Origin of the sequence: Methylobacterium indicum, from assembly GCF_017347565.1 — a bacterium.
Lineage (GTDB): Bacteria > Pseudomonadota > Alphaproteobacteria > Rhizobiales > Beijerinckiaceae > Methylobacterium > Methylobacterium indicum.
This window is the reverse complement of the sequence record NZ_AP024145.1, coordinates 3,450,073-3,505,462: the sequence shown is the minus strand read 5'-3', so window position 1 is coordinate 3,505,462 and position 55,390 is coordinate 3,450,073. Positions and strand designations below refer to the sequence as shown.

The 55,390-nt window shown below is 71.9% G+C and carries 54 protein-coding genes, 1 tRNA gene and 1 pseudogene (2 of these 56 running past the window's edge); 24 read left to right on the top strand and 32 right to left on the bottom strand.

The window, feature by feature from the left end:
• The 3 genes from miv_RS16450 to miv_RS16440 form a co-directional block, all read left to right on the top strand.
• Nucleotides 1-616: the 3' portion of a lysophospholipid acyltransferase family protein gene (locus miv_RS16450; protein WP_048428913.1), read on the top strand. It extends 134 nt beyond the left edge of the window; the window shows 616 of its 750 coding nt (coding positions 135-750); its start codon lies off the left edge, out of view; it ends in the stop codon at nucleotides 614-616.
• 131 nt (nucleotides 617-747) lie between these two features.
• Complete coding sequence (locus miv_RS16445; protein ID WP_207177841.1) at nucleotides 748-1,104, top strand: GCG_CRPN prefix-to-repeats domain-containing protein; 357 nt, start codon at nucleotides 748-750, stop codon at nucleotides 1,102-1,104.
• A gap of 212 nt (nucleotides 1,105-1,316) precedes the next feature.
• Nucleotides 1,317-1,670, top strand: coding sequence for a hypothetical protein (locus miv_RS16440; protein WP_244748552.1), 354 nt, complete (start codon nucleotides 1,317-1,319; stop codon nucleotides 1,668-1,670).
• Between the two features lie 181 nt (nucleotides 1,671-1,851).
• Here the strand turns inward: miv_RS16440 and miv_RS16435 are convergent, their stop codons facing one another.
• Entirely contained in the window at nucleotides 1,852-2,829 is a 978-nt protein-coding gene (locus tag miv_RS16435; protein WP_048428935.1) for an extensin-like domain-containing protein, read from the bottom strand.
• Between the two features lie 115 nt (nucleotides 2,830-2,944).
• A complete protein-coding gene (locus miv_RS16430) occupies nucleotides 2,945-3,805 on the bottom strand; it encodes a DMT family transporter (protein WP_082171784.1) in 861 nt (286 codons plus the stop codon).
• Between the two features lie 425 nt (nucleotides 3,806-4,230).
• On the opposite strand from miv_RS16430, the gene miv_RS16425 reads away from it, so the two are divergent.
• A complete protein-coding gene (locus miv_RS16425) occupies nucleotides 4,231-5,622 on the top strand; it encodes an aminotransferase-like domain-containing protein (protein ID WP_244748551.1) in 1,392 nt (463 codons plus the stop codon).
• Between the two features lie 34 nt (nucleotides 5,623-5,656).
• On the opposite strand, the gene miv_RS16420 is transcribed toward miv_RS16425, so the two are convergent.
• Nucleotides 5,657-7,165 (bottom strand): MFS transporter, encoded by a 1,509-nt coding sequence (locus miv_RS16420; RefSeq protein WP_207177840.1) that lies wholly within the window; start codon nucleotides 7,163-7,165, stop codon nucleotides 5,657-5,659.
• Nucleotides 7,166-7,341: 176 nt separating this feature from the next.
• Here miv_RS16420 and miv_RS16415 point away from each other — a divergent pair, with 176 nt between their 5' ends.
• Entirely contained in the window at nucleotides 7,342-8,232 is an 891-nt protein-coding gene (locus tag miv_RS16415; protein WP_207177839.1) for a LysR family transcriptional regulator, read from the top strand.
• 22 nt (nucleotides 8,233-8,254) lie between these two features.
• Here miv_RS16415 and miv_RS16410 read toward each other — a convergent pair.
• The 4 genes and pseudogenes from miv_RS16410 to miv_RS16395 all read right to left on the bottom strand — a co-directional run bounded on the left by miv_RS16410 (nucleotide 8,255) and on the right by miv_RS16395 (nucleotide 11,761).
• Nucleotides 8,255-8,341, bottom strand: a tRNA-Leu gene (locus miv_RS16410).
• Between the two features lie 350 nt (nucleotides 8,342-8,691).
• A pseudogene (locus tag miv_RS16405) lies at nucleotides 8,692-9,567 on the bottom strand (efflux RND transporter periplasmic adaptor subunit); the annotation flags it as partial.
• A gap of 7 nt (nucleotides 9,568-9,574) precedes the next feature.
• Nucleotides 9,575-9,769: a DUF1656 domain-containing protein gene (locus miv_RS16400; protein ID WP_048431353.1), complete on the bottom strand. Its 195-nt coding sequence runs from the start codon at nucleotides 9,767-9,769 to the stop codon at nucleotides 9,575-9,577.
• Between the two features lie 3 nt (nucleotides 9,770-9,772).
• The gene (locus miv_RS16395) at nucleotides 9,773-11,761 is read right to left on the bottom strand and encodes an FUSC family protein (RefSeq protein ID WP_207177838.1); all 1,989 of its coding nucleotides are present in this window, start codon (nucleotides 11,759-11,761) and stop codon (nucleotides 9,773-9,775) included.
• 119 nt (nucleotides 11,762-11,880) lie between these two features.
• Here miv_RS16395 and miv_RS16390 point away from each other — a divergent pair, with 119 nt between their 5' ends.
• Together miv_RS16390 and miv_RS16385 are read left to right on the top strand one after the other, a co-directional pair.
• Nucleotides 11,881-13,038: a zinc-binding dehydrogenase gene (locus miv_RS16390; RefSeq protein WP_048431351.1), complete on the top strand. Its 1,158-nt coding sequence runs from the start codon at nucleotides 11,881-11,883 to the stop codon at nucleotides 13,036-13,038.
• 195 nt (nucleotides 13,039-13,233) lie between these two features.
• The gene (locus miv_RS16385) at nucleotides 13,234-13,644 is read left to right on the top strand and encodes a DUF2147 domain-containing protein (protein WP_207177837.1); all 411 of its coding nucleotides are present in this window, start codon (nucleotides 13,234-13,236) and stop codon (nucleotides 13,642-13,644) included.
• A 206-nt stretch (nucleotides 13,645-13,850) separates the two neighbouring features.
• On the opposite strand, the gene miv_RS16380 is transcribed toward miv_RS16385, so the two are convergent.
• The gene (locus tag miv_RS16380) at nucleotides 13,851-15,032 is read right to left on the bottom strand and encodes a GNAT family N-acetyltransferase (protein WP_244748550.1); all 1,182 of its coding nucleotides are present in this window, start codon (nucleotides 15,030-15,032) and stop codon (nucleotides 13,851-13,853) included.
• Between the two features lie 102 nt (nucleotides 15,033-15,134).
• Here miv_RS16380 and miv_RS16375 point away from each other — a divergent pair, with 102 nt between their 5' ends.
• Nucleotides 15,135-16,184: a polysaccharide deacetylase family protein gene (locus miv_RS16375; RefSeq protein WP_207177836.1), complete on the top strand. Its 1,050-nt coding sequence runs from the start codon at nucleotides 15,135-15,137 to the stop codon at nucleotides 16,182-16,184.
• A 9-nt stretch (nucleotides 16,185-16,193) separates the two neighbouring features.
• Here the strand turns inward: miv_RS16375 and miv_RS16370 are convergent, their stop codons facing one another.
• The 3 genes from miv_RS16370 to miv_RS16360 all read right to left on the bottom strand — a co-directional run bounded on the left by miv_RS16370 (nucleotide 16,194) and on the right by miv_RS16360 (nucleotide 20,481).
• Nucleotides 16,194-16,586, bottom strand: a complete 393-nt coding sequence (locus miv_RS16370; protein ID WP_207177835.1) for a hypothetical protein — start codon at nucleotides 16,584-16,586, stop codon at nucleotides 16,194-16,196.
• A 133-nt stretch (nucleotides 16,587-16,719) separates the two neighbouring features.
• Complete coding sequence (locus tag miv_RS16365) at nucleotides 16,720-16,935, bottom strand: DUF2842 domain-containing protein (protein ID WP_058618739.1); 216 nt, start codon at nucleotides 16,933-16,935, stop codon at nucleotides 16,720-16,722.
• A 96-nt stretch (nucleotides 16,936-17,031) separates the two neighbouring features.
• Nucleotides 17,032-20,481, bottom strand: a complete 3,450-nt coding sequence (locus miv_RS16360) for an indolepyruvate ferredoxin oxidoreductase family protein (protein WP_207177834.1) — start codon at nucleotides 20,479-20,481, stop codon at nucleotides 17,032-17,034.
• A gap of 122 nt (nucleotides 20,482-20,603) precedes the next feature.
• Here miv_RS16360 and miv_RS16355 point away from each other — a divergent pair, with 122 nt between their 5' ends.
• Complete coding sequence (locus miv_RS16355) at nucleotides 20,604-21,083, top strand: Lrp/AsnC family transcriptional regulator (RefSeq protein ID WP_207177833.1); 480 nt, start codon at nucleotides 20,604-20,606, stop codon at nucleotides 21,081-21,083.
• Between the two features lie 62 nt (nucleotides 21,084-21,145).
• On the opposite strand, the gene miv_RS16350 is transcribed toward miv_RS16355, so the two are convergent.
• The 7 genes from miv_RS16350 to miv_RS16320 form a co-directional block, all read right to left on the bottom strand.
• Nucleotides 21,146-22,063 (bottom strand): outer membrane protein, encoded by a 918-nt coding sequence (locus tag miv_RS16350; RefSeq protein WP_058618742.1) that lies wholly within the window; start codon nucleotides 22,061-22,063, stop codon nucleotides 21,146-21,148.
• Between the two features lie 345 nt (nucleotides 22,064-22,408).
• Nucleotides 22,409-23,185: a peptidoglycan editing factor PgeF gene (gene pgeF, locus miv_RS16345; protein ID WP_207177832.1), complete on the bottom strand. Its 777-nt coding sequence runs from the start codon at nucleotides 23,183-23,185 to the stop codon at nucleotides 22,409-22,411.
• Between the two features lie 63 nt (nucleotides 23,186-23,248).
• On the bottom strand, nucleotides 23,249-24,328 hold the full coding sequence (locus miv_RS16340; RefSeq protein WP_425312987.1) for a class I SAM-dependent methyltransferase: 1,080 nt from the start codon (nucleotides 24,326-24,328) through the stop codon (nucleotides 23,249-23,251).
• Complete coding sequence (lgt, locus tag miv_RS16335; protein ID WP_207177831.1) at nucleotides 24,319-25,224, bottom strand: prolipoprotein diacylglyceryl transferase; 906 nt, start codon at nucleotides 25,222-25,224, stop codon at nucleotides 24,319-24,321. Before lgt ends, miv_RS16340 begins: the two co-directional genes overlap by 10 nt.
• Nucleotides 25,225-25,308: 84 nt before the next feature.
• Nucleotides 25,309-26,871 carry a threonine ammonia-lyase, biosynthetic gene (gene ilvA / locus miv_RS16330; protein ID WP_048425987.1) on the bottom strand — a complete coding sequence of 521 codons (1,563 nt, stop codon included), beginning with the start codon at nucleotides 26,869-26,871 and terminating at the stop codon, nucleotides 25,309-25,311.
• Between the two features lie 227 nt (nucleotides 26,872-27,098).
• Entirely contained in the window at nucleotides 27,099-28,172 is a 1,074-nt protein-coding gene (locus miv_RS16325) for an AbrB family transcriptional regulator (protein WP_207177830.1), read from the bottom strand.
• A gap of 69 nt (nucleotides 28,173-28,241) precedes the next feature.
• On the bottom strand, nucleotides 28,242-29,210 hold the full coding sequence (locus miv_RS16320; protein WP_207177829.1) for a LysR substrate-binding domain-containing protein: 969 nt from the start codon (nucleotides 29,208-29,210) through the stop codon (nucleotides 28,242-28,244).
• A 190-nt stretch (nucleotides 29,211-29,400) separates the two neighbouring features.
• Between miv_RS16320 and miv_RS16315 the strand changes: the two genes are divergently transcribed.
• From miv_RS16315 to miv_RS16300, 4 genes are all read left to right on the top strand, one after another.
• Entirely contained in the window at nucleotides 29,401-30,990 is a 1,590-nt protein-coding gene (locus tag miv_RS16315) for a catalase (protein WP_207177828.1), read from the top strand.
• 145 nt (nucleotides 30,991-31,135) lie between these two features.
• Nucleotides 31,136-31,636 carry a CCDC90 family protein gene (locus tag miv_RS16310; protein ID WP_207177827.1) on the top strand — a complete coding sequence of 167 codons (501 nt, stop codon included), beginning with the start codon at nucleotides 31,136-31,138 and terminating at the stop codon, nucleotides 31,634-31,636.
• Nucleotides 31,637-31,676: 40 nt separating this feature from the next.
• Entirely contained in the window at nucleotides 31,677-32,141 is a 465-nt protein-coding gene (locus tag miv_RS16305) for a cupin domain-containing protein (protein WP_207177826.1), read from the top strand.
• 38 nt (nucleotides 32,142-32,179) lie between these two features.
• Complete coding sequence (locus miv_RS16300) at nucleotides 32,180-32,578, top strand: RidA family protein (protein WP_058618752.1); 399 nt, start codon at nucleotides 32,180-32,182, stop codon at nucleotides 32,576-32,578.
• 16 nt (nucleotides 32,579-32,594) lie between these two features.
• Here miv_RS16300 and miv_RS16295 read toward each other — a convergent pair whose 3' ends face one another.
• From miv_RS16295 to miv_RS16285, 3 genes are all read right to left on the bottom strand, one after another.
• A complete protein-coding gene (locus miv_RS16295) occupies nucleotides 32,595-33,440 on the bottom strand; it encodes a metallophosphoesterase family protein (protein WP_207177825.1) in 846 nt (281 codons plus the stop codon).
• Nucleotides 33,437-34,366: a diacylglycerol/lipid kinase family protein gene (locus miv_RS16290; RefSeq protein ID WP_207177824.1), complete on the bottom strand. Its 930-nt coding sequence runs from the start codon at nucleotides 34,364-34,366 to the stop codon at nucleotides 33,437-33,439. Before miv_RS16290 ends, miv_RS16295 begins: the two co-directional genes overlap by 4 nt.
• 323 nt (nucleotides 34,367-34,689) lie before the next feature.
• Nucleotides 34,690-35,805, bottom strand: coding sequence for an asparaginase (locus tag miv_RS16285; protein WP_207177823.1), 1,116 nt, complete (start codon nucleotides 35,803-35,805; stop codon nucleotides 34,690-34,692).
• Between the two features lie 213 nt (nucleotides 35,806-36,018).
• Between miv_RS16285 and miv_RS16280 the strand changes: the two genes are divergently transcribed.
• Nucleotides 36,019-36,204, top strand: coding sequence for a DUF3606 domain-containing protein (locus miv_RS16280; protein WP_207177822.1), 186 nt, complete (start codon nucleotides 36,019-36,021; stop codon nucleotides 36,202-36,204).
• A 150-nt stretch (nucleotides 36,205-36,354) separates the two neighbouring features.
• On the opposite strand, the gene miv_RS16275 is transcribed toward miv_RS16280, so the two are convergent.
• The 4 genes from miv_RS16275 to miv_RS16260 form a co-directional block, all read right to left on the bottom strand.
• On the bottom strand, nucleotides 36,355-37,644 hold the full coding sequence (locus miv_RS16275) for an amidase (RefSeq protein WP_207177821.1): 1,290 nt from the start codon (nucleotides 37,642-37,644) through the stop codon (nucleotides 36,355-36,357).
• 15 nt (nucleotides 37,645-37,659) lie between these two features.
• Complete coding sequence (locus miv_RS16270) at nucleotides 37,660-38,478, bottom strand: hypothetical protein (protein WP_207177820.1); 819 nt, start codon at nucleotides 38,476-38,478, stop codon at nucleotides 37,660-37,662.
• A complete protein-coding gene (locus tag miv_RS16265) occupies nucleotides 38,478-39,158 on the bottom strand; it encodes a DUF2848 domain-containing protein (protein WP_207177819.1) in 681 nt (226 codons plus the stop codon). The genes miv_RS16270 and miv_RS16265 overlap by 1 nt, the downstream gene beginning before the upstream one ends.
• A 316-nt stretch (nucleotides 39,159-39,474) precedes the next feature.
• Nucleotides 39,475-40,809, bottom strand: a complete 1,335-nt coding sequence (locus tag miv_RS16260) for an MFS transporter (protein ID WP_207177818.1) — start codon at nucleotides 40,807-40,809, stop codon at nucleotides 39,475-39,477.
• 168 nt (nucleotides 40,810-40,977) lie between these two features.
• Between miv_RS16260 and miv_RS16255 the strand changes: the two genes are divergently transcribed.
• From miv_RS16255 to miv_RS16230, 6 genes are all read left to right on the top strand, one after another.
• Complete coding sequence (locus tag miv_RS16255) at nucleotides 40,978-41,592, top strand: GntR family transcriptional regulator (RefSeq protein ID WP_244748547.1); 615 nt, start codon at nucleotides 40,978-40,980, stop codon at nucleotides 41,590-41,592.
• Nucleotides 41,593-41,618: 26 nt separating this feature from the next.
• A complete protein-coding gene (locus miv_RS16250; RefSeq protein WP_207177816.1) occupies nucleotides 41,619-42,239 on the top strand; it encodes an alpha/beta hydrolase in 621 nt (206 codons plus the stop codon).
• A gap of 122 nt (nucleotides 42,240-42,361) precedes the next feature.
• Complete coding sequence (locus miv_RS16245) at nucleotides 42,362-43,231, top strand: aldolase/citrate lyase family protein (RefSeq protein WP_058620800.1); 870 nt, start codon at nucleotides 42,362-42,364, stop codon at nucleotides 43,229-43,231.
• Nucleotides 43,232-43,251: 20 nt separating this feature from the next.
• Nucleotides 43,252-43,761 carry a dUTP diphosphatase gene (gene dut, locus miv_RS16240; RefSeq protein WP_207177815.1) on the top strand — a complete coding sequence of 170 codons (510 nt, stop codon included), beginning with the start codon at nucleotides 43,252-43,254 and terminating at the stop codon, nucleotides 43,759-43,761.
• A gap of 53 nt (nucleotides 43,762-43,814) precedes the next feature.
• Entirely contained in the window at nucleotides 43,815-44,216 is a 402-nt protein-coding gene (locus miv_RS16235) for an RrF2 family transcriptional regulator (protein WP_048430721.1), read from the top strand.
• Nucleotides 44,217-44,388: 172 nt separating this feature from the next.
• A complete protein-coding gene (locus miv_RS16230) occupies nucleotides 44,389-45,438 on the top strand; it encodes an HD-GYP domain-containing protein (protein WP_048430713.1) in 1,050 nt (349 codons plus the stop codon).
• Between the two features lie 48 nt (nucleotides 45,439-45,486).
• Here the strand turns inward: miv_RS16230 and miv_RS16225 are convergent, their stop codons facing one another.
• On the bottom strand, nucleotides 45,487-45,987 hold the full coding sequence (locus miv_RS16225) for a DUF427 domain-containing protein (protein WP_058617563.1): 501 nt from the start codon (nucleotides 45,985-45,987) through the stop codon (nucleotides 45,487-45,489).
• A gap of 182 nt (nucleotides 45,988-46,169) precedes the next feature.
• Between miv_RS16225 and miv_RS16220 the strand changes: the two genes are divergently transcribed.
• The gene (locus miv_RS16220; protein WP_207177814.1) at nucleotides 46,170-46,865 is read left to right on the top strand and encodes a L,D-transpeptidase; all 696 of its coding nucleotides are present in this window, start codon (nucleotides 46,170-46,172) and stop codon (nucleotides 46,863-46,865) included.
• Between the two features lie 357 nt (nucleotides 46,866-47,222).
• Here the strand turns inward: miv_RS16220 and fabI are convergent, their stop codons facing one another.
• The 3 genes from fabI to fabA all read right to left on the bottom strand — a co-directional run bounded on the left by fabI (nucleotide 47,223) and on the right by fabA (nucleotide 50,224).
• Nucleotides 47,223-48,050, bottom strand: coding sequence for an enoyl-ACP reductase FabI (fabI, locus tag miv_RS16215; protein WP_280529449.1), 828 nt, complete (start codon nucleotides 48,048-48,050; stop codon nucleotides 47,223-47,225).
• A gap of 177 nt (nucleotides 48,051-48,227) precedes the next feature.
• Complete coding sequence (gene fabB / locus miv_RS16210) at nucleotides 48,228-49,454, bottom strand: beta-ketoacyl-ACP synthase I (protein WP_048430710.1); 1,227 nt, start codon at nucleotides 49,452-49,454, stop codon at nucleotides 48,228-48,230.
• Nucleotides 49,455-49,672: 218 nt separating this feature from the next.
• On the bottom strand, nucleotides 49,673-50,224 hold the full coding sequence (fabA, locus tag miv_RS16205; protein WP_048430709.1) for a 3-hydroxyacyl-[acyl-carrier-protein] dehydratase FabA: 552 nt from the start codon (nucleotides 50,222-50,224) through the stop codon (nucleotides 49,673-49,675).
• A gap of 236 nt (nucleotides 50,225-50,460) precedes the next feature.
• Between fabA and irrA the strand changes: the two genes are divergently transcribed.
• The gene (gene irrA / locus miv_RS16200; protein WP_048430708.1) at nucleotides 50,461-50,961 is read left to right on the top strand and encodes an iron response transcriptional regulator IrrA; all 501 of its coding nucleotides are present in this window, start codon (nucleotides 50,461-50,463) and stop codon (nucleotides 50,959-50,961) included.
• Between the two features lie 95 nt (nucleotides 50,962-51,056).
• Here the strand turns inward: irrA and miv_RS16195 are convergent, their stop codons facing one another.
• The gene (locus miv_RS16195; protein ID WP_048430719.1) at nucleotides 51,057-51,671 is read right to left on the bottom strand and encodes an SH3 domain-containing protein; all 615 of its coding nucleotides are present in this window, start codon (nucleotides 51,669-51,671) and stop codon (nucleotides 51,057-51,059) included.
• Nucleotides 51,672-51,924: 253 nt separating this feature from the next.
• On the opposite strand from miv_RS16195, the gene miv_RS16190 reads away from it, so the two are divergent.
• Entirely contained in the window at nucleotides 51,925-52,929 is a 1,005-nt protein-coding gene (locus miv_RS16190) for a 2-hydroxyacid dehydrogenase (protein WP_048430718.1), read from the top strand.
• Nucleotides 52,930-53,024: 95 nt separating this feature from the next.
• Here the strand turns inward: miv_RS16190 and miv_RS16185 are convergent, their stop codons facing one another.
• Together miv_RS16185 and miv_RS16180 are read right to left on the bottom strand one after the other, a co-directional pair.
• Complete coding sequence (locus tag miv_RS16185) at nucleotides 53,025-53,450, bottom strand: OsmC family protein (RefSeq protein ID WP_048430707.1); 426 nt, start codon at nucleotides 53,448-53,450, stop codon at nucleotides 53,025-53,027.
• A 123-nt stretch (nucleotides 53,451-53,573) separates the two neighbouring features.
• Nucleotides 53,574-54,143, bottom strand: coding sequence for a regulatory protein RecX (locus miv_RS16180; protein ID WP_425312986.1), 570 nt, complete (start codon nucleotides 54,141-54,143; stop codon nucleotides 53,574-53,576).
• Between the two features lie 48 nt (nucleotides 54,144-54,191).
• On the opposite strand from miv_RS16180, the gene miv_RS16175 reads away from it, so the two are divergent.
• Nucleotides 54,192-55,390, top strand: the 5' portion of a protein-coding gene (locus miv_RS16175) for a TAXI family TRAP transporter solute-binding subunit (protein WP_048430706.1). The gene runs 223 nt beyond the window's last position; the window shows 1,199 of its 1,422 coding nt (coding positions 1-1,199); it begins with the start codon at nucleotides 54,192-54,194; its stop codon lies beyond the right edge, outside the window.

Sequence of the window (55,390 nt, the reverse complement as noted above, 5' to 3'; positions counted from 1 at the left end):
CTTGCGGCTGCTGGACGCGATCGTCGGCCTCAAGGTCGAGTTCCGCGGTCTCGAGCACCGACCGGCCGGCGGCGTGCTGGTCGCCGCCAAGCACCAATCGGCCCTCGAGACCCTCGCCCTCGTCACCGTGCTCGACGACTTCACCTACATCCTCAAGCGCGAGCTGATGTGGCTGCCGCTGTTCGGCTGGTATCTCGCCCGCAGCGAGATGGTGGCGATCGACCGCTCGAAGGGCTCCCGGGCGCTGGCGCTGATGAACGAGGAAGCCGCTGCCGCGATGGCCGACGGCCGTCGCCTGATCATCTTTCCGGAGGGGACCCGCCGGGCGGTGGGCGCGCCGCCGGCCTACAAGTTCGGTGTCGCCCACATGTACGATCGCCTCGGCGTGCCCTGCCTGCCGGTGGCGCTCAACACCGGCGTGTTCTGGGGCCGCCGCCGCCTGACCTACCGGCCCGGCACCGCCGTCATCGAGTTCCTGCCCGTGATCCCGCCGGGCCTGCCGCGCGACACCTTCTTGACGGTGCTCCAGGAGCGGATCGAGACCGCCTCCGACGCCCTGGTGCGCGAGGCCGATCCTTCGGCCGCCGCGACGACGGGCCGTCCCGCGCAGACCTGAGGCGCCCCGTCGCCCAGCGGCGCAAGCACAGCCGTAACAGCGGCTGGTCTGCCTGCAACATGAACTCTTCGTAATGTCGCAACGGTTTTGCCCGCCCGTGCATTTCATGGTCCTCACAACAGGAGGATATGATGCGTTGGAGCATGGTTGCTGGCGCCGCGATCCTGTCTCTCGGTGCCGTCGTCGGCACGGGAACGACCGCCGAGGCGCGTGACGGCTGCGGCCCCGGGTTCCACCGGAACTGGCGCGGCTGGTGCCGCCCGAATCTCGGGCCGCGGGTCTTCTACGCCCCGGTCGTCGGCTACCGCACGGTCGTCGTCGGCCCGCGCTGGGGCTACGGCTGGCGCCATGCCGGCTGGCACCGGCCCTGGGGTTACGGCGGGTACCGCCGGGTCGGCTGGCACCGTCCGTGGGGTTACGGCGGCGGCTGGCATCGGGTCGGCTGGGGCGGTGGCTGGGGTCATCACGGCTGGCATCACCGCTGGTGAATGAGAAGGCGGCGGCCGGGTTTTCCGGCCGTCGCCTCGCCCTGCGGCTTGAACCCCGCGCTCCGCCTCTCCAGATCTGCGGGACGCCGGTCGGCCGTGCTTGACGGCCCCCTGGAATCAGAACTAGGCTGGAACAAATGGCGAACAAACGAGCCCTGTCCTGGTCGGTGGCGATGCGGGACATCCAGAACGACCGCGCGAGGAGATCGGACGTGCGTGAGGAGCGCCTGAGAACGGCCACGAGCCTCCGGGGAACCCCGGCCCTGCCGCTGAGCGCCTGGCGCGGCCAGTCCGGCCGCCGCTACGTGGTCGGCATCCACGCCCTCGACGACGACCCGTCCGAGGTCGGCGACGCGGTGGTGATCGCGGTGCGCCGCGGCGGCGACGGAACCGCCGAGCTGGTGGCGGTGACGGCCGCGGGCGAGACCCCGCGCGAGCGTCTCGGCCGCGGCTGGCTCACGCGGGCCCGCGCCCGCGGCGCCACCGAGATGCACGTCCACCGCCTGGCCGAGGACGCCGCGGCGCGCCGCGCCGTGGTGGCGGATCTCGGCGGCGTGGTGGCCTGAAGGCGGTTCGGTGCAACCGGCCCGGCATACCAACGGCGAAAGATGCTGACGCATCGATTCGATCCCGGGCAGGCCCGGGATCGACGGGGCCGTTGAACCATCTCGAATTTTCGACACCAAGCCGGAGGCTCGGCGAACATTCGAGAACGGAACCAAAGGTCGTCTTCGACGACCGTTGGTATCAGTAGATCGGTCCGGACGACCAGGTCGGGCTCGAGAGCGGCAGCGGCTCCGGCAGGGCCCGGGGTTCGACGGCGAGCGCCGGACGCGGCGCGTGCGGCGGGGGAGGGGCGTAGGCCTGGACCGGAGCCGGATGCGGGTTCGGGGCGCGGGCGAGCTTCGATCCGGTCTCCCGGGCGCTCGTCGGCGACAGGCCGTAGGGATCGTCCTGCTCGACGTCGATCGGCGCCGGCTCGGGGGCGGGCTGCCAGGTCGGCTTCTTGCGGATCGGCGAGAGCGGGGTCCCGGGCGGCGGCAGCTGCGACTCGTACTTGATCAGCGGCTTGCAGATGCGCCGCAGGCCCCGGGGATCGTGGCGGGCGAGATCCAGGTGCAGGTGGTCGTAGTGGTAGATGTTCGATCCCGGCGCCAGCACCGTGGTGAAGTGGTTGCACGCCCCGAGGAAGACCTCGCGCAAGAAGCCCTGCTCGGCCTCCGTGCCGCGCCAGCCGCCCTTCACCGTCACCACGTAGCCGTCGGCGAAGCGGAAGGACATCACGTCGACGGCATTGCCGAACGAGTGTTCCGAGAGTTTCGCGCCGACCTGGTTGTTGCGGCCGCGGCAGGAATAGGAGCCGGAATTCATCTCGACCACCGGCTGGCCGAAATAGATCTGGGCGGCCGGCTGCACCGTGCCGGCGAGCCAGGCCTCCACCTCCGGGATGATCGGACAGGCCAGCGTCATGCGCTGCTTGAGCGCGACGGTGCCGCCCGCGAGCCGGGTCACCCGGAACGGGTGGACCATGCCGCAGACGCCCGGCCCGTCGATCTCCTTGACCGGCTGGATGTCCTCGCTCGGACGAACGAGTTTCTGGGCGAGGCAGACCTCTTCGGCCTGATTCCGCCAGGGTTCGCGCTGCTCAAACCGGTTGAGCGCGCATCCGGTAAGCCCCAGGCCGAAGAGCGTGAAGGCTGAGAACGCTACGATGCCACGACGCATGATGCGTAACATGCGCCCGATGCCGTAAACGGCCCGTCAACTCTCGCCGTCAGCCCTTGGCCCGGGATGGGGCGGTCCGCTCACGCGAACCGCATTCCCGGGTATGACGGTCCGCTCATGCGAACCGTTTGGCCCCGGCCACGCACAGGACCACCAGTCCCGTCACGGCGACCATCGCCGGGGCGACCGGCTCGGCGAGGAGCAGGCCCGCCAGCGCCAAGCCAAGGAAGGGCTGGAGCAGCTGCAACTGGCCCACCCCGGCGATGCCGCCGCGCGCCAGGCCGCGGTACCAGAACACGAAGCCGACCAGCATGCTGAACACCGAGACGTAGCCGAGCCCGATCCAGGCCGGCGCGCCGATCCCGGCGAGGCCCGTCGGCCGGGTCGCGAGCGCCAGGGGCGCCATCACCGGGAGGGCGAGCACCAGGGCCCAGGAGATGACCTGCCAGCCGCCGAGCCGGCGGGACAGGGCGGCGCCCTCGGCATAGCCGAGCCCGCAGAGCAGGATCGCGGCGAGCATCAGGAGATCCCCGGCGAGCGACGCCGCGCCGCCCTGGAGGAGCGCGAACCCCGCCACCGCACCGCTGCCGAGGAGCGAGAACAGCCAGAAGGCCGGCCGCGGCCGCTCCCCCCCGCGCAGGACCCCGAACAGGGCGGTGGCGAGCGGCAGGAGGCCGATAAAGACGATCGAATGCGCCGAGGTGACGTGCTGGAGCGCCAGCGCCGTGAGGAGCGGGAAGCCCAGCACCACGCCGACCGCCACGATGGCGAGCGAGGGCAGGTCGCCGCGCGCCGGCCGGGCCTGCCGCAGGCCCCATAACAGGGCCGCTCCGAGGACAGCGGCGATCACCGCGCGGGCCGAGGTGAGGAACAGCGGCGAGAACCCACCCACCGCCACCCGCGTCGCCGGCAGCGAGCCGCTGAAGATCGCCACCCCGAGGAGCCCGCTGCCCCACCCGTCCGCGTGTCGTTGCATGATCCGGTATCCGTTCCGCCGATGCGCAGAGCCGAAACAGCGCTCTTCGGAAAATAGGAAGAAGCGCGAGCAATCCCCTCTCCCCGCGGGCGGGGAGAGGGCCGAACCCTCGTTCAGAGGGTTCGGCAAGCCCGCAGGGCGGGGGTGAGGGGGTATTGCCGGTGGAGGCCACTCCGGCGCCGCCCCCTCACCCTCGCTCCGGCTTCGCCTGCGGGCGCTTCATCGACGACAAGGTCGAGTGAGCTCGTCGATCCCCGAGTCCTCTCCCCGCCCGCGGGCAAAGGAGATTGCCCGCAAATCCCTCCGCCCCGATCGGCTCTGCATCCCCGCAGCCTTACCGCCCCCTCCCTTGGCCCCGAAGACACGATCCCGTACGGTTTCTCCGAACTGTATGGGTCTCACGAGCCGCACGGTCGGGGGTCACGATGGCGGAAGGCGGGCGCACGGCCGAGGTGATGCGGGCGATCCGGGGGCGGATCGCCGCGCGGGGGCTGACGCCCGGCGAGCGGCTGCCCTCGATCCGCGGGCTCGCCACTCTCATGGGCGTCTCGCCCTCGACGGTGGTCGAGGCCTACGAGAGGCTGGCGGCGGAGGGGGCGGTGCGCTCGCGTCCGGGCTCGGGCTTCTACGCGGCCTCGCTCGCCCCGCCCCCGACGCTGGCCGAGATCGGCCCGCGCCTCGACCGGGAGGTCGATCCGTTCTGGGTCTCGCGGCAATCCCTCGACGGCGAGCCCGACATCCCGAAGCCCGGCTGCGGCTGGCTGCCCGCCGCCTGGATGCCGCTCGACCCCTTGCGCCGCGCCGCCCGGAGCCTCGCCCGGGCCGAGGACGCGGTGCTGACCGATTACGGCACCACGCGGGGTCCGGCTGCTCTGCGCCGCCATCTGGCGCGGCTCTTCGCCGAGGAGGGGCTGCCGGTCGGCCCGGACCGGATCCTGCTCACCGGCTCGGGCACCCAGGCGGTCGATCTCGTCTGCCGCCTGCTGCTGCGCCCGGGCGATGCGGTCCTGGTGGACGATCCCTGCTACTTCAACTTCCAGGCGCTGCTGCGCGCCCACCGGGCGACCGTGATCGGCGTCCCGTGGACCGAGGCCGGGCCGGACCCGGAGTGGTTCGCGGAGGCCGCCGCGTCGCACCGGCCGCGCCTCTACCTGACCAACTCGGCGCTGCACAACCCGACCGGAGGCACGCTGTCGCCGGCCATCGCCCACCGGATCCTCAACGCGGCGGCCGCCCACGACGTCACCATCGTCGAGGACGACATCTTCGCCCCCCTCGAACCCGAGCCCTCGCCGCGGCTCGCCACCCTGGACGGGCTGGAGCGGGTGATCCGCATCGGCAGCTTCTCCAAGACCCTCTCGGCCTCGGTGCGCTGCGGCTACGTCGCGGCGCGTCCCGACCGGATCGAGGCCCTGATCGACCTCCAGGTGGCGACGCATTTCGGCGGGGTGAGCCCGGTCGCGGCCGAGCTCGTCGCCGGGGTCCTGGGCGACGGGCAGTACCGCAAGCACCTCGAATCCCTGCGCCGCCGCCTCGCACGGGCCCGGCGCGAGACCGCCGAGCGGCTCTCCGCCCTCGGCATCCGGCCCTGGCTGATGCCGAGGGGCGGGTTCTATCTCTGGTGCATGCTGCCGGACGGGTGCGACGCGGCGGGTGTCGCCCGGGCGGCCTTGCGCGAAGGCGTGGTACTGGCGCCGGGCGACGTGTTCAGCGTCTCGCGCACGGCGCCGGACCGCATGCGCTTCAACGTGGCGCAGATGGGGGACGGGCGGGTCATGCCGGTGCTGGGACGGGCCTTGGCTGACCCCGAGGCGTGAGGCGCGCCGGTCGCGCACCTCACGCCTCGTCGCCTCACGCGCACTGGCCCGCCCGGGCGGGGGCCGCACGACAGCCGAGAACGACGAGGCTCGCGGCTGCCATCGCCCAGGCGCACAATGCGCCGTAGAGCGTCACCCAGCCGAAACCGTGCAGCAGTGCCGTGCGAGCCGTCGCCTCGCCGATGCCCTCCGGCAGGCCGCCGGCCGCGATCGTCTCGGCCAGCCAGTCGAGGTCGCCTCTCCCGATCGGGATCACCTGGGCGGCGAGGTCGGCCCGGACGCCCTGCACCAGGAGGACGCCCATCAGCGCGATATTGATCGCGAGCGAGATCATCCGAGCGCTCATATCCATCCCGGAGGCCATGCCGGCGCGGTCGTGCGGGAGCGCGGCCGTCGCCGTGTTGGTGACGGGCGTGTTGGTGAGCCCGAGGCCGGTTCCGGCGAGGAGGCAGCCCGGCATCAGGGCGACCCAGCTTGCCGGATCGACAGCCATGGCGGCGCGCATCGTCACGAAGCCGAGCCCGATGGTGAAGAGGCCGAGCGGAATGACCAAGCGCGGCCCGTGTCGCCGCAGCAGCGTCTCGGCAAGGGGCGGCGCGAACAGCGTCGGCAGCGTGTAGGCGAGGAGTGCGAGGCCCGCGCCAACACTGTCGAGCCCGAGCCCGGCCTGGAAGTGGATCGGCAGGTAGATCACGAACGGCCAGAAGCTGAAATTCATGCCGCTCGCACCGATCAGGGCGCCCGAGAAACGGGGAATGCGAAAGGCGCGGAAATCGAACATCGGGCGAGCCAGCCGGCTCTCCACGGCCACGAATGCCGCGAAGCTCAGCGCGCCGACGACGGCCGTGGCAAGGGCGATCGGCCTGTTGGGCGAGGGGACCTCACCCCGCGTGATGAGCGAGACGAGGCAGAACACGGCGACCGACAGGGTGACCATGCCGGCGAGATCGATGCGCACCGCATGAGGGTCCGAGGATTCCTCTACGCCGATCTGGGCGAGCCCCGCTGTCGCGATCGCCAGGACCGCGTGGACGAGGAAGACCCAGTGCCAGGTCGTGAGGGCGACGATGGCGCCGCCGACGAGCGGGCCGAACCCGAGGCCGATTCCGAAGATGATGCCCCACCAGCCGAACGCGGTCCCGCGCTCCCGGCCGTCGCGGAACTGGTGCGACAGCACGGCGATCTGGCAGGCCAGCATCGCCGCGCCGCTCGTCCCCTGGAGGAAGCGGACTGCGATGAGCACGGGCGCGCTCGCAGCGAGGCCGCAGAGCAGGGATGCCGTGCCGAACACGGCGATGCCGGCGAGGAAGATGCGCTTGCGGCCGAAACGATCGGCCAGGGCGCCCATCGCCATCAGCGACGTCGTCATCGCGATGGTATAGGCGTTCATGATCCATTGCAGCTCCCGGAAGTCGGCCGGGAAGACCCGTTCGAGGGTCGGCAGGATGGCCGGGATGCTGGAGATCTCGAGCCCCAGCATCAGGGCGGACAGGCACACGGCGGCGAGGGCCGCGCGCGGTCTCGGAGTTCGAAGAGTGGACATGCTGGCCCCTGTGCTTTCCAGCTGCGGCGGAAGGGGCGGGTGCAACGAGGATCCACTGGGGACCGGCCCCGGCCGCAGCGCCGATCAAGGCAAGGGTCAAGGTGTCTCCGGCTGGACCATGACACAACGCGATGCCAGACTATATCAGTGACAACGTATCGTGATGGTTCGCCGCCATGCTGACCCTGGATGTCGATGCTGTCCGCGCCTTCGTGCTGGTGGCCGAGCACAGGAGCTTCACCCGGGCTGCGGAGGCGCTGGGCACGACCCAGGGTGCCGTCAGCGTGAAGCTGAGGCGGCTGGAGGAGCGGATCGGCCAGCGTCTGATCGAGCGGACGCCGCGCCAGGTGCGGCTGTCGGCGCAGGGGGAGATCTTCATCGAGCCGGCGCGGGAATTTCTGAGCGCGCATGAGCGGGCGGTCGCCGGACTGACGGCGACGCGCCGCCGCTTCAGGCTCGGCATCGCTTGCCACGTGATGGGGCCGGAGGTCCCGACCCTGCTCGCACGCCTGAAATCCCTCGACCCGGCCCTCACGCTGGAGGTCCTGCTCGACACCTCGTGGGCGCTGATGGAATCCTTCGATCGTGGCGCTCTCGACGCCGTGATCGTCCGCAGCGACGACGACCGACGTGAGGGTGAACGTCTCGGACCCGAGCATTTCGGCTGGTTCGCCGCGCCCGATTTCGCGCATCGTGCGGGGGAGGCGCTGCCGGTGGCGACGATCTCGCCCTTCTGCGCCGTGCGCGATGTCGCGACACGCCTGCTCGACCGTGCCGGTATCGCCTGGACCGAGGTCTTCGTGGGCGGCACCGCCGCCAATGCCGCAGCCATTTCGGCCGGGCTCGCAGTCGCCGCCTTCCCGTGCCGGCTCGCCCCGGCGGATTCGGTGGAGGTCGGCGAGCGACTCGGCCTGCCGCCGCTCCCGTCCTACGCCATCGTCCTGCACTCGTCCCTGTCGGATCCGCGGACGAAGGCGACGCTCCACACCATCACTGCCGCATTCCGCGAGCATCGCAGGCCGGCCGGTCGGCACTGCCCGATGCCGCAACCGTCCACGCTGCCGTGAGACCGTTCCTCGTCGGGGCCAGTGGTGCGGGCGGTCGGACTCGAACCGACATATCCGTGAGGACGGCGGATTTTGAGTCCGCTGCGTCTACCAATTCCGCCACGCCCGCGCGCGGTGAAGCCCCTCTCCTCTGCCGTGCGAAGCGGGAGCGTGTCAATCCCGGGCGGTGCGGCCGCCGCCCTGACGGTGCGGGCCGCGCGACTCCTTGCCGGAGTTCTCCTTCGGTGCCGCCGTCTCCGGCGCCGCATTGATGCCGGGCGCGATGCCCGGCGCGATCTGGTCGGCGCTCGGGGCGGTCTTCAGGTCGGGGGTGGGGAGGGTCGAGACGTCGTGGGGGCCCTTCACGGTCGTGGTCACGCCGGCGGGCGACACGGCGGAATCGTCCTTGCGACGAGGCCCGATCCGCGCGAGCAGGCCGTTGAACGCGGTGCGCAGACGGTCGTCGTGCTCGGCATAGGCGCCGACCGAGACGGTCGCCGTCATGCCGGCGACGAGGGCGAGGTTCGCCGGCACCTCGTCGATGCGGATGCGCACCGGCACCCGCTGGGCGAGGCGGACCCAGGTATAGACCGGATCGACGCTCGGCAGGCCTTGCGTGCTCGCCGCCGCGTTCGACGTGCTGATGCCCCGGGTGATGCTCTCGACCCGGCCGCGGATCGGCGCGGCATAGCCCATCAGCGCCGCCGTCGCCGGATCGCCGACCCGGATGTGGTCCATCTTGGTCTCCTCGAAGTAGCCGTCGATCCAGTATGAATCGGCGTCGATGACCGAGATGTTGCGGGTGCCTGCACTCGCATAGTCGCCGACCCGCAGGAGCAGGTTGGTGACGTAGCCGTTGACGGGGCTTCTCACCTCCGTGCGCTTCAGGTTGATCTCGGCCTGCGCGGCCTGCGCCTGGGCCGAGGCGAAGGCGGCTTCCGCCTGCTTGGCGGTGCCGGCGAATTGCTGCTTCTCCTCGATCGAGGTCGAGACGGTGGTCAGCGCCTCGCGCCGTGCGGCCTGGGCGCGCTTGACTTGGAGGTCGGCGGCGCGGTTCTCGACCTCGGCCTTGGCGGAATCGAGGGCGATCTTGAAGTCGAGCGGGTCGATCACGTAGAGCACGTCGCCCTTGCGGACGAGCTGGTTGTCGACCACCCGCAACTCGGTGATCTGACCCGAGACCTGGGGGGCGACGCTCGCCACCTGGACGCGCACCCGGCCGTCCCGGGTCCAGGGCGCGGTGACGTAGTATTCCCAGACGACCAGGGCGGCACCGGCGGCGAGTGCCAGCACCACGAGCGTCGCCAGGATCCGCAAGGCGCGTCGTCCCCGGCTCGTCCGCTTGACCGCCACGATTCTCTCCTCAGACCAGCACGATCAAGAGCGCCAGGATGCAGACGTAGATCCCCGCTTCCGCCAGCGGCGGGTTCGCGACGACGCGCTCGAAGCGCAGAACGCGCAGGAGCGGCCGCAGGGCGAGCAGGATCGCCAGGGCGAGCGCCGCGTAGGCGACGAAGGGGGAGACCAGCACCCCGCCGACCGTCAGCTCGTGGAACATGACCTATCCGCGACCCCACAGGCCGAGGCGCCGCAGCACGCGGCCCTGCCCCTCGACGACATAGGACGCGGTCGCGAGATCGGCCACGACGCGGGTCGCGGTGCGGCGCGATTCCGCCGGACCGGCGCGACACGCCGCGAGGAGCGCCGCGCCCGCGTCGCGCAAGGGACCGGCCTCGGACCGGCGGAGCGCCGCCCGGGCCTCGCGCACGGCTCCGTCATAGGCCGGGACCTCGGCGAGCCGGTTCAGGCCGGCCTGGGCGCCCGCGGCGGCGGTGTCGAGCGCCGCGAGCGCGAAGGCGTGCCGCAGGGCGGCGCGGCGCACCGCCCCGGCGGTGCCGCCCCAGCCGGCGAACTGCACCAGCCGGTCGGCGTCGAGGTTGACCCGCTCGTCGGCCTCCTGCGGCTCGCCCGACAGGGCCTCGACCACGTCGGCCCGGGCGGCCTGGAGCGACCAGCGCCGGTGCTGCGCGTTCGTGGTCGGCAGCACGATGCGGATGACGAGGAACAGGATCAGCCCGGCGACGCAGAACAGCACGCTCGACGTGAGGTAGGATTCCGCGCTGTAGGGCTGCGGGTTGGTCGGTGCCAGCACGACGGGGAAGAACACCAGCAGGATGAAGCCGAGGCTCGCGGTCTTGGGGCGCAGGCTCAGGAGGCAGGCGGTGACGATCACCGGCGCCATGGCGATGGCGAGCAGCGGGAAGCCCTGGCCGCCGTCGAGGACGACGAACTCGACGAGGCCCGCGCAGGCCGCGGCGAGCGGCATGCCCCAGAGCGCACCGGTGGCGAAGGCGACGGGATTGGGGTTGATCGAGGCGAGCGCGGCGAAGGCCGAGACCTGGAGCAGGGCCGCCGAGGTGGCGGGCCAGCCGCTGAGCACGAACAACGCCGCGCTGATCGCGATGGTGATGACGACGCGGGCGGCGTTGCGCAGCGCGTCGGGGAAGTCGCGATGGATGGGCAGCCGCATGTCGCGCAGCGGCGCCCGTCCGGTCTCCAGCGCGTCGACCCCGTCCTCGGCGAGCCGGTCCTGGCGCAGGAGGTCGATGGCGCGCCGCAGCCGCAGCACCGCGTCGGGGTCCGCGTCCTCGCGCTCGGCCAATGCGTCGAGGCGGGCGACGAGGGTCGGCAGCGCGTCCCGGTCGCCGTCGAGGCCGGCGAGCACGCTCGCGCGCAGGTCGTCCGGGTCGCCGGAACGTGCCACCGCGAGCGCGAACGAGCGGGCAGCCGCCACCGAGGCGAAGAGCGCCGCCACCGCGCTGCGGGCGCCCGCCGCCCGGTTCGCGCCGTCGTGGAACTCGGTCGCCACCACGCCGATCGCGTCGCGGGGGGCGGCCGCGAGGCGCATCGCCTCGGCCGCCGCCTCCGGTCCCGGATCGCCGTCCCGCACCGCCCGGCGGACGAAGTCGCGCGCGGCCTCACGGGCCTTGGCCATTCCGGCGCTGAGATCGGGGAAGATGGAGGGCGCGCCGAGCGCGTCGTTGATGAAGGTGATCGCCACGATGCCGAGCGTGATCGCGGCGACCCGCTCGATTCCGGTGGCGAAGACCGATTGCGGCGCGTCGATGTTGTTGATGGCGATGATCGCCACCGTGTAGCCCGACAGCATGGCGCCGTAGGCCTTGGTGCCCTGGAGATAGTTGGCGGTGAAGACGCACAGCCCCATCCAGAGCGCGAAGGCGACCAGCATCTCGACCCGGTCCTGCCCGAACAGGGCGGCGAACAGGATCGCCACCGCGAAGCCGACGAGCGTGCCGAGGAAGCGGTAGGCCGCCTTCGACAGGGCCTGCCCGCGCCGGGGCTGGGCCAGGATCGCCACCGTGACGGCGGCCGAGGACGCGCTCTCGAGCTGGAGCCAGAACCCGGCATAGAGCGCCAGCATCATGGCGAGCCAGATCCGCACGGCATAGGCCCAGGACGACAGCGGCGGCGGCTCGACCCGGTCGAGCACCGCATCGATCCAGCCGCGGCGCAGGGATTCCTCAGCCATCGGTCGCACCCGTTTCGGATGCGCAAATCGAATACGGTGCTAGGGTGGGGGAGGCCGGACGCCAACGATCCGGCGCGCGGCCCCGCGCCGCGCCAGAACCGCCAGTCGAGGAAGCGCCGATGAGCAAGCCTGAGATCCGCGTGGCCACGTTCGCGGGCCCGGGGGCGGAACCCGTCATCCAATCGGTGCCGTGGCCGAAGGTTCCCCGCAAGGCCGCCCTGATCAAGGTCGGCGCCTGCGGGGTCTGCGGCACCGACCAGCACATCCTCAAGGGCCATTGGCCCAAGCCCCTGCCGTGGCCGTTCACGCTCGGCCACGAGATCGGCGGCGTCATCGTCGAGAAGGGCGAGGAGTTCACCGCCGACTTCATGGAGAAGCCGCTCCAGGTCGGCTCCAAGGTGATGATCCCGCCGCTGATGCCGTGCGGGCACTGCTATTACTGCGTCCATTATCCGGAACAGGCCAACAAGTGCCTGACGCCGGTCTATTACGGGCGCTATCTCGGCTTCGACAAGGCGCCGCACCTGTGGGGCGGCTGGGCCGAGTACGTCTATGTCGACCTGGAGATGCTGCCGGGCACCAAGGTCTACAAGCTGCCCGACGACATGTCGCTGCGCCTCGGCGCGCTGTCCGAGCCGCTGACCTCCTGCATCCGCGCCTTCAACCGGGCGACGAAGGCCGGCGGCTTCAAGTGGGGCGACACCGTCGTCATCCAGGGCTCCGGCCCGATCGGCATCCTGGCGGTGGCGGCCGCCCAGGAGATGGGGGCCGGCCGGGTGATCTGCGTCGGCGCCCCGGAGGAGCCGCGCCTCGCGCTCGCCCGCAAGTTCGGCGCCGAGGCCACCGTCGACATCACCAAGGTCACGACGCCCGAGGCCCGCATCGCGGCGGTGCGCGAGATCGTCGGCGGCTTCGGCGCCGATCTGGTGATGGATTGCTCGGGCCACCCGAGCGCGGGGCCGGAGGGCATCGAGTTCCTGCGCGACGGCGGCACCTACGTGGAGATGGGCCAGTTCACGGATGCCGGGAAGATCGAGACCTCCTGGCACCGGATCTGTTCCAAGGACCTCAACGTGCTCGGCTCCTGGGCCTTCACCGGCAACGACCTGCCGCTCGGCGTCGACATGCTCTACCGCGCCCGGGACAAGTATCCGTGGCTCGAGATGCAGACGGTCTATCCGTTCACGCAGGAGGGCGTGTCGCAGGCGGTGCAGGACGCGATGGCGATGAAGACGGTGAAATCCACCATCGTGCCGTTCCCGGAGCTCGTGGCATGACGCGGCGTCCGGGCGCCTGACCGCATGGCGGGACGGGGGCGGAGGCGCCGAGCAGGTTTCGCCGAAGCGGACACCGGTTCGGCGGCAAGAATCTGCGCCACGACAAGAACCTAAGCGGGCGAAGCGTTGGCCTGCCAACGCAAGTCTGCTTAGGTCGGGGACTTCGCGATTCGCCTCAACCCGGAGCCCGCGCCGTTGCGTCCCGTCCTGCTCGCCGCCCTTCTCGCCTGCGCGCCCGTGCTCGCCCACGCGCAGGCGGGTCCCCAGCCCGTCGGCCTCTGGCTCACGCCCGGGGGCGACTCGCAGATCCGCATCGCCCGCTGCGGCGCGGGCTATTGCGGCACCATCGCCAAGGTGATGGCCGGCGAGACCAAGGACGTCCACAACCCGGACGCGGGGCAGCGCGGCCGCACTCTGGTCGGCGTCGCGCTGACCCGGGACATGCGCCCGTCCGGCGAGGGCTGGGAGGGCTCGCTCTACAACTTTCGCGACGGCAAGACCTATTCGGGCAAGCTCGCCATGAAGGGGCCGAACGTGCTCGAACTGTCGGGCTGCGTGCTCGGCGGGCTGATCTGCAAGAAGCAGCTCTGGACGCGGGTGGATTAGAGCATTTTCCGACCAAGTGGATGCCGGCATGCAGGCGTTCCGAGAGGCTCGCCCCTGTCCCGGACGACTGGAGCGTCAGCGGAAGGAGATCCGGGAAAGGGGTTGGCCGACGATGGGCCAGGGAGCTTGGCGGCCCCCCCGCCCCGTGTCGTGTATTGTGTTGCAACCCGATCGTGACGTTCTCCAGCGAGCCACCCGCTTCCCGGTCAGGCCGTGCGCGCCAGCGCCTTGCGCACCCGGCCGACCAGCGCCCAGAGCCGCGGATCGCGCTTGATCCGGCGCTTGAGGCGGGCACCGGCCTCCGCCGCCGCCCCGTAGGCGCGGCCGCGCAGGCTCACCGGGAGCACCGCGTCGACGAGGCCGATCGTCTCGTCGCAGACGCTCGCCTTGTAGCGCGCCTCGCCGACGCCGAGATCGAGGGCGGTGCGCCCGCGGGCGCACTGGTCGCGGATCAGGGCCTGGAGCAGCAGGTCGCCGGGGCTGAACCGGGCGAGCGCCGGGTCGGGATCGAACGAGGTCAGCATGCCGCTGAAGCGCCGCGCGTCGACGGCGCCGACGAAGGTCGCGAGGATGCGTCCCTCCTCGGTGCGCAGGGCGTGCAGCTCCAGGGCACCGGCCCGGTGCGCCGCCGCGAGGAAGTCGCGCGCCGCCGGATCGGCGAAGGGATCGCTGATGCCGGCCTGCGCGAAGCGCACCGCCTTCTGGGCGAGATAGGCCGACAGGATCGCCGCGCCGTCCTCGTCGTCCGCCGCGACCTGATGCGCCACCGGGCCGAGGGCGCCCGTGAGCCACTTCTCCTTCTGGCGCAGCTTGCGCCGCGCGTCGCCGCTCATCACCCGCTTGAGCACCGCCTCGGGATCGGCCTCCAGCGCCAGGCCGTAGGCGTCGCTCGGGGAGGCGGTGCCGTGGGCGAGCGGGTTCGGCAGGCCGTTCCACAGACGCGGCTGGTCCGGCAGGTGGATCACGTCGATCCCCGCCTGGGCACCGGCGCGGAGCAGAGCCTTGGCGTAGGCGTCGTGCGGCAGGGCCATCGCCTCGGGATGGGCGAAGAGCGGCATGTGGTAGTTGGCGTGCCGGCCGCCGATCACCCGGCCGACCCGGATGCCGGCCTCGCGGTGGACGAACAGCGGCAGCAGCGCCAGCGGCCGCCCGGCGGGATCGCGCAGCAGGACGGGGCAGGGGCGGGCGCCCGGCGGCAGGATGTGGGCGCAGGCCGCCACCCAGTCGAAGCGCTGGTAGGGCGTCATCACGGCGCCGGGCGCCGTCTCGAGGGCGCGCCAGGTCGCTTCGGCGGCCGTGAGGCTCGAGAAGACCTCGGGCACCAGCACGAGGGCCGGCGCCGGACCGGCCGCCACGCCCTCCGCCGCGAGTTGCATCGTGCCGCCCATCGCCTCGCCCTCAATCGCCTGCCCGATGGCCTAGCTGGCAAGCGTGCAGAATCCGCAAACGCCGTAACGAAGCTTTGGCCGATCGCCGGCATTCTCCCCGGCATGCTCTCCGCCGACGCCCGCCGCCGCCTGTTCCAGACCGGCTTCGCCACCATCGCGGCCACCGGGGCCGACCGCTGGCTCGGCCCGGCGACCCGCGGCCGCGGCGTGATCCTGACCTTCCACCACGTCCGCCCGGACGAGGGCGGGGCCTATGCACCGAACCGGCTGCTCACGATCACCCCGGCCTTCCTCGACCGGACGCTCACGGTGCTGCGGGAGCGGGGTTTCTCGATCGTTCCGCTGGCGGAGGTGCCGCGGCGCCTCGCCGGGGGCGGTCCGCCCTTCGCGGTGCTGACCTTCGACGACGGCTACCGCGACAACCGGGAGCACGCCGCCCCGATCCTGCGCCGGCACGGCGCACCCTGGACGCTCTACGTCACCCACGACTTCGCCACCGGGACCGGCCGGCTGTGGTGGATCGAGCTGGAGCGGGCGATCCGGGCGCTGGGCCGCGTGCGGTTGCCCGAAGTCGGGCTGGACCTCCCGGCGGCGGACGACGCGGAGAAGACCGCCGCCTTCGCGCTCGCCTACCGGGCGCTCCGGGCCGGGCCGGAGGAGGGGTTGCGGGCCGCGACGCTCCGTCTCTGCGGCGAGGCCGGAATCGAGGCCGGCGCCATCGCCGGGGAGCTGTGCCTGTCGGGGGGCGAGCTACGGGCGCTCGCCCGGGAGGAGCCGGCGACGCTCGCCGCCCACACGCTGACGCATCCGATGCTCGCCAAGCACGACGACGCGACGGCGCGGCGCGAGATCGTCGAGGGGCGGGCACGCCTTGCCGACCTCCTCGGCGCGGTGCCGGAGCATTTTTCCTACCCGGTCGGCGATCCGGGCTCGGCGGGCGCGCGGGAATTCGCCCTCGCCCGCGAGGCGGGCTACGTCACCGCGGTCACGACCCGGCCCGGCCATCTGTTCGCCGGCCACGCCGGCCACCTGCACGCCCTGCCGCGGGTCTCGGTCAACGGCCTCTTCCAGACCGATGCCGCGTTGCGCGCCCTGCTCTCGGGGGTGCCGTTCCTGGCCTGGAATCGCGGCCGGCGGCTCAACGTGGCGTGAGGGGTCCCGTCAGCGGTGGCGCCGGCGGCGGTAGTGACGGCTCCCCCCGCCGCTGATGACCGCGAAGGTCGCGCTCTGGCGGCCGCCGCGCAGGCGCCGGTTCCAGCCGCGCCGCCCCCGCGGAGCCGGCTCGGCACCGGTCGCGGCCTCGGCCAGCGCCGGGGGCAGGGGCAGACGCGGGATCGCCGCGGAGACCGCGGCGGCGGCGGCCGCCACGTTCTTGGCCGCCGGGCCGAACAGCGACAGGCACTGGTTGTAGGCGAGGTCGCCCTTGATGCGCTCGCACTCGCCGACGGAGCGCGGCGTGCCCTGCGCAAGGGCGGTGCCGGTCGACGGGCCGACGAAGAGGGGGCCGAGGAAGAGGGGGCCGGCGAGGAGGATGAGCGCGGGCGCGTGGCGCATGGGCCTGGGGCTGCCTTGCGGGTTCGAGCGGGAAGGCACGGGGCGGGCGCGCGCCGTGAGGGAATCGGCATCGTCCCTGGCAGCCATTTTGGGCGAAAAGCCGGCCTGAACCATCCGGTTCGTGACGACGTCCTCAGGCGGGATCGCTGTCGGGCCGCTCCATCCAGCGGATCAGCGGCATCAGCGGGATGATCCAGGCGATGCCGAGGATCGCATAGAGCACGGACTGCACCACCGCGGGGGTCTCGGCGATCCGGCTGTCGGCGAGCGCCATGGCGAGAGGGGCGTAGATGATCACGAAGGCGATCATCGCGATCGTCCCGAGGAGGGAGCGGGTGCGGCGGCGCATGGGGCGAACAACCTGTGGCGCGTGACGGATCTGACCTCCCGCCTACGCGACGGCCCGGCCCGCCGCAATCCGGCCGGCCGACGCAGGGCCGCCGCCTCACCCCGCCCGCGACAGCGGCGGCGCCGCGTCGTTGCCGGCCCGGACCGCGGCGAGCAGCGCCGCGCTGCGGGTCCGCCAGGCCGCGATCGCCCGCGCCTTGACCGGGCCGAAGCCGCGGATCGCCTGCGGGGCGGCGAGGAGGTCGCGCAGGATGTCGTCATCGGCCCGGCCGACGAGGGCGAGCGCCGCGTCGATCTGCACCTCGTACTCGGCCAGGATCGCCCGTTCCTCGCGCCGCTCGGCGATCAGCCGCAGGGGATCGAGGCGCGTCCCGCGCAGGCGCTTGAGGGCGGACAGCCCGCGCAACACCGGCAGCAGCCACGGGCCGAACGCGATCTTCCTCGGCTCGGTCTCGCCCGGCCGGGGGCGGGCGAGGACGGGCGGCGCGAGATGGAAGGTCGGCCGCACCGGGCCCTCGAATTCCCGGGCCAGCCGGGCGTGGAAGGCCGGATCGGACTGGAGCCGGGCGACCTCGTACTCGTCCTTGATCGCCATCAGCTTGAACAGCGAGCGGGCGACGGCGTCCGCCGCCGCGTCGCCGGCCCGCGCCCGCACCGCGGCGACCCTGTCGCGGTAGCGCGCCCCGTAGGCCGCGTCCTGGTAATCGGCGAGGTAGGCGGCGCGGCGCGCCACGAGGGCGTCGAGGCCTGGCTCCGTCTCGGGCGCCGGCTCGCCTTGCGCCGCCACGAAAGCCGGGTCGGCGGCGACGAGTCGGCCCCAGGCGAGGGCGAGGCGGTTGCCCGCCACCGCGACGCCGTTCAGCGCCACCGCCTGGTCGAGGGCGGCGAGCGAGACCGGCACCAGCCCGCATTGCCAGGCAAAGCCCAGGAGCAGGACGTTGGCGGCCTGGGCGTCGCCGACGAGCCGTTCGGCCAGCGCCTGGGCGTCGAGGGTCTTCAGCGCCCCGGCGCTCACTCGGCGGGCGAGCAGGGCTTCGAGCATCCGCGTGTCGATGCGGGCATCGGGATCGCGCAGGGTGGCGCCGGTGGGGATCTCGTGGGTGTTGGCGACGATGCGGGTGCGGGCGGGATCGATCACCGCCGCGGCGTCGGCGCTCGCCGCCACCACGAGGTCGCAGGCCAGCACCGCATCGGCGCGGCCGCGGTCGATCCGCACCTGATGCAGCCCGGCCGGGTCCGCGGCGAGGCGCACGAAGGACAGCACCTGCCCGCCCTTCTGGGCAAAGCCCATGAAGTCGAGGACGCTGGCGCCCCGCCCCTCGAGATGGGCCGCCATGGTGACGAGGGCGCCGACCGTCACCACGCCGGTGCCGCCGACGCCGGCGACCAGGATCTCGTAGGGTTCGGGGCCAAGGGCCACGTCGGGCTCGGGCAACGCGGCGGCGCGGGCCGCCACCGCCTCGGGGGCGATCGCGACGCCCGGGCGGCGGCGGGGCGTGGCGCCCTCCAGCGTGACGAAGGACGGGCAGAAGCCCTCGAGGCAGGAGAGGTCGCTGTTGCAGCCGGTCTGGTCGATCGCGCGCTTCACGCCGAACTCGGTCTCGATCGGCACGACCGAGAGGCAGTTCGACTTCTTCTGGCAGTCGCCGCAGCCCTCGCAGACGAGGGGGTTGATGACGGCGCGCCGCGCCGGCTGGGGGGCGAGGCCGCGCTTGCGCCGCCGCCGCGCCTCGGTGGCGCAGGTCTGGTCGTAGACGAGGACCGTGACGCCGGGGGTCTCGCGCAGGTCCCGCTGCACGGCGTCGAGGTCGTCGCGGTGATGGAGCGTGACACCGGGTCCGAGGGGGTCGCGGGCGGCGGCCTGCGCCACCCTGTCGGGATCGTCCGAGACCACCACGACGCGGGCCGCGCCCTCGGCGCTGACCAGGCGGGTGATCTGCGGGACGGTGAGCACCCCGTCGACCGGCTGGCCGCCGGTCATCGCCACCGCGTCGTTGTAGAGGATCTTGTAGGTGATGTTCGCCCCGCTCGCGATCGCCTGCCGGATCGCGACGTGGCCGGAATGGAAGTAGGTCCCGTCGCCGAGGTTCTGGAAGACGTGGGCTTGGCGGGTGAACGGCGCCTGTCCGGTCCAATCCACCCCCTCGGCGCCCATCGGCACGATGCCGGTGGTGTCGCGCTCCATCCAGTTCGCCATGAAGTGGCAGCCGATGCCGGCCCGGCCCTGCGAGCCCTCCGGCACGCGGGTCGAGGTGTTGTGCGGGCAGCCGGAGCAGAAATACGGCGTGCGGACCGGGAGCGGTCCGGGGGCGGCGGGCAGGGACGGCGCTTGCGGCACCCGCGCCGCCACACCGATGGCGTCGAGGCGGGCCGCCAGGATCGCGGTCAGGCGCGAGGGCCGCAGCTCCTCGACCTCCGGCACCAGGGGCGCCCCGGCGCCGTCGCGCTTGCCGAGGATGCGCGGCCGGTGCTCGGGAGCGAGGTCGTAGAGCCCGTCGCGCAGCTGGCGCTCGACCAGCGGCGCCTTTTCCTCGACCACCAGCACGGTCTCGACCCCGGCGGCGAGCGCGGCGATGCCCGCGACGTCGAGGGGATGGACGAGGCCGACCTTCAGGACCGCGATGCCGTGGGCGACGAGGGACTCAGGATCGTGGCCGAGGAGACGAAAGGCTTCCATGGCGTCGCCATGGGCCTTGCCGACGGTGACGACGAGGAGGCGGGGACGCTCCGGCGCTACCACGAGCCGGTCGAGGGGGTTGGCGCGGGCAAACGCCCGGATCGCGTCGAGCTTCTCGAGCGCCCGCGCCTCGATGGCGAGGCTCGGCAGGTCGGGCCAGCGGATGTGCAGGCCGCCGGGCGGCGGCGTGAAGGCCGGAATCGCGAAGGTCGGAAGCGGTGCGAGGTCGATCGAGGCGGCGCCCTCCACCACCTCGGAGATCGCCTTGAACCCGACCCAGGCGCCGGAAAAGCGCGAGGCGGCAAAGCCCCAGAGGCCGAAGGCCTCGTATTCGGCGAGGCTCGCGGGGTGGATCACCGGCATGTGCCAGGCGGCGAGCGCGAGGTCGCTCTGGTGCGACATCGACGAGGAGACGCAGCCGTGATCGTCGCCGGCCACGACCAGCACGCCGCCCTTCGCCGAGCTGCCATAGGCGTTGCCGTGCTTGAGCGCGTCGCCGGAGCGGTCGACCCCCGGGCCCTTGCCGTACCAGAGGCCGAACACCCCCTCGACGGTGGCGGCCGGATCGAGGGCGACCCGCTGGCTGCCGAGCAGGGCCGCCGCCGCGAGATCCTCGTTGATGCCGGGCTGGAAGCGGATGCCGGCGGCCGCGAGGCGCTCCTTCGCCTTCCACAATTCCTGGTCGACGGCGCCGAGCGGCGAGCCGCGATAGCCGGAGACGAGGCCGGCGGTGGAGAGCCCGTCGCGCCGGTCGATCGCGGCCTGGGCCAGGAGCAGCCGCACCAGCGCTTGCGTCCCCGTCATGTAGGCCCGGCCGACGCTGCGGTCGAAGCGGTCGTCGAGGCGGTAGGCGCGGTCGAGCTCGGGCATCGGCGGGATCTCCTCGGGCACCAGCCTATGCCGCAACTTAGGGGAGAACCTGCCTGTCTGCTTCCGTTCAAGCACTGACAGAGGTACGAAAGGACGTGAAATCACCGTTACGGGACACGCCCATGCCTGAACGCGGAGTGCCGCCGGACCGCTTCGAGCGCGCGATCCTCGACGCCCTGCAGGACGATGCCCGCCTGTCGGTGCAGGACCTGTCGCAACGGATCGGGCTATCGACCTCGCCGACCTGGCGCCGCCTCAAGGCGCTGGAGGAGCGCGGCATCATCCGCGGCTACGTCGCCCTGGTCGATGCGGCGGCCCTCGGCCACGGCCAATGCGTCTTCGCCCACGTCACCCTCGCCAAGCACGACCGCGAGGGGGTGGCGGAGTTCGAGCGCGTGGTCGGCGCCCGGGACGAGGTGCTGGAATGCTTCTCGACCACCGGCCAGGCCGATTACCTGCTGCGGGTCGTGGTGCGGGACGCGCAGCACTACGAGCGCTTCCTGCAGGAAGCGGTCTTCTCCTGCCCGGCGGTGCAGCAGATCCACTCGAACTTCGCCCTGCGCGAGGTGAAGTTCAGCGTGAAGGTCCCGACGGGAGCCTGATCACAAAAAAGAGCCCGGCCGTGAGGCCGGGCTCCGCTCCGTCCGGGGACGGAAAGTTCAGACTAGAAGCCGTTGAACTTGTAGTTCAGGCCGGCGCGGACGACCGCGAACTCGGTCTCGCGACGGTACAGGTTGGCCGGGCCGACCGACACGACGCCCGGCGAGAACACCGAGTACTGCGTGCCGTTGGCGGTCTGGGCGAACACGCCGTTGTTGCGGTTGCCCTGATCCAGGTTCACGTACAGGCCTTCGACCTTGAGGGTCACGGCCGACGAGCGGAAGAAGTTGAAGAACGAGTCGGTGGGCAGAGCGTACTCGACGCCGCCGCCGACGACCCAGCCGGTCTGGAAGTTGTCGCGCGAGCTGTTCGGCAGGCCGAAGTCCTGGCCGCCGCCCGAGCCGTAGGCGAAACCGCCGGTGGCGTACACGAGGGTGCGGTCCCAGGCGTAGCCGAGGCGGCCACGGACGGTGCCGAAGAAGTCGAGGCCCGAGATGCCGTTCGGGTTGAACACCTGGGTGCCCGGGGCGATCCCGCCGCCGGCGACGGTGGCGAAGGCGAAGCGGTTGCGGCTGCGGCCGAAGTCGACGTACTGGGCGTCGGCCTCGATACCCACGACCACGCCCGAGCCCGGGGTGAACTGGTAGTTGTAGCCGATCTGGCCGCCGCCGACGAAGCCGTCGTTGCTGTTGCGGTTGCCGAAGGCGACGACGCCAGTGGCCGGCTGGCCGAACTGGTTGATGAACACGCTGTTGGCGGCGGTGGTGCCGGCCGGCACGCCGATCACGGTCGGGGCGCGGGTGTCAGCGGTGTTGAAGCCGTAACCGGCGTTGAAACCGGCGTAGAAGCCCGTCCAGGTGAAGACCGGCACCGGGGTGAAGACCGGCGGCGGGGCCACGCGACGCGGCAGGTCGGCGGCGAGGGCCGAACCGGCGACGAGGATGCCGGCGAGGGCGGTAGCGCTCTTGAGAAGCGACTTCATGGGAAACTGGTCCTTCCTACTATGCGGCGGCGGCCACGCCCGTTTTCGGGTCGGTGGTCATCCGAAGCAGTGTCTTCGACATACCCCGGCAGCCCGGTGAAAGCTGTGTCCTCGCGACAACGCTGGTGAGTTTCACCGCGGCCTTAACGGCTGTTCATCGCGAGCATTCCCTTGGCTCCTTATCCCCCTTAACGCGCGCGAACGGCCAAGGTTCATCCGCGCACATATTTTTTTTCTACGCTTGCCCCAGCAATCCTAACGAATGCCGAACGACGCCCTAATGCGGGCGATTCGCGTGCGGAATCGCACCCGCGGCAGGGCAGGGCGCCACGTCAGGAGGCGACGTTAGCGGGCGGCGTCGGGGGCAAGCGTGATCGCCGAGACGAGGCGGCCGTAATCGCCCTCCCGGCGATGGGTGGTGCGGCGGTAGCTGAAGAACCGCTCCGGGTCGGCGTAGGTGCACAGGCCGAGATCGGCCACGGTGCCGATCCCGGCGCGCTGCAGCCGCGCGACGATGTAGGCGGGCAGGTCGAACAGGCTGTGGGAGGGCCGCTCCGGGCTCGCGGCGAAGTAGCGGGTATTCTCCGCGTCCGCCGCCTCGAACCGCTCGCGGAATTCCGGCCCGACCTCGTAGGCGGAAGCCCCGATCGTCGGGCCGAGCACGGCGACGGTTCGGGCGCGATCGGCGCCGAGGCCCTCCATGGCCGCGAGCGTCGCCTCGATCACGCCGGTGAGGGCGCCCTTCCAGCCGGCATGGGCCGCGCCGACGACGCGATTCTGCGGATCGGCGAACAGGATCGGCCCGCAATCGGCGGTGAGGATGCCGAGCCCCAGACCCGGCACCCGGGTCGCCATCGCGTCGGCGCGGGGACGCTCGGGGAAGGGCGCCTCGACCGTCACGGCCTCGGCCGAGTGGATCTGGTAGAGGCTGACCAGATTCTCGGGGGGCAGCCCGAGGCGCTCGGTCATGCGGCGGCGGTTCTCGCGCACCCGCTCGGGATCGTCGCCCGAGCCGAGGCCGCCGTTGAGAGAGGCGTAGAGTCCCTCCGACACCCCGCCTTGCCGGGTGAAGAAGGCGTGGCGGATGCCGGGAAGCTGCAGGGCGGGCGCGTCGATGACCATGGCGGAGTCGTCCTCACGGGGCATTCCGCACCATCGCCCGGCAATCGTGTCGAAAGCGGGAATCTAGAGACCGGGAAGCGCGGGCTGGTTCGGGCCGGCGAGCCCCATCACCTTGAACAGGTGGCCCATGCCGCGGGTCGCCCGGTCGGTCAGGCGCTCGGCCCCGGCCCTGACGGCGGCGGCCTGGGCCGAATCGGCCCGGGCAGCGAGGCGCTCCGCCCGCTGGGCAAGGCCGAGCGAGAGGAGAAAGTCGGCCTGCGTCACCGGCCCGTGCACCACGGCGCCTTCCCCCGCGGCGGCGCGGGCGAGCGCGGCGAAATCGACCTGCGCGGTGAGGTCGGTCTCGCCGGGGGCGGCCAGGGGATCGGCGAAACGGTGCCGGGCCACCGCCTGGAGCGTGTCGGCGGTGCCGCCGTAGAGGTCGCCGTAATCGATGGCGAGGAGCGCCCCGCCCTCGCGGGCGAGCCGGCCGGCGAGCTGCCGGGTGAGGTCGAGGGCGACGGCCGGCAGGGTCAGGATCGCGCCGTCCGCCCTGTCCGCGGCGATCTCGGGCGTCGGATCCGGGCTCAAGCCGAAGGCAAGGGCGTCGTCGGGCCCGAGGCCGATCCGGCGCTCGCACCAGCCGCGCGCGGTGCGCTGGTACTGGCGCACCGGCAGGGCGTCGAAGAACTCGTTGGCGAGCGCGATCATCGGGCCGCCCGGCAGGGTATCGATCCCGTCGTGCCAGGTCGGGGCGGCGCCCGTGAGCGCCCGGGCCTGGGCCGCGCGCAGCACCGGGCTCGTCTCGACGAGGTGCAGTTCGGCCGCCGCCAGGCAATCGGGGGCGGCGGCGCGCAGGGCGCGCAGGGCATCGGCCATCAGCGTGCCGCGGCCGGGGCCGAGCTCGACGAGTCGAAACGCCTCCGGCCGGCCGAGGCCGTGCCAGACCTCCGCGGTCCAGAGGCCGAGAAGCTCGCCGAAGATCTGGCTGATCTCCGGCGCGGTGGTGAAGTCGCCGGCCGCGCCGAGGGGATCGCGGGTGCGGTAATAGCCGTGGACCGGATGGCCGAGGCAGAGCGCCATGTAGCGCTCGACGGAGATCGGCCCCTCGTGGGCGATCAGGCGGCGCAACTCGCCGAGGAGCGGCGTCCCGCTCACGCGGATGTCGCCTCGGACGACCCGGGCTCGGCGGCATCCGGTGCGAGCCGGGCCCGCGGCCGGGTGTCGCCGCGCAGGGCGCGAACGATGAAGATCGCCCCCACGATCAGCATCGGCACGCAGAGCAGCATCCCCATGGTGATGCCGCCGCCGAACGCCTCGACATGGGTGCCGAACAGGAAGCCGAGCTGCGGATCGGGCTCGCGGAAGAACTCGCAGGTGGTGCGGGCGATGGCGTAGCCGGCGACGAACAGGCCCCCGAGCAGCCCGGGCCGGCGAAAGCCGACGCGGCGGACCGCGATCGCCATCAGGACGAACAGCACCAGCCCCTCGGCGACGGCCTCGTAGAGCTGGCTCGGATGGCGCGGCAGCGGGCCGCCGTTCGGAAAGACGATGGCGTAGGGAAAGTCCGGCGCCGGCCGGCCCCACAACTCGCCGTTCACGAAGTTCGCGATGCGGCCGAAGAACAGCCCGATCGGCACCACCACCGAGGCGAGGTCGAGCATCGCGTAGGTGTTGAGGCCGCGGCGGCGGGAGAACAGGACCAGCGCCAGGACCGCCCCGAGGAAGCCGCCGTGGAACGACATGCCGCCGCGCCAGATCGCCAGGATCTCGGCTGGGTGGGAGAGGTAGGCGGCGAGGTTGTAGAACAGCACATAGCCGATCCGCCCGCCGAGCACGACGCCGAGCGCGACCCAGACGATCAGGTCGTCGATGTCGAGCGGCGTCGGCCGGCGCACCGCGCCCCACAGCGAGGGCGCCGAGACGAGGCGCTTGGCGTAGAACCAGCCGCCCACCAGGCCCACGATGTAGGCGAGGGCGTACCACTTGATCTGCAAGGGCCCGATCGCGACCGCGACGGGGTCGATGGCGGGGAAGGGCAGGGCGAGGAGCGGAGGCATCGGGCGGAGGTGAACCGGCGGCGCGGCGGCGTCAAGGCGGCCGTCATGCCCGCGCGGGATGACGGCTTTGCGGCGGTTCCCGGATCAGGCGGCTGGCGCCGCGATCGCCTCTCGGGGCGGCACCGCTCGCGGCTGCCCGTCGAGGAAGAGCCGGTAGGCGGCGTTGTCAGTCTCGTCGACATGCTCGTAGCCGAGTTCCGCGAGCGCCGCGGCGAAGCGGCCGCGCTCGGCCTCCGGCACCTGGATGCCGGCGAGCACCCGGCCGTAATCGGCACCGTGGTTGCGGTAGTGGAACAGCGAGATGTTCCAGGTCACGCCGAGGCTGTCGAGGAACTTCAGCAGCGCGCCCGGCCGCTCCGGGAACTCGAAGCGCAGGAGCCGCTCGTCGGCGAGGCCGGTCACCCGGCCGCCGACCATGTAGCGGACGTGGAGCTTGGCCACCTCGTTGTCGGTGAGGTCGACGATCGGGTAGCCGAGGCGGCGCAGTTCCTCGACCAGGGCCTCCTTCTCGGCCCGCCCGCCGGAGAGCTGCACGCCGACGAAGATCTGCGCCTCGGCGCCCGGCGCGTAGCGGTAGTTGAACTCGGTGATGGCGCGCCGGCCGAGCGCCCGGATGAAGGCGCGGTAGCTGCCGGCCCGCTCCGGGATGGTGACGGCGAACAGGGCTTCCCGCCGCTCGCCGATCTCGGCCCGCTCGGCGATGTGGCGCAGCCGGTCGAAGTTGAGGTTGGCGCCGCTGTTGATCGCCACCAGGGCGCCGGAGCCGAGGCCGCCGCGGGCGGCGTATTCCTTGAGGCCGGCCAGCGCCAGCGCCCCCGACGGCTCGGACATGGCGCGGGTGTCGTCGAACACGTCCTTGACCGCGGCGCAGATCGCGTCGGTGTCGACGGTGATCACCTCGTCGAGATACTGGCGGCAGAGCCGGAAGGTCTCTTCCCCGGCTTGGCGCACGGCGACGCCGTCGGCGAACAGACCGACCGAATCGAGCACCACCCGCTCGTCGGCCTCGATCGCCGCCTTCATGCTGGCGGCGTCCGCCGGCTCGACGCCGATGACCCTGGTCTCGGGCCGCATGAACTTGATGAAGGTGGCCACACCCGCCGCGAGGCCGCCGCCGCCGATCGGCACGAAGACCGCCTCGATCGGCTCGCCGTGCTGGCGCAGGATCTCGAGCCCGATCGTGCCCTGGCCGGCGATCACGTCGGGGTCGTCGTAGGGATGGATGAAGGTCAGGCCCTGCTCGGCCTCCAGCGTCTTGGCGTGGGCGTAGGCCTCGTCGAAGGCGTCGCCGTGCAGCACGACCTGGCCGCCGCGGGACTTCACGCCCTCGACCTTGATCGCCGGGGTGGTGCGCGGCATCACGATCACCGCCGTGACGCCGAGGCGCTTGGCGGCGAGCGCCACCCCTTGCGCGTGGTTGCCGGCCGAGGCGCAGATCACGCCGCGGGCGAGCGCCTCCGGCGCCAGGCTCGCCATCTTGTTGTAGGCGCCGCGAAGCTTGAACGAGAAGACCGGCTGCAGGTCCTCGCGCTTGAGCAGCACCTGCGCGCCGAGGCGCTGCGACAGGCGCGGCATCGGGTCGAGCGGGCTCTCGATGGCGACGTCGTAGACGCGGGCGCCGAGGATCTTCTTGATGTAGTCGTGCACGGCTTTACGTCATGTCTGGAACGGACGGCGAGAGCCGCCTCGGAGGCCGCTGAATAGCGGGTTTCGTTGCGGGATGCGAGCTTGACAGGTGCCGATCGGCCTCTGAGCCTGTCCGAGTGGGCCGACCGGACTGGCACTCGCCGCGTCATCCTGGGGCCGCGCGGCCCCAGGATGACGAAGCGGGACGGCAGCGTCTGTGCCGGGCAGGCCTGACGACGCAGACGGGCTTAGCGGACCTCTCCGGCGCTCCGGGAGATCCATCTCGCCACCAGCGGCCCGGTGACGATGACGACGAGGAGCCGCAGGGTCTGGACCGCCAGGACGAAGGACACGTCCGAATGGGTGCCGACGGCGATGATCGCCACCGAATCGAGGCCGCCCGGGCTCGTCGCCAGATAGGCGGTCAGGAGGTCGATCGGCAGCAGGAAGGTGAGGCCCCAGGCCCACATGCCGCAGAGACCGATCAGCCCGAAGGTCGCGACCAGGACCGCCGGGAGGGCGTGGATCGTCGCCCGCACGGTGGCGGGGGTGAAGCGCAGGCCCACCGTCCAGCCGATGCCCGCATAGGCCAGCGCGAGAAGCCAGGACGGCAGGACCATGCCGACGAGCCCGGTGGCGTGGAGCGCGGCGCCGAGCACCAGCGGGCCGATCATGGCGCCGGCCGGGACGCGCAGGCGCAGGCCCGCCCAGGCGCCGAGCCCGGCTACCGCGAGGGTCGCGAGGACCGCGAGCGGCGCCGGCTCCATGCCGGCCCCCGGCAGCGCGCCGTTGCCCCCGGCCAGCAGCCGCGCCACCACCGAGGCGGTGAGCGCCACGCAGGCGACCCGGACATACTGCATGAAGGCGACGAGGCGCGGATCGGCGCCGAACTCCTCCGCCATCGCCACCATGGCGGAGGCACCGCCGGGCGACGAGCCCCAGGCCGCGGTGGTGCCGGGCAGAAGGCGGATGCGGGTGAGGATCCAGCCCGTCATCGCCGAGGCCACCACGGTGACGCCGACCACCGCCAGGATCAGGAGCCCGTCCTCCAGGAGGGTCGCGACGATCGAGGCGTTGACCGCGTGGGCGACGAGGCATCCGATCGTCGCCTGCGCCGCCTGGAAGCCGACCTTCGGCACCCGGATGGAAGCGCCGCGCACCCCGAACGCGATGGCTGCGAGCATCGGTCCCAGCAGGAGGGCGGCCGGGAAGCCGGCGAGCTGGAACAGGGCCGCCAGGGCGCCGGATGCCAGGACGAGACCCGCCCACAGGGCCGCCCTCTGCACGAGCGGGCGGGACGAGGCCGGCGAGGCGGAGGTCATGGGATCCAGACGCAGTGTGGCGGGGAATCGCCGCGAGGGCCCTGGCCGACGCGGCGTTGCGCCGTGGCGCTATACGGAAATCGCGTCCCTGTCGCCGCGAGCACCGGCCGCAACCGGCTGACGGAGGGGCAGCGTTGCGTGCGGCGCATGCCGACGGAAGAAGGCGGCGAGCTCGGCCAGCCCCTCGCCGCGGGGATCGCTCGCCCGCCAGGCGAGCGCGATGGTGCGCCGGGGGCCTTCCGGCCCGAAGCCCCGGCAGATCGTGAGGCCGGTCGGGTCCGGCCCGGGCGGGGCGGCGAGCGCCGGCAGCAGGGTGTAGCCGGCGCCCGCCGCCACCATCGAGCGCAGGGTCTCGAGGCTGGTGGCGTGGCGCCCGCTCGCCGGGCCGGCGCCGCACGCCGCCGCCGCCTGGTCGCGCAGGCAATTGCCCTCGTCGAGGAGCAGCAGGTCCGTGCCGGCGAGGTCGCCGGCCCGCGGCGCCGGGCCGGTGGCCAGGGCATGCTCGGCCGGACAGGCGAGCAGGAACGGCTCGTCGAACAACGGCACGACCGCGAGCCCGGCCTCCGGGACCGGCAGGGACACGAGCGCGGCGTCGACCCGGCCCTCGCGCAGGGCATCCAGAATCTCGGCGGTTCGCCCCTCGCTGAGGGCGAGGGCGAGATCCGGGAAGGCCTCGCGCAGGTCCCGCAGCACCTTCGGAAACAGGTAGGGCCCGAGCGTCTGGATCGCCGCGAGGACGAGACGGCCCCGCAGGTTCTCCCCGCTGCCGCCCTCGCGGGCGACGAGCAGCAGCGCCCGCGCCTCAGCCAGCACGGCCCGGGCCTGGCGCACCACCGCCTGCCCGCCCGGCGTCAGCAGCACCCGGCGGTTCGCGCGCTCGAACAGGGCGATCCCCAGGAACTCCTCGAGCTTGCGCACCTGCACGCTCAAGGTCGGCTGGCTGACGGCGCAGCGCTCGGCGGCGCGGCCGAAATGGCCCTCCTCGGCCACCGCCACGACGTATTCGAGATCCCGCAGGGACAGGCCCGAGACATTCATAGGCTGCGTCTATCGCAAACTTCGTAACGATGCATTTGTTTTCGGGTCATGCGGGGGTCATACGTTGGAGCGAGACCAGTTCCAGGGTGTTGGGCTGCGAGCCCACCCACCCCATGTGAGCGGTCCTCGCGCGGTGTCCCCGGAGGGGTTTCGTTCGGGCACCCCGCGCCTGCACGTCAGAGGAGTTTCCATGAGCGACCAACGCCCGATCCTGACGACCCGCCAGGGCCATCCGGTCCGCGACAATCAGAGCCTGCGCACGGTCGGCGAGCGTGGCCCGGCGACCCTCGAGAACTACCAGTTCATCGAGAAGATCACCCATTTCGACCGTGAGCGGATCCCCGAGCGCGTGGTCCATGCCCGCGGCGCCGGCGCCCACGGCTATTTCGAGGCCTACGGCACGATCGGCGGCGAGCCGGCTTCCAAGTACACCCGCGCCCGCGTCCTCAACGAGACCGGCGTGAAGACGCCGATGTTCGTGCGCTTCTCCACCGTCGCCGGCGCCAAGGAGAGCCCCGAGACCGCCCGCGATCCGCGCGGCTTCGCGGTGAAGTTCAAGACCGTCGACGGCAACTGGGACCTCGTCGGCAACAACCTGAAGGTCTTCTTCATCCGGGACGCGATCAAGTTCCCGGACATGATCCACGCCTTCAAGCCGGATCCGGTGACCAATCGCCAGGAGGCCTGGCGCTTCTTCGACTTCGTGGCGGCGCATCCCGAGTCGATCCACATGGTGACGCACTTGAAGTCGCCCTGGGGCATCCCGGCCAACTACCGTGAGATGGAAGGCTCGGGCGTCAACACCTACAAGCTGGTCAACGACCAGGGCGTGGCGCATCTCTGCAAGTTCCACTGGACGCCCAAGCAGGGCGTGCGCAACCTGACCTCGGCCCAGGCCGCCGAGATCCAGGGCCGCGACGTCGGCCATGCGACCAAGGACCTGTACGACAACATCGCCGCCGGCAACTTCCCCGAATGGGAGTTCGCGGTGCAGATCATGCCGGACGGCCCGAACGACCACCTGTCGTTCGATCCGCTCGACGACACCAAGCTGTGGCCGGTGGACCAGTTCCCGCTTCTGCCCTGCGGCCGCATGGTGCTCGACCGGGTGCCGGACAACTTCTTCGCCGATGTCGAGCAATCGGCCTTCGGCACCGGCGTGCTGGTCGACGGGATCGACTTCTCGGACGACAAGATGCTCCAGGGGCGCACCCTGTCCTACTCGGACACCCAGCGCTACCGCGTCGGCCCGAACTACCTGCAACTGCCGATCAACGCGCCGGCCCCGGGCGTGAAGACCGCCACCAACCAGCGCGACGGCCAGATGACGTTCTATGTCGACGGCGTCGGCGAGAACAAGCACATCAACTACGAGCCGAGCACGATCGGTCAGGGTCTGCGCGAGGCGCCCAAGCCCGCGAAGGAGTACCACCAGCCGGTCGAGGGCCAGCTCGGCCGCTACCAGACCAGCCGCACCGAGGACGACTACACCCAGGCCGGCGTGCGCTACCGCTCCTTCGAGGAGTGGGAGCGCGAGGACCTGATCGCCAACCTCATCGCCGACATGAAGGAATGCCCCGAGGCGATCCAGCTCCGGATGGTCTGGCATTTCTGGCACGCCGACGAGGATTACGGCCGCCGCGTCGCAGAAGGCGCCGGCATCGATCTTGAGAAGGCCAAGGCCCTGCCGCCGCTGCCGGGCCGCGCCGCCCCGGGCCAGCGCCTGAAGGCCGAGACCTATACCGACGGGTCGCAGGCCCATAAGGTTGCGGCCGAGTAAGGCTTGAGACCTCAACGGCCTGAGTGAATGACGAGCCCCGCCCGGAGCGATCCGGGCGGGGCTTTTTACGTTGGGGAAGGATGGCGGTGAAACGGTCGAGGTGCTATCTTCGATTGCGGTACGATCGCGTGCCCGGGTACGCCGCATGACTGCCGTCGCCTTCGATACGCTGAAGCTCGCCCGCACCCTGCGGGACAAGGCGAAGCTGCCGCCAGATCAGGCGGAAGGGTTCGCCGAGGCGATTTCCGATGCGGTACAGGGCGATCTCGCGACGAAATCGGACGTGAAAGCGTCGGAGGCAGCTCTTCGCGCTGACATCAAGGCCGTTGAGACGGGCCAGCGCGCCGAGATCAAAGAGGTCGAGACGAGCCTGCGTACCGAGATCAAAGAGGTCGAGACGAGCCTGCGTGCCGAGATCAAAGGGGTCGAGACGAGCCTGCGTACCGAATTCGCTGCTCTCCGTGCCGACCACAAGGCCTTCGCCGGCGATCTACAGGGGATGGAGAAGAATCTGCGCTCTGAGTTCAAGGCGCAGCTCTCTGAAACTCGGGCCGAGCTTGCCAAGTGGATGATCGGTGCGGTCGGCTTGCAGACCGTCGCCATCATCGGCGCGATGGTCACCTTGATCCGCATCCTCAAACCCTGAAGCGGCGTTGTCTCCGGCGCTCACAGTCAGGAGCTCCACCATGGACAAACCCGAACCCGGCACCGGCGCCACGATCGGCGGGATGCAGGTGCGCTACCTCGCCCGCAGCGACGCCACCGGCGACGCGATCGGCATCTACGCCGTCACCCTGGCCGCCCGCTCGCCGGGGGCCGGGCTGCACCGTCACGCCCGGCTCACCGAGGCGTTCGAGGTGCATGAGGGCGCGCTGACCCTGCGGCTGAACGACCGCGACGTGACGGCCGGACCGGGCGACTTCGTGCTGGTGCGCCCCGGCGAGCCGCACGCCTTCGCCAATCGCGGCGACGAGCCCGTGCGCTTCACCCTGACCTTCACCCCGGCGCTCCACCGCGAGGGCTTCTTCGAGGGGCTGGCGGCTCTGGCCAGGGAGGACCGCCTGCGCGACGAGGGCGCGATGCGGGCGCTGATGGCGGCCTACGACCAGGAACCGCTCGCCGGATTCTCGGGCTGGAGCGAGGTCGGCTGACGCGCCATGCTCTCTCTCACGAATCGGGAGGGCAGGGCATGCGGCGGCGGATCGACGGCGGGTCGAGCTTCGAGCGGGACTACGGCTATTCCCGCGCGGTGGTGCAGAACGGCTTCGTGTTCGTGGCCGGCACCACCGGCTACGATTACGCCACGATGACGATGCCGGAGGGGGCCGGCGCCCAGGCCGAGGCGTGCTGGCGCACCATCGCGGGCGTGCTCGAACAGGCGGGCACGTCGCTGGAGCACGTCGTGCGCGCCACCTACTACCTCACCGATCGCGCCGACGCCGAGGCGGTGCTCACCGTCTGCGGCCGGGTGCTGCGGGAGATCCGCCCGGCGGCGACGCTGGTGGTGGTCGCCGGGCTGTTGCGGCCGGAGATGAAGGTCGAGATCGAGGTGACGGCGGTGATGGCCGGGACGATCTCGACGATCTAGACGCAGGATCCTGGCCTCACTCCTTCGCGGCGCAGCGCGCCGCGCCGGATTCGGCGGCGTCGCACCAATCGGTGCCGGTCCACAGCCGCACCTGCACGGTGGCGACCCCGTTCTCCACGATGATGCGGTTATAGGCGTTGGGCTCGTTGCCGCGCAGCCGCGTCGAGGTGGCGGAGCCGGCCTGGACCGCGAGTAGGCGCCGGGCGCTCGCCTCGGCCACCGGCCGGTCGAGTTCCGCCTTCGGGCCGTCCGGGGTCGGCTCGGCGAAGCGGGCATAGCCGCGATGGAGATGGCCGGCCAGCGTCAGCCCGACATCGTGGCGCTGGAAGGCGTCGAGGGCCTCGTCGGCCCGGCCGACCAGGCGCGCCTCCTCGTCCCAGGGCGGCGGCATGAAGGGGTGGTGGCCGACCACGATGCGAAACAGCCCGGGCGGCAGGGCGTCGAGCTTCGCTTCCGTGCGACGGATCTGCGCCCGGGTGATCTTGCCCTGCGACCAGTCGGTCTCCGGCGCCCAGGTCCGCACCGTGTTGAGGCAGATCACCGCGATCTCGTCGTCCTGGAAGACCGGCTCGGTCTCGGGCGCGACGTAGCGCTTGTAGCGCCGGAACGGATGGAAGAAGCGCTGCCAGAGACGGAACGGCGAAATGTCGTGGTTGCCCGGCACGGCGATCCAGGGATGCGGCAGCCGGTCGAGGAAGGCTTTCGCCTCCAGGTATTCCCGGGTGCGGGCCCGCATCGTGAAGTCGCCCGAGATGATGATCAGGTCCGGCTGGTCGCGGGTCAGTTCCGCCACCAGGCCTTCCACCACCGCGGGGTCGGTACGGCCGAAATGCAGGTCCGAGATATGGGCGATCCGCCTCACCGGGGCTCCTCCGCCGGCACGAGGACGCGGAGGGCGGAGGCGCGGAGGCGGTAGCGCAGGGGTGGGGCGATCAGCACGACCTCTCCGTCGTTCATGACCCGCAGGGCCTTGCGGGCATCGAGCGTCAGGGCGTCGGTCTCGTGCCGTTCGAGGTCGGGCAGCCGGCGCCACTCGCCGATCGCGAAACCGAGCCCGAGCCGCACGAGCCGCGCCGCCGACAGGGTCTCGACGAGGTAGAGCGTGAGGTGGCCGCCGTCGACGCCCGCGCGCGAGAGAACCTGGCCCAACCCTTCCCGATAGTCGCCGCAGACGACCGCGAGCGTCCGGAAGCGCACCCGGCGGGTCTCACCCGCGATAGTCAGGACGGCGCGCTCCCGCGGGTAGCGCCCGAGATGGCGCAGGAGGCCGGCTCCCATGCGCACCATGTCGAGAAATCCCATCCGCCCGCGCTTGGCCTCGCGGTGGCGGGCCATCCGGGCCGGGAGGCCGAGCACCGAGTTGATCAGGAAGACGTGGCCGTTGACCTCGCCGGCATCGATCGCCCGCATCGTGCCGGTCGCCAGGACGGCGATCGCCGCATCGAGGTCGAGGGGGAGGCCGAGATCCTTGGCCAGAAGGTTCATCGTGCCGAGCGGCAGGATGCCGAGCGGGACTTCTCGGCCGGTCAGCGCCTGCGCCGCACAGGCCAGCGTCCCGTCGCCCCCGGCCACCGCCACGGCGTCGATGCCCGGGAGTTCGGCCGCGGCCGCCAGCCGCTCCGGCAGCGGCGCGTCCGGGCGCGCCTCCGGCACGACCGTGAGGCTTGCCGCTTCGAGGCGGCTGCGAAGGGCGTCGGGCGTCAGGCCGCCATCGACCAGGGAGCCCGCCGCGACATTCGCCACCAGCACGATCCGGCGGACGGGAGCTTCACGACTTGGATTCGTCACGCGGATGTCCCAGGCGGCGACGGTGCCGCCCGGGGAGGATGCCAGCCCCTCATCTCAAGGAGATGGCAGGCTGAAACAGGTCGGGTCGACTCCGACCTGTCCGGTACCGGCACGGTCAGGCTCGCAACTCGCAACGAATCCCGAGGCAGGTCCTACCGGCAGCGACCGTCCTTCGCTCGAAGGTCGCGATCACCGTCAACGGGTCGATCTCGAGTGCCATGTCTCGATCGACCCGTAAGATTTTCGATCGTTCTTCGACGCCTTTCGATTTTCTGGTCGGTTCCATCGAAGAGCGAAGATATTTATCGAAAGAAAAATTTTTGTCAGTACTCCCAAAAGATCCGCTGCAGCTCCTTGGTGTCGCTGGTCTTGGTCATTGCGACGGCAGCGAGAATCTTGGCCTTCTGCGGGTTCAGGTCGTGGGCCACCACCCAGTCGTACTTGTCGTCGGGCTGCTCGGCGTTGCGAAGAACGAAGCCGTCGCCGACGCGCGAGGAGCGGATGACGATCGTGCCCTTGGCGCGAAGGTCCTTCAGGGTGTCGACGAGGTAGCCCGCCACCGAGCCGTTGCCGGTGCCGGCGTTGACGATCGCCTTGGCGCCGGCCTGCACGGCCGAGGTGTAGGCGGCCGGGTTCATGTTGCCCGAGCCGTAGACGATGGCGACCTCCGGCAGGGTGTCGATCGTGTCGATATCGAACTCGGACGACGTCCCGTGCCGCTTCACGGGCGCGCGGAACCAGTAGGTCTTGCCCTCGACCACCATGCCGAGCGGGCCCCACTGGCTGAAGAACGCGCTCGGCTTGATGTTGACGCGCTTCGTCACGTCGCGGCCGGCCTGGATCTCGTCGTTCATCGTCACCAGCACGCCCTTGCCCCGGGAGGCCGGGTTCGCCGCGGTGGCGACGGCGTCGGTCAGGTTGAGGGCGCCGTCGGCCGACAGCGCGGTCGAGGGGCGCATCGAGCCGACGACGACGATCGGCTTGTCGCTCTTCACCACGAGGTCGAGGAAGTAGGCGGTCTCCTCCAGGGTGTCGGTGCCGTGGGTGATGACCACGCCGTCGACGTCGTCCTGCTTCAGGAGCTGGGAGACCCGCTTGGCGAGCTGCACCAGCTGCGCGTTGGTGAAGCTCTCGGAGGCGATCTGGAACACCTGCTCGCCGCGGACGTTCGCCAGTTCCCCGAGGGACGGGATCGCGGCGATCAGCTTGTCCACCGGCACCTTGGCGGCCTGGTAGGTCGCGCTGTTGGTGGCGTCCGCCCCCGCGCCCGCGATGGTGCCGCCGGTGGCGAGGATCACCACGTTGGCCTTGATGGAGGCGGCCGGCGGCGCCGTGGTCTGGTTCGCCGGTCCCTGCGGCATCTCGCGGGCGATGGCGGGACCGGCGAGGGAGACGGTCGCGAGCAGGAGTGCCGCGAGGGCGGGACGGAAACGGGGCATGGTCGAGTCCTGGACGAGTGGGGAATCGGACGACCGGAGCGGGTATCAGCCCCGCGCGATTCCCACCAGCGCACCCACCGGCCACCGTCTCCGACGGCGGCGGGCAGAGCGGCGAGCCGGCAACTTTCCCGTCATTCGGGCGTTGTTCAGAGACGCGACGCCGAGCGTCCCGCGCCAGCGGCTACTGGCTCATTCGACAGTCGAGGAAAATCCATGTCCGCCTCCCAGGACGGTCTCAAGCCTCGTTTCGCCCAGCACATCGATATTCATTGCCCGGACGACCGCGCCTACTGGGCCGATCACTTCGGCGTCAGCAGCGACGAGTTGCGCGACGCCGTGAAGATGGTCGGTTCGCGGGTCACCACCGTGGCGGCACATCTGGGCTGCCAGGCGGCGTAATCCACCGCTCGGCCCCTGTCCGGCACCGCGGGCCCGGGACGGCTCGCGGTGCTTTTTTGTTGGGATCTCGCGAGGACGGTTGGATCGAAGGACGTCGCCGTCCGGCGTTCCGCAACCAGCCCTTGCATCAGGACCGAATCGAACGGGGTCTCACCCCCGCAACGCCGCCTCGACCCCCGCGGCGATCTCGAGGAGCCGCCGGTCGTGGCCGTGGCGGGCGAGCAGCATCAGGCCGACGGGCTTGGCTTGGCCGGGGAGCGGCAGCGAGATGCCGGTCAGGTCGAACAGGTTCCCCACCATCGTGTTGCGGAGCATCAGGAGGTTGAGGCGCGAGAACTCGGCGTCGTCCTCCGCCACCGCGGCAATGCTCGGTGCGGTGATGGCGGTCGCCGGCAGGGCCAGCACGTCGAGGGGGGCGAGCCGCTCGTCGCCGGCCTCGATCAGGCCGGCGCGGGAACGCATCATCCGGATATAGGCCGCCGCCGTCACGGTGCGGCCGCGGGTGATGCGGGCATGCACCCGCGGGTCGAAGGCCGAGGCCTCGGCGTCGAGCCAGTCGGCATGGATCTCCGCGGCCTCGATCGCGGCGATCGGGCCCGCCGCCGTCGCCTCGGCCATGCGGCCGAGAAGGTCGTCGAAGGCGGTGTCGTGGACCCGCGCGCCGGCTCCGCTCAGGCGCGAGAGGGCGGCCTCGAAGGCCTGCGCCACCATCGCCTCGGTCTCGGTGAAGAGGAGGCCGCGGGGCACGCCGATCCGCAGGTCGCGCAAGGGGAGCGCCGTGAGCGGGCGATACTCCTCGCCGGCCAGCACCGCATCGGTGGCGGCGCAGGCCTCGACCGAGCGGGCGAGCGGGCCGATCGAATCGAGCGAGGGCGAGAGCGGGAAGGCACCGGCGAGCGGCACCCGGCGGGCGGTGGGCTTGAAGCCGACGACGCCGTTGAGCGAGGCCGGGATGCGGATCGACCCGCCGGTATCGGTGCCGATCGCGATGTCGGTGGTGCCGAGTGCCGCCGAGACGCCGGCTCCGGAGGACGAGCCGCCCGGCACCAGGCTCGGATCGGCGGCGTTGCCGGGGGTGCCCCAATGCGGGTTGAGGCCGAGGCCCGAGAAGGCGAACTCGGACATGTTGGTTTTTCCGACGATCACCGCGCCGGCGCGGCGCAGGCGGGCGACGGTCGGCGCATCCTCGAGCGCGGCCTCGGCCCGGCGGCGCAGCGACGAGCCGGCGGTGGTCGCCTCGCCCTGCACGTCGAACAGGTCCTTGATCGACACGATGGCCCCGTCGAGGGCGCCCAGGGACAGGCCGGCCTTGCGGCGGGCGTCCGACGCGTCGGCGGCGGCGCGGGCGGCCTCCGGGTAGAGCTTGGTGAAGACGTGGCGGCTCGCCGGCTCCTCGATCAGGGCGAGGCGGCGCTCCAGGTCGTCGCGGACGGTGCTCATCGGTGGGTCTCCGGGTCAGGCACGGGGGCGTGGGCGGCCGGCGAGCAGAATTCCGCCGTTCCAGCCGACGTTGATCAGAAGGGCGAGCGACAGGGCAAGGGCGGGCCCCAGCCGTTCGACCGTGAGGGCGAGGGCGAGCAGGGCCGCCACGAAGCCGAGGAGCCCCGGCAGGCTCAGGATCAGCACCGTCGCGGTCGCCGCCCCGCCGAGGCGCGGATGCAGGATCACCGCCAGGCTCACCATCACCACCGGGGCGAAGGCCAGGATGCCGGCGGCCCCCGGGCCGGCGAGCCGCCCGGCCAGCACCACCGCGACGACGACGCTCATGACGATGCCGGCCCGGATCAGGATATCCCGCCGCCGTCCCCGGCGCGGCGGCAGGGGGCCGGTGACGCGAAGGCTCCGACAGGGGCCGATGCAGGCGAGGATCACCAGCACGGCTGCGGCTCCCCCACCCGCCAGGCCGAGGCCGAGACGGGTCAGGACGAGCGCCGAGACGAGCCAGACCGCGAGCGCCGCCGCGAGTGCGAGGGCGACGCCGTGCCGGCGGGCCAGGGCGGCGTAGGCGGCGATGAACAGGGCGGTGGCGGCGATGGCGGGCAGGCTCGCCACCGCGCTGTCGCGCAGGAACGCCGCGTCGTGGTCGAGGGCGAGGAAGAGGTAGGCCGGCCCGGCCGAGACCGGCAGCGTCGCGATCATCGCCCCGACGAGGGGTCCGGTCCGCTCGACCGCCAGCGAGGCGAGGACCACGATCCCGGCGCTCGCCAGCATCTTGGCGAGGAGCGCCGCCCAGAAGGCGGCGTCCCCGATCCCGGCGAGCGCGGTGGCGGCCATCAGGCCACGACGGGCAGGACGGCGATGTCGTAGGCGTGGGCGAGCGTGCGCGTCATCACCGGATCCTCCAGCTCCATCTCGAACCGATCAGCCGGCCGGATGCCGCCGATCGCCCCGAGGGTCCCGCCGAACATCACCGTGCCGGGGGGCAATTCCGGCCCGCCGGGGCGACGCGCCATCAGGTCGGCGGGCGTGCGCAAGGCCGTCAGCCGGCCTTCCTGATACAGAACCCGCTCGCCGTCGATGACGGCGTAGGAGCGCAGGATCAGGTCGTCCCAGTGATCCTCGACCTCGTCGAGGTGCCACAGGCCGGTGCCGACCGGCTTGCCGCACATCTGCTTGGAGAGCGCGATGCCGACCGTCTCGGCCTTGCGGTCGGTGTGGTCGGAGCCGAGCCCGAGCCACAGCCCGTCGGCGAGGGAGACGATCACCGGCTCGGCCTCGCCCGAGGAATCGGGACCCAGCACCTCGAGGCGGGCGCCTTGCGTCAGCGTCGCGGCGGCGGCGCGGTAATAGACCGGGACCGAGGAGGGCGGCGGCACGCCGATCGCCGCGAGCTCGTCGATGTGGTGGCGGATCGCCGCCTCGTCCCGGCCGGCCCAGCCGGCGATCACCAGCGCCTCGGGGGAAAGCGCGATCGTGTCCCGGCGGCCGGCGGCCTCGCGATGGAAGGTCAGCATAGTGTGGGAATCCTTTGATGCAATGAAGGCCTGATCTATTCGAAAATCAGTAAAGCGCGGGATCCCCTCTCCAGGCGATGCCGGGCTTGCCAGAGATCCTTGCCCGGTATCGCTGCAAGGTGTGGGAGAGGGGTAGGGGCGATCGAAGATCGCGCGAGGGTGACACGGTGCCGAGTAAAACTCAGGGCGTCACGCTACCAGAACCACGCCCAGCGCTTTACACTGAAGCGTATCACCCTCACCCCCGACCCCTCTCCCACACGGGAGAGGGGACGAGCGCTTTACTGTCCTTCGACCAGATCAACCCGAAACCGTCTCACTCCGCCGGTGCCAGATCGGCGGATGCGCCCTCGCGCCAGCGGGCGAAGCCCAGCACCAGGAGCCCGGCCAGCAGCTCGAACCCGGCAACGACGTAGAGCCCGTTGCTCGACGTGCCGGTCAGCGTGTTCGACAGGCCGACCACGTAGGGGGCGACGAAGCCCGCGAGGTTGCCGATCGAGTTGATCGCCGCGATGGCGCCCGCCGCCGCGGTGCCGGCGAGGAACGTCTGCGGCAGCGACCAGAAGACCGGGAAGGCGGCCAGGATGCCGATCGCCGCGACGGTGAGCGCGAGGAGGGCCAGCACCGCGTGGCCGATGAGCGCCCCGGTGGCGGCGAGCCCCGCGGCGGCGATCAGGCTGGCGATGGCGCAGTGCAGCCGGCGCTCGCCGGTGCGGTCGGAATGCGCACCGGTCCACACCATCGCGACGGTGCCGGCGATGAACGGCACGGCGGCGAGGAAGCCGATCGCGATCGAGCCCTGCACGCCGATCTCCTTGATGATCGAGGGCGTCCAGAACGCGATCGTGGCATTGCCGCTGACGATGCAGAAGTAGATCAGCGCGCAGAGCCAGACCCGGCCGTCGCGCAGCGCGGCCTTGAAGCTCGCCTCCTTGCCGGCGGCGCGCCCTTCCGCCGCGACCACCGCCGTCATGGCGGCGGCCACCTTCGGCGAGAGCCACCGCGCGTCCTTCGGCCGGTCGGGCAGGAAGGCCAGCACCGCCGCGCCCGCGATCAGCGACGGGATGCCCTCCAGGATGAACAGCCACTGCCAGTTCGCCATCCCGGCGACGCCGCCCATCGTGCCCATGATCAGGCCCGCCAGCGGCCCGCCGATCACGCCCGCGATGGCGAAGGAGGTCATGAACAGGCCGTTGATGCGCGAGCGCTTCGCGCTCGGGAACCAGTAGGTGAGATAGAGCACCACGCCGGGGAAGAACCCGGCCTCGAACACCCCGAGCAGGAAGCGGATGGCGTAGAAGGCCCATTCCGATTGCACGAAGGCGAGACTCATCGAGGCGAGCCCCCACAGGATGGTGATGCGCGCCAGCGTCTTGCGGGCGCCGATGCGCTCCAGCAGCAGGTTGCTCGGCACCTCAAACAGGAAGTAGCCGATGAAGAAGATGCCGGCGCCGAAGCCGTAGACCGCCTCGCTGAACTTGAGGTCGGAGAGCATCTGGAGCTTGGCAAAGCCCACGTTCACCCGGTCGATCCAGGCCAGGATGAACAGGAACACCAGGAACGGGATCAGCCGGAGCGTCGCCCGGCGATAGCCCTCGTCCAGCTCTCCCGCTTGCAATTCGTGCGCGGTCACGTCGTCCACCCTCGGCATCGCTCTTCTCCCGCGGTCCGGTTCCGGCCGCTCGGCGTGTGGTTCTGCAACTACCATGCCTGTGATATTTCACAAGCGGCAGCAAGCCGGGTCCAGGCCGTGCTATGGGGACGGCGATCGAGCGGAGCGGTGGCGGTGGTGGAAAAGCGGGCAGGTTCGTGCCCAACCTTGTCGCAGAACGAGCAGGCCTATCGGCGGCTGAAGGACGACATCGTCGCGCTGCGGCTGAAGCCCGGCGACGCGCTGAACGAATCCGGTCTCTGCGCGGAGCTCGGCCTCGGTCGCACGCCGGTGAACCAGGCGCTGCACCGGCTGATGCACGAGGGGCTGGTGCGGATCCTGCCCCGCAAGGGTGTCCTGGTGCAGCCGCTCTCGATGGACGAGTTCGCCCACCTGATCGAGGTGCGCCGCCTGACCGAGCCGCCCTGCGCCGCGCTCGCCGCCGCGCGGATCGGCGCCGAGGCCCTGGAGCGGCTGGAGGCGGTGCTGGCCGCATCGCCGACGGATCTCGACGCGATCCTCGAATCGGATCGCCTCTTCCACGCGGTGATCGCCGAGGCCTCCGGCAACCGGGTGCTGGCCGAGGTGCTGGCCGGGCTGCACGGGCGCTCGGTGCGGTTCTGGGCTCTCTCGCTCGCCACCGGCCACCACCAGGCCGAGGTGGCCGAGGAGCATGCCGTGATTCTCGCGGCCCTGCGCCGGCGCGATCCCGATGCGGCGGCGGCGGCGATGACGGCCCATATCGATTCCTTCGCCCGCACGCTCGCCTCGCGGCTGGGGTGAGGACCGCTGGCGAGCCGGGAGGGCGCATGGCGGAGACGGCAGGGTTCCACGTCGTGCGATCGGGCGCCGCCGCGGATGGTCGCGCTCCCCTCGTGCTGCTCCACGGGAGCGGCGGGTCCGAGCGCTCGCTGACCGGCTTCGGGCAGCGCGTCGCGGGCGGGCGCGCCTGCCTCTTCGTGCGCGGGCGGGTTCCGTGGGAGGGCGGCCACGCCTTCTTCCGGCGCAATCCCGACCGCAGCCTCGATCACGCCGACCTCGCGGCTCGATGCGATGAGTTCTGCGACCTCCTGCGCCGCCTCGCCGCGAGTGAAGGCCGGCCCCCGCTCCTCGTCGGCTTCTCCAACGGCGCCGTCATGGCGGCGGCGGCCATACTGGACGCGCCTGCGCTGTCCTCGGGTGCCGTTCTTCTCCGCCCGCTCTCCCCGCGCCCGCGAGAGCCGTTCCCGTCACTCGACGGCTATCCCGTCCTGCTGCTGGGCGGTGCGTCGGACGCGCGACGCCACCCCTCCGACACCCCCATCCTCGCCGAGCGGCTCCGGCAGGCGGGTGCCCGCGTCACGGCACGGGTCCTCCCCGTCGGCCACGACCTGGACGAGGCGGGCGAGGATGCCCGCCTGACGCGCGACTGGCTGGCGGCGCGAGACTGACGGTTCGAGGCCGGAGGGCGAGCGGCACGAGGGCCGCACGACCCCGACCGGCGCCTGCCCTATGGCATCCCGGCCTTCCCCGGGGCATAGATGCGCCGCCAAATCGGGGAGTCACGCGACCGATGACCGAACTCCGCCCCCGCCGCTCCGCCCTCCTGGTGCCGGCGACCGCGACCGCCCTGGCGACCGCGCGGTCCGAGCCCGTCGATGCCCTGATCCTCGACCTCGCCGATTCGCTCGCTCCCGCCGACCGGGAGGCGGGCCGCGCCCTGATCGCGTCCGGCCTGCGCGAGGGCGGGTTCGCCGCCGCCGAGGTGGTGGTCCGGATCAACGGCCTCGATACGCCCTGGGGCGAGGGCGACCTCGCCGCCGTGGCCGAGGCTGGCCCCGATGCGGTGCTGGTGCCGCGCGTCGAGGAGCCGGAGGACCTTGCCGGCTTCGGCAGCCGCCTGCGCCGCCTGCATGCGCCGGAGCGGGTGCGGGTCTGGGCCTGCCTCGACACGCCGCTGGGCATCCTCTCGGCGGAGGCCGTGGCGAGCGCGGTGCGCGACGTCGACGCGCGCCTCGCCTGCCTCGTCGTCGATGCCGGCGCGCTCGCCCGCGAGGGACGGCTCCCGCCCGGCGCCCCGGAGGCCGGGCCGCTGCTGGCCTGGCTCGCGACGGCGCTCGCCGCCGCCCGCGCCCACGACCTCGACATCCTGCTCGATCCCGCCGACCGTCTCGATGTCGGCCGCGCCCGCGGCCTCGGCTTCGACGGCGCGGTGGTGGCCTCGGCGGCCGGGGCGCGGCGGGCCGAAGCGGCCTTCGCCCCCGACCCGGATGCGGTGGCCGCCGCCCGTGCCCTGGTGGCCGCCTTCGACGGTCCCGAAGCGCGGGGCCAGGCGGGCATCGCCCATCTCGGCCGCACGGTGCTCCGGCGCGAGGGCGACGAGGCCCGCCGCCTCGTCGCCCTCGCCGACGCGGTGGCGGCCCGCGCCGGCGGCAAGGCATGACTGACCGCAGGATCGACCGCATGACCGACCGCACGACCGTCCCCTCGGGCGGCCTCGACGTCGCGATCCGGCTCCTCGATCCGCGGCTCACCGGCTGGGGCTTCCCGCGCTGGGGCTCGACGCTGGCGGCCGGGCTCGACCTCCACGCCTGCCTCGACGGGGAGACCGTGATCGCCCCGCAGGCCCCGGCGGTCCTGATCCCGGCGGGCTTCGCCCTGGCGATCCGCGATCCCGCCTGGTGCGCGATGGTGTATCCGCGCTCCGGCCTCGGGCATCGGGACGGGCTGGTGCTCGGCAACACCGTCGGGGTGATCGATGCCGATTACGAGGGCCCGCTGATGATCTCGGCCTGGAACCGCAACCCGCCGGATTCCGCCCCGATCGTCGTGCGGCCGGGCGAGCGCATCGCGCAGCTCGTCTTCACCCGCGTGGTGCGGCCGTCCCTGCGGGTGGTCGAGGCGTTTCCCGAGGTGGCGACGGAGACCGGCGCCCGCGGCGGCGGCGGCTTCGGCTCCACCGGGCGCGGCTGAGGGCGCGCGTGGACGCACTCGCCCCGCCCCGCCTCGTCCTGGCGCTCGCCGCCATGGTCGACATCGCGCTCCACGCCCGGCCGCAGCCGGTGAGCGCGAAGGCCCTGGCGGCGCGCCACGCCCTGCCGCCGCGCCACCTCGAGGCGGTCCTCCAGGCGCTGGTGCATCACGGCCTGCTCAAGGGCCTGCGCGGGCCGCATGGGGGCTACGAACTCGCCCGCGAGCGCCGCCGCATCAGCGCGGGCGATATCGCCCGCGCGGTGCTCGGCCCGGAGGCCGCCCCCGATCCGGAGGCGTTCCAGGCGGTCTTCGGCCTCGTGGTGGCGCCCCTGGTGGCGGAAGCGTCCGGCGCGTACCTTGCGACGCTCGACGCCGTGACCGTGGAAGACCTGTGCGGTCGCGCCGAAGCCGCCCGGCTCCCGGGACCCCGGGCCGGACCGGACTTCACCATCTAGGTAGTCTTGCTCCGTCTTCGGTATGGAGGGCCGGAAGTGGTGCAGGATCAGGCTTTTGCTCGACGGCCGAAAAAAGGCGCCTGTCGGCGCGAAGCTTCCCAGGCTTAAAGAACGGTTTATCAAGCCGCGGTAGCTTGAGCCATCATCCGGTGCGAAGGGATACCCGGGGACCATGACCAATGCAGCCGATCCCGTCGTGGTGATCGTCACGGCCCGGCCCGATCCCGGCGGGCTGGCCCGGTTGTTCGCGTCCGACTACCCGACCCTCGCCTTCGCCGACCCCGCCGCCGCGCTGGTGGCCCTCGACCGCCACCCGGCCGACCTCGTGCTGATCGAGGCCGGCCCCGGCCTCGATCCGGTCGGCCTCGTCCGGACCCTGCGCCTTCGCCCCCGCCTCGCCCACGCCTCGATCCTGCTCGTCGCCGCCGGCGATCCGGCGGAGACCCGCGACCAAGCGCTCGCGGCCGGCGCCACCGACGTGGTGCTCGCGCCCCTCGACCCGTCCGACCTCGCCCTGCGCGGCCGCAACCTGATCGCGCTCGCCCGGGCGCAGGGCGCGGCCGAGGGCCGGACCCGGGCCCTGGCGCAGGAGGTCGAGCGGGCGGTGGCCGAGAGCCAGGAGCGCGAGCGCGAGATCATCCGCCGGCTGATGCTGGCGGCGGAGTACCGCGACGACCAGGCCGGCGGCCATCTCACCCGGGTCGCCGGCTGCGTGCTCGCCATCACCGACGGGCTCGGCCTGTCGGAGGAGGAGGGCAACGACATCGCGCTCGCCTCGACCATGCACGACATCGGCAAGATCGGCGTCGCCGACAGCATCCTGCGAAAACCCGGCCCGCTCACCGACGCGGAGCGGACCGAGATGATGCAGCACGCCCTGCGCGGCTACCGGATGCTGCACGACAGCCCGTCGCCCCTGCTGCGGCTGGCCGCCGAGATCGCGCTCACCCATCACGAGCGCTGGGACGGCGGCGGCTACCCGCAGGGCCTCAAGGGCACCGAGATCCCGCTCGCCGGCCGCATCACGGCGGTGGCCGACGTGTTCGATGCCCTAATCTCGGCCCGGGTCTACAAGCCGGGCTGGCCGTTGGAGCGGGCGCGCCGCTTCCTCGAGGAACAGTCCGGCGCCCATTTCGACCCGGCCTGCGTGACCGCCTTCCTGTCGCGCTGGGAGGATGTCGTGACCCTCGTCGAGGAGCGCCCGGCCGACCAGGCGGCGTGAGGGGCGGGGTTTTTCGCCCCCTCCGTCACGGCTTGCCGCCGCCCGGCCTCACCACCCCATCGTGCCGGGCTCGCCCTTGAACGGGCCGACGACCTTGCGGGTGATCCAGCCGCCGTAGAAGCCGCCCGGCTGCGGTGTCACGCGCTCGTCGCCGACGAAGCACGCCTCCATCGCCCCGGCATAGAAGGCGACGTGGCCGGCGAGCGGCGCGAAGGCGCCGGTCGGCCGCGGATAGGCCCAGGCCGCCCGCTCCGCCCGCCGTCCCGGCCCCACCACGTCGTAGTAGAGGGCACGGCCCTTCCACTCGCACAACGACCCGCCGCCGGCCGGCGCGAGCGCGCCGGGCAGGATGTCGTCGGGCGGCAGGTAATAGCTCGGCGGGTGGGAGGTCTCGAGCACGCGCCAGCCCCGCACCGTGTCGGCGAGGGTGATCCCGTCGAACACCACCCGCAGCCGCTCGGGCACCGGCTCCAGACGGGGTGGACGGGGATAGTCCCACACGCTCTCCTGGCCGGGACCCGCCGGATCGGGTTCGGGGTGGCCGCGCATCATGCCCTCGGTCTCCTGGCTGTGTCGCCGTCAACGCGGCGACCCGGAAAAGCGTCGCGCCCGGACGGGCCGATCTTGCCAGCGCGACCGTGGGCCGGCAGGTTCCGCCCCGGGCCGACCATGCGGCGGGGGATGCCGATCCTTCTCCCGGCGGGCGGCCGGAAGACGGGACGGCCAGACCAATGACCTTCGCCACTGGACAGAACGGCGCCGCCATGGCGCCGACGCCCCGCGCCGGGCTCCTCGACCGCCGCGCTTTCCTGGCCGGCTCGGCCGCCAGCCTCGGCGCGCTCGGGCTCGCCGGTTGCGCCACCACCGACGGCATGAGCCTCGCCGAGGCCTCGGCGCTCTACGGGCCGGTCCCGACGGAAAAGTTTCCGATCCCGGCGACCGACATCAGCAAGCTCGATCCCAAATACTACCGCCGCACGGTGCAGTACGCCTCCAAGGAAGCGCCGGGCACGATCGTCGTCGACCCGAAGAACTACTACGTCTACCGGATCGAGGAGGGGGGCCTGGCGACCCGCTACGGCGCCAATGTCGGCCGCGACGGGTTCCGCTGGAGCGGCGACGCGTATGTCGGCCGCAAGAGCGAGTGGGCGACCTGGACCCCGCCCCGCGAGATGATCAAGCGCCAGCCCGAGGCGGCGAAATGGGCCCGCGGCATGCCGGGCGGCCTCGAGAACCCGCTGGGCGCCCGTACCCTGCACCTGTACCAGAACGGCGCCTACACGCTCTACACGATCTACGCCAGCAGCGAGCCGGACACGATCGGCTCCGGCATCACCAGCGGCTGCGTCGGCCTGCTGAGCCAGGACATGATCCACCTGTACAACCAGACGCCGGTGAAGACGAAGGTGGTGGTGCTGCCGGCGTAACGCCACGACATCACGCCGGATCCCGTTGGACGCGGGAACCGGTATGATGTTGGTTCGTGCGGGTTGCTGGTCTGGATGAACGGATCTCGAGATCCTGTTCGATCGGCGACAATGGAGTCCAACCTCTCCGCGTCATTCCGGGGCCGCGACAGCGGAACCCGAAATCCAGAACGGCGGAAGGGGTCGAGGAAAGATCGCCCAACGTGCCGATCTTCGATCGACCAACACCTCAGGATAAGTTGCCGGTGGGATGAAGCATGCCGATCAGTCGAACGGGCTCTGATACTTGGTGCCCGTTCGAAGCTCACACCACCGAACGGGCCCCGTCTCGACGTGTCGGGACCCTGCCCCGACCCCTCACGCGTCGGTCACGCCCGCCGCGTCCTGGGCCTTCAGCACGTCCGGCCGCGGCATCGAGATGATGTTGTAGCCCGAATCGACGAAGTGGGTCTCGCCGGTGACGCTGCCCGAGAGCGGGGAGAGCAGGTAGAGGCCCGAGCCGCCGATATCCTCCAGCGTCGCGGTGCGGCGCAGGGGGGCGTGGGCGGCCTGGTGGTTGAACATCAGCCGGGCGTCGGCGATGCCCGCGCCCGCCAGCGTCCGCACCGGGCCGGCCGAGAGGGCGTTGACCCGGAGGCCCTGGGGGCCGAGATCGGCCGCGAGGTAGCGCACCGAGGCTTCGAGCGCCGCCTTGGCCAGCCCCATCACGTTGTAGTTCGGCATCACGCGGGTGGAGCCGCCATAGGTCAGCGTGAGCAGGGAACCGCCCGGCCGCATGCGCTTGGCCGCCCGCTGCGCCACTTCCGTGAACGAGAAGCAGGAGATCACCATCGTGCGGGAAAAGTTCTCGCGCGTGGTGGCGTCGACGTAGCGGCCCTTGAGCTGCCCCTTGTCGGAGAAGCCGATGGCGTGGACGACGAAGTCGAAGCCCTCGGGCCAGGCCTCGTCGAGGGAGGCGAAGACCGCGTCGACGCTCGCCAGATCCTCGACGTCGCAGGGGAGGACCAGGGAGGAGCCGAGGGTCTGGGCCAGCGGCCCGACCCGGCGGCCGAGAGCCTCGCCCTGGTAGGTGAAGGCCAGTTCGGCTCCTTCAGCCGCCAGGGCCCGGGCGATGCCCCAGGCGATGGAGTGGTCGTTCGCGACGCCCATCACGAGACCGCGTCTGCCTGCCATCAAACCCGTCACGCCCGATCCTCCGCTCGAGCCTTGTCCGACGACGGCGATACCGGTCCGTCGAGAGACAAGGCGACTAACTCAAAAAAGAGAGCCTCGCCCGATCGCGACGCGACCGGGCGAGGCTCTCGTGTCGGTGAAGCGGGCCTTTACGCGCCGAGCCGGCTCCTGTCCACGCCGCGCCGCGGATCAGGCGTCGACGTGCTTGAGCACCAGCGTGGCGTTGGTGCCGCCGAAGCCGAACGAGTTGCTCAGCACGTGGCCGAGCTGGGCGTCGTCCTTGCGGGCGCGCAGGATCGGCATGTCGGCGAAGGCCGGGTCCAGCTCGTCGATATGGGCGCTCTCGCAGATGAAGCCGTTATTCATCATCAGGAGCGAGTAGATCGCCTCCTGCACGCCGGTGGCGCCGAGGGAGTGGCCGGTCAGCGACTTGGTGGCGGCGATCGGCGGGCAGGTGTCGCCGGCGCCGAACACCTCGCGGATCGCCTCGATCTCCTTGTCGTCGCCGACGGGGGTCGAGGTGGCGTGCGGGTTGATGTAGTCGATCCTGGCGCCCTTCAGGCCCTCGATCGCCTGGCGCATGCAGCGCACCGCGCCCTCGCCGGACGGGGCTACCATGTCGTGGCCGTCGGACGTCGCGCCATAGCCCGCGACCTCGCCGTAGATCCGCGCGCCGCGGGCACGGGCGTGCTCGAGTTCCTCCAGCACCAGCACGCCGGCACCGCCCGCGATGACGAAGCCGTCACGGTTCTTGTCGTAGGCGCGCGAGGCCCGGGCCGGAGTGTCGTTGTACTTGGAGGACATCGCCCCCATGGCGTCGAACAGGACCGAGAGGGTCCAGTCCAGCTCTTCGCAGCCGCCCGCGAAGATGATGTCCTGGCGCCCGGCCTGGATGATCTCGGCGGCGTTGCCGATGCAGTGGTTCGAGGTCGCGCAGGCCGACGAGATCGAATAGTTCACGCCCCGGATCTTGAACCAGGTCGCGAGCGTCGCCGAGGCGGTCGAGGACATCGCCTTGGGCACCGCGAAGGGCCCGACGCGCTTCGGCCCCTTGGCGCGGGCGATGTCGGCGGCCTCGACGAGCGCGCGGGTCGAGGGACCGCCGGAACCCATGATGATGCCGGTACGCTCGTGCGACACCTCGGCCTGCTCGAGGCCGGCATCGCGGATCGCCTGCTCCATCGCGACGTGGTTCCAGGCGGTGCCGCCGCCGTGGAAGCGCATCGCGCGCCGGTCCACCACCTCCTCGGCGTCGAGGGTCGGCGCCCCCGCGACCTGGCTGCGGAAGCCGTGGGTCGCGAAGTCCTCGGCGCGGGAGATGCCCGAGCGCGCCTCGCGCAGCGAGGCCAGGACCTCCTGGGTGGAATTGCCGATGGACGAGACGATGCCCATCCCGGTGATTGCCACACGCCTCATGATCGTCGGAACCCTCCGGAGCGGCGCCGCGGACAAGCCCGTGGACGCAAGCGGGCGCTCTCGCCACGCGGGTGTCACCTAGGCGCAGCGTCACCCAATCTCAACTGCCCATCGCGGGGAAAGGCTCCCGGCGGGCACGGCGTATCCGCATCCGCATCCACGCCAGGTGCCCGCACCGATGGGCGGGGCCGACCCGCGCTCGCGGGCCGGGACGCGCGTCAGGCCGCGGGCGTCGCCGCCTGGAACAGGCCGACGCGCAGGTCGCTCGCCTCGTAGATCCGCCGGCCGTCGGCCTCGAGCCAGCCGTCGGCGATGCCGAGCACCAGGCGGCCCTGGCGCACCCGCTTCAGGTCGACGCCGTAGACGACCTTCTTGACGGTCGGCAGCACCTGATCGCTGAACTTCACCTCGCCGACGCCGAGCGCGCGGCCGCGGCCCGGCGAGCCGAGCCAGCCGAGATGGAAGCCGACCATCTGCCACAGCGCGTCGAGGCCGAGGCAGCCCGGCATCACCGGGTCGCCCTGGAAGTGGCAGGGGAAGAACCAGAGGTCGGGCCGCACGTCGAGCTCGGCGACGACGTGGCCCTTGCCGTAGGCGCCGCCCTCGCGGCCGATCGAGGTGATGCGATCGAACATCAGCATCGGCGGCAGCGGCAGCTGGGCGTTGCCGACGCCGAACATCTCGCCGCGGCCGCAGGCCAGCAGATCCTCGTAGGAGAAGTGCGAGGGCCGGCTCGGGGCGTCGGCGGCGGAGGTCTGGTCGACGGACATGTCGGGGGCGAATTCCTCGTGCGGGACGTCGCGGAGATCCCGGCGATGAGCCGGGCCGCGGCAGGGTGGCGCTTCGTTAACACAGCGTCGGGGACTGTTCAAAGCGGGGCCACCGGCCTAGTCTGTAACACTTCTGATCTGCGCCGCTACGGCCGTGGTCGGGTTGCGGCAGGGCAGACGGGGGCTTATAACGGCGGGTATCCTTGCTGCCGTCCAACGAGTCGATAGTCCCGCTGATGAACGACCTGTCGCCCCTGCGCGCCGTCCTCGGCGCCCGCGTCCCGGCCCTCGAGACCGGCGCTGCCGGGCAGCGCCGCGGCTGCCCGCTGTCGGAGCTGCGGGACCGTTTGCGCCGTGCCGGCCTGCGGCCGACCCGCCAGCGCCTGTCCCTCGGCTGGCTGCTGTTCGGCAAGGGCGACCGGCACCTCACCGCCGAGATGCTGTACGACGAGGCGATGCGGGCGAAGGTCCCGGTGTCGCTGGCGACGGTCTACAACACCCTGCACCAGTTCACCGAGGCCGGCCTGCTGCGCCAGCTCGCGCTCGACGGCTCCAAAGCGTATTTCGACACCAACCCGAGCGAGCACCACCACTTCTTCCTCGAGGAAGAGGGCCAGGTTCTCGACATGCCGGATTGCGGCATCACCGTCGATTCGCTGCCCCAGGCCCCCGAGGGCATGGAGATCGCCGGCGTCGAGGTAATCGTGCGCCTGCGCCGCCGCACCGGTCGCGCCTGATCCGCCGCGCCTGTCCACAGCCGATTGCGAACGAAGGAAGGGCCGTGTCTCCGCCAGGAGCGCGGCCCTTCTGCCGTGGGGAGAGGGATGCCCCCTCACTCCACCTTCTCGTTCGGATAGACCCCCCAGAGCCGGTCCTGGCGCATGTAGCCGTCGACGTCGCCGCGCTTCTGCGGCAGCGCCACGATGAGCCGGCACCAGGTGCCGTCGCAGGTCTTCACGCTGCCGATCACCCCGGCCTGGAGCTGGGCCACCACGCCGCTTCCCATATCGGCCCGGTCGTAGAGCGGCACGGGCGCGCCCTTGTCCTTGTCGCCGCGGTTGAGCACCACGGCGGTGCGCCGGCCCGACAGCAGCGAGTGCAGCACCCAGCCCTCCGTGCCCTCCGAATCGCGGATGCGGCGCCAGGTCTCGTATTCGGCGATGATCTCGACCGGCAGGCCGGCGCGCTGGAAGACCCACAGGGTGCGGTGGTCCTTCGACGGTCCCTCGCGCAGGTTCACCCGGTCGGTCTTCAGGCTGACGTAGCGCGGGATCGGCAGCTTGGTCGCCGGCCCGATGGTGACGCCGATCTCGCCGGGGGCGGGGTTGGCGGCGGGGCTCGGCGGCGCGGCGAGGGCGGGCACCGCCAGCAGCAGGAAGGCGGGAATCGCCAGGGCGAGAAGGCGCGGGTGGAGCGTCACGATCGGTCTCCCATCCGGCGGCGCCAGGGCCGCGGCGCGGATTGTCTTCCGGTTGGCCTCTGCTAGAGAGGCCGCCGGGCGGCGGGCCCCGGGATCGAGGGGTTGCGTATCCGCCCGTATCGCCGGGACGTGGTTAACGGGGCGTAACGACCCCTGTGGCCCGCACCAAGGCGGGGCTTTTCGCCGGGCCGCCGCGTCGCCTATCGTGCGATGCGGACGCCTGTTACGCGTGTCGGGGCCGCACGGACGGGCCGGGGGCCTGCCCGGGGGCGAGGGAGGGATCATGTCGTTGAAGCGCAAGCCGCTCGTGGTGGTCACCCGGCGCCTGCCGGACGTCGTGGAGACGCGGATGCGCGAATTGTTCGACGCGCGCCTCAACCACGAGGACACGCCGCTGTCAGGCGCCGCCCTGGCCCACGCCCTGCAGGAGGCCGACGTCCTCGTGCCGACCGTCACGGACGAGATCGACGCCTCGGTGCTCGCCCAGGCCGGGCCGAACCTGCGCCTGATCGCCAATTTCGGCAACGGCGTCGACCATATCGACGTCGGCGTCGCGCTCCAGCGCGGCATCACGGTCACGAACACGCCGGGCGTGCTGACCGAGGACACCGCCGACATGACCATGGCGCTGATCCTGTCGGTGGCGCGCCGGGTCACCGAGGGCGCCCGGATCATTCCGGACGATGCCTGGTCGGGCGGCTGGTCGCCGACCTGGATGCTGGGCCGGCGCATCACCGGCAAGCGCCTCGGCATCGTCGGCATGGGCCGCATCGGCCAGGCGCTGGCGCGCCGCGCCAAGGCCTTCGGTCTGTCGATCCACTACCACAACCGCCGCCGGGTCGGCGCCCGGATCGAGAGCGACCTCGAGGCGACCTACTGGGAATCCCTCGACCAGATGCTGGCGCGGGTCGACATCGTATCGGTCAACTGCCCGCACACGCCGGCCACCTATCACCTGCTCTCGGCCCGGCGCCTCAAGCTGCTGAAGCCCGAGGCCGTGGTGGTCAACACCGCCCGCGGCGAGGTGATCGACGAGACCGCGCTCGCCCGCCTGATCGAGGTCGGCGACATCGCGGGCGCCGGCCTCGACGTGTTCGAGCAGGAGCCGGCGGTGAGCCCGCGCCTCGTCAAGCTGGCGAAGGCCGGCAAGGTGGTGCTGCTGCCGCATATGGGCTCGGCCACCCACGAGAGCCGGGTCGACATGGGCGAGAAGGTCATCATCAACATCAAGACCTTCCTCGACGGCCACCGGCCGCCGGACCGGATCCTGCCCAGCATGCTGTGAGGCGGAGGCCTTCCGGCCTCCGACCCCGACCGTCTCACGCGTCACCCCGGGTTCCGCCTCGCGGCCCCGGGGTGAGCGCGAAGCGCCTCGTCCGCTCAGCCCTGCAGCGTCGCCTTCAGGCTGATCTTGGCGTTCAGCACCTTGGAGACCGGGCAGTTCTTCTCGGCGATGCCGGCGAGCTCGTCGAACTTTTGCTGATCGATGCCCGGGATCTTCGCCGTCAGGGTCAGGGCCGACGCCGTGATGGTGAAGCCGTCGCCGTCCTTCTCCAGGCTCACCACGGCTTCCGTGCGCAATTCGTCGGCGGTGAAGCCGGCGCCCTGGAGCTGGAAGGCCAGTGCCATCGTGAAGCAGCCGGCATGCGCCGCCGCGATCAGTTCCTCGGGGTTGGTGCCCGGCTCGGTCTCGAAGCGGGTATTGAAGCCGTAGGGGTTGTTCGACAGCACGCCCGACTGGGTCGTGAGCTGGCCCTTGCCCTCCTTGCCGTTGCCCTGCCAAACGGCGTTCGCCTTGCGGTTCATGGCCTCGTCTCCCGTGACGTCGCGCGGGTTCGTCCCGTCGCGCTCACGCCACAGGTAGGTCACGGCGCCGTCAGGTCATCCGTCACGCAGGTCATCCGTCACGCAGGTCGTCCGTCACGCAGGTCACCCCCCACGCAGGTCGTCCTCGGTTTCCGCGTCGATGACCCGGCGGGCGAGGGCGAGGGCGAACCCGGCCCGTGCCATCGCGGCGAGGTCGCGCTCCCGGGCAGCGGTCCGGGCGGCCGGCGGGCGAAAGGGTCCGAGGCGGCGGCGCTTCGCATAGGCGAGGGCGGCCTCGTCCTCGCTGCCGTCCTCCTGCTCGGCCAGCACCGCGCCGACCGTCTCGCGGTCGACCCCCTTGGCGGCGAGCTTGGCGCCGATCGCCCGGGCCGAGCCGCCGCGGCGGCGCAAGGAGCGCACCTTGGCGGCCGCGAACGCCGCGTCGTCGACGAGGCCGGCGCCCAGCGCCCGGGCGACCACCGCCTCGATCATCTCCGAAAAATCGTCGGGCGCCTCGCCGCGCAGGCGGCAGCGGGTCTCGACCCGGCGCCGGAGCACACGGCGCAACATCTCGGCCGAGGCGCCGTAGCGTTCGAGGTAGTAGAGCGCGGCCCGCTCCAGGTAGGCGGGGGTGATCGGCCGCGCCGCCCTCAAAGCGCCATCGCGGCCGGGTTCATCGGCGCCGTCCCGGATCGCCTCCGTCCCGGCGGAGGCGTCCGCCCCGGGCCCGTGCGAGGGGTGATGCCGGCGTTTCTGCACAAGCGTGAATCCTTCTTCCTTCTGATCGCCCTCGCCCTGGGCGCGGTGGCCGGCGCGGTCCTGTACCTGTCGCGGCCGACGACCCTGCGGGTCGCGGTCGGGCCCCGCGACCGGGTCGAGACCCATCTGATCCAGGCCTATGCCGACGCGCTCGCCCGCGCCCGCGAGGATATACGCCTCGAAATCGTGCCTTACGACGACGTGCGCGACAGCGCCGCGGCGCTTCAGACCGGCCGCGCCGACCTCGCGGTGGTGCGCCCCGACGTGCGCCTGCCCGAGAACGGCCTGACGCTGGCGGTGCTGCACGACGAAGCCCTGATCATCGCCGCACCCCCCGATTCCGGCATCCAGGCCTTTTCGGATCTGGCCGGCAAGCGCCTCGGCCTCGTCGCCCATCACGGGGCCGACCAGCCCCTGGTCGCGAGCCTGCTCGCCTATTACGCCCTGACACCGGCCCCCGCCGGCGCCGCGCCGGCCCCGGCCGATCCCGGCGGCGCCTTGCCCGCCGCCGCCGGCAGCGTCGCCCTCGTCCCCCTGCGGGCCGGCGAGGTCGCGGCGGCTCTGGCCGATCACCGGATCGACGCCGCCGCGGTGATCGCCGCACCCTCCGCCAAATCCGCCGCCCGGGTGGTGCAGGCGGTGGAGGCGGCCTCGCCGGGCCGCGGCGCGACCATCGTGGCGATCCCCGACGGCGAGGCCATCGTCCAGCGGCTGCCCGAGCTGCAGACGGTCACGATCGCGGCCGGCACCTTCGGGGGCCGTCCGAAGCGCCCGGACGACGAGGTGAAGACGGTCGGCGCCTCCTACCGGCTGATGGCTCGCGCGTCCTTGAGCCGCGATACCGCCGCGAGCGTGACCCAGCACCTGTTCGAGCTGCGCTCGCGGCTTGCCGCGATGGTACCGACCGCCAACCTGATGAAGGCGCCGGATTTCGACAGCGCCGCCGAGGCGACGAGCGCCCGCCTGCCGATCCATCCCGGCGCGGTCGACTATTACGAGCGCGAGCAGCAGACGTTCCTGCAGCGCTACGAGGACTGGGTGTACCTCGTGGCGTTCTTCGGCGGCGGCCTCGGCTCGGCGGTGGCCTGGCTCGGCCAGCGCCTCGCCCGCGAGCAGCGCGCCCGCATCGACGCCGTCCTCGACCGGCTGCTCGCCATCCTGATCGAGGCGCGAGGCACGCA

Coding starts and splice junctions, on each gene's coding strand:
- pgeF (WP_207177832.1), bottom strand. CDS start 23,185: ATGGTCATCGACGCGCCCGCCCTGCAGCTTCCCGGCATCCGCCACGCC.
- miv_RS16420 (WP_207177840.1), bottom strand. CDS start 7,165: ATGTCCACTCTTCGAACTCCGAGACCGCGCGCGGCCCTCGCCGCCGTG.
- miv_RS16425 (WP_244748551.1), top strand. CDS start 4,231: ATGGCGGAAGGCGGGCGCACGGCCGAGGTGATGCGGGCGATCCGGGGG.
- miv_RS16360 (WP_207177834.1), bottom strand. CDS start 20,481: ATGCCCGAGCTCGACCGCGCCTACCGCCTCGACGACCGCTTCGACCGC.
- miv_RS16280 (WP_207177822.1), top strand. CDS start 36,019: ATGTCCGCCTCCCAGGACGGTCTCAAGCCTCGTTTCGCCCAGCACATC.
- irrA (WP_048430708.1), top strand. CDS start 50,461: ATGAACGACCTGTCGCCCCTGCGCGCCGTCCTCGGCGCCCGCGTCCCG.
- miv_RS16285 (WP_207177823.1), bottom strand. CDS start 35,805: ATGCCCCGTTTCCGTCCCGCCCTCGCGGCACTCCTGCTCGCGACCGTC.
- miv_RS16370 (WP_207177835.1), bottom strand. CDS start 16,586: ATGCGCCACGCGCCCGCGCTCATCCTCCTCGCCGGCCCCCTCTTCCTC.
- fabA (WP_048430709.1), bottom strand. CDS start 50,224: ATGTCCGTCGACCAGACCTCCGCCGCCGACGCCCCGAGCCGGCCCTCG.
- miv_RS16230 (WP_048430713.1), top strand. CDS start 44,389: ATGACCAATGCAGCCGATCCCGTCGTGGTGATCGTCACGGCCCGGCCC.
- miv_RS16350 (WP_058618742.1), bottom strand. CDS start 22,063: ATGAAGTCGCTTCTCAAGAGCGCTACCGCCCTCGCCGGCATCCTCGTC.
- miv_RS16185 (WP_048430707.1), bottom strand. CDS start 53,450: ATGAACCGCAAGGCGAACGCCGTTTGGCAGGGCAACGGCAAGGAGGGC.
- miv_RS16275 (WP_207177821.1), bottom strand. CDS start 37,644: ATGAGCACCGTCCGCGACGACCTGGAGCGCCGCCTCGCCCTGATCGAG.
- miv_RS16245 (WP_058620800.1), top strand. CDS start 42,362: ATGACCGAACTCCGCCCCCGCCGCTCCGCCCTCCTGGTGCCGGCGACC.
- miv_RS16235 (WP_048430721.1), top strand. CDS start 43,815: ATGGTCGACATCGCGCTCCACGCCCGGCCGCAGCCGGTGAGCGCGAAG.
- miv_RS16270 (WP_207177820.1), bottom strand. CDS start 38,478: ATGGCCGCCACCGCGCTCGCCGGGATCGGGGACGCCGCCTTCTGGGCG.
- miv_RS16225 (WP_058617563.1), bottom strand. CDS start 45,987: ATGCGCGGCCACCCCGAACCCGATCCGGCGGGTCCCGGCCAGGAGAGC.
- dut (WP_207177815.1), top strand. CDS start 43,252: ATGACCGACCGCACGACCGTCCCCTCGGGCGGCCTCGACGTCGCGATC.
- miv_RS16265 (WP_207177819.1), bottom strand. CDS start 39,158: ATGCTGACCTTCCATCGCGAGGCCGCCGGCCGCCGGGACACGATCGCG.
- miv_RS16400 (WP_048431353.1), bottom strand. CDS start 9,769: ATGTTCCACGAGCTGACGGTCGGCGGGGTGCTGGTCTCCCCCTTCGTC.
- miv_RS16435 (WP_048428935.1), bottom strand. CDS start 2,829: ATGCGTCGTGGCATCGTAGCGTTCTCAGCCTTCACGCTCTTCGGCCTG.
- miv_RS16415 (WP_207177839.1), top strand. CDS start 7,342: ATGCTGACCCTGGATGTCGATGCTGTCCGCGCCTTCGTGCTGGTGGCC.
- miv_RS16395 (WP_207177838.1), bottom strand. CDS start 11,761: ATGGCTGAGGAATCCCTGCGCCGCGGCTGGATCGATGCGGTGCTCGAC.
- miv_RS16375 (WP_207177836.1), top strand. CDS start 15,135: ATGCTCTCCGCCGACGCCCGCCGCCGCCTGTTCCAGACCGGCTTCGCC.
- miv_RS16315 (WP_207177828.1), top strand. CDS start 29,401: ATGAGCGACCAACGCCCGATCCTGACGACCCGCCAGGGCCATCCGGTC.
- miv_RS16320 (WP_207177829.1), bottom strand. CDS start 29,210: ATGAATGTCTCGGGCCTGTCCCTGCGGGATCTCGAATACGTCGTGGCG.
- miv_RS16390 (WP_048431351.1), top strand. CDS start 11,881: ATGAGCAAGCCTGAGATCCGCGTGGCCACGTTCGCGGGCCCGGGGGCG.
- miv_RS16365 (WP_058618739.1), bottom strand. CDS start 16,935: ATGCGCCGCCGCACCCGCTCCCTCCTCGGGACGATCGCGATGATCGCC.
- miv_RS16430 (WP_082171784.1), bottom strand. CDS start 3,805: ATGCAACGACACGCGGACGGGTGGGGCAGCGGGCTCCTCGGGGTGGCG.
- miv_RS16300 (WP_058618752.1), top strand. CDS start 32,180: ATGCGGCGGCGGATCGACGGCGGGTCGAGCTTCGAGCGGGACTACGGC.
- miv_RS16305 (WP_207177826.1), top strand. CDS start 31,677: ATGGACAAACCCGAACCCGGCACCGGCGCCACGATCGGCGGGATGCAG.
- miv_RS16250 (WP_207177816.1), top strand. CDS start 41,619: ATGGCGGAGACGGCAGGGTTCCACGTCGTGCGATCGGGCGCCGCCGCG.
- miv_RS16260 (WP_207177818.1), bottom strand. CDS start 40,809: ATGCCGAGGGTGGACGACGTGACCGCGCACGAATTGCAAGCGGGAGAG.
- fabB (WP_048430710.1), bottom strand. CDS start 49,454: ATGAGGCGTGTGGCAATCACCGGGATGGGCATCGTCTCGTCCATCGGC.
- lgt (WP_207177831.1), bottom strand. CDS start 25,224: ATGCCTCCGCTCCTCGCCCTGCCCTTCCCCGCCATCGACCCCGTCGCG.
- miv_RS16380 (WP_244748550.1), bottom strand. CDS start 15,032: ATGGGCGGCACGATGCAACTCGCGGCGGAGGGCGTGGCGGCCGGTCCG.
- miv_RS16445 (WP_207177841.1), top strand. CDS start 748: ATGCGTTGGAGCATGGTTGCTGGCGCCGCGATCCTGTCTCTCGGTGCC.
- miv_RS16355 (WP_207177833.1), top strand. CDS start 20,604: ATGCCTGAACGCGGAGTGCCGCCGGACCGCTTCGAGCGCGCGATCCTC.
- miv_RS16220 (WP_207177814.1), top strand. CDS start 46,170: ATGACCTTCGCCACTGGACAGAACGGCGCCGCCATGGCGCCGACGCCC.
- miv_RS16325 (WP_207177830.1), bottom strand. CDS start 28,172: ATGACCTCCGCCTCGCCGGCCTCGTCCCGCCCGCTCGTGCAGAGGGCG.
- miv_RS16310 (WP_207177827.1), top strand. CDS start 31,136: ATGACTGCCGTCGCCTTCGATACGCTGAAGCTCGCCCGCACCCTGCGG.